The organism is Paenibacillus mobilis, from assembly GCF_058267595.1.
The window spans coordinates 115344-173014 of the sequence record NZ_JBZCMS010000009.1 but is presented as its reverse complement, the minus strand read 5'-3'; the positions used below and the strand labels follow the sequence as shown (position 1 = coordinate 173014).

Here is a 57671-nt window from a genome sequence, read left to right as displayed (position 1 = left end):
CGTCGTCACCAAACGCGAATTCATCGAGAAGGTGATCCGCGGCGAAGAGGAACGTTTCCATGAAACGTTGACCGACGGGCTTGCCATTTTAGAGCAGGTCTCCAAGGAAGCTAAAGAAGCGGGCCACACAGTGATCGGAGGAGCCGACGCATTTAAGCTGTACGACACGTACGGATTCCCGCTGGATCTGACCGAAGACTACGCTTTGGAGCACGGATTGACGGTTGACCGGGAAGGGTTTGAAGCGGCGATGCAGAAGCAGCGCGACATGGCGCGTGCGGCTTCCCATACCGGTGGCAGCATGAAGGTCCAAGGCGGCGTACTGGCCGATTTCACGACTAAAACGGATTTCATTGGATATAATGAGCTCGAGGCTTCCTCCAAAATTTTGGCGATTATTTCCGGTGATTCCTTTGTCGACGCGTTGTCTGAAGGCCAAACCGGCCAGGTGATCCTGCAGTCGACTCCTTTCTATGCGGAAAGCGGCGGCCAGGTCAGCGACCAAGGCGTCATCCGCAGTGAAAGCGGCACGGCCGTTGTATCCGGCCTGTTCAAGGCTCCGCACGGTCAGCACGTGCACGAGATAACCGTTGAATCCGGCGAGCTTCGCACGGGTACAACCGTAACGGCCGAAGTGGACCGTGCCAAACGTGCCGATATCGTCAAAAACCATACGGCGACCCACCTGCTGCACAAAGCGCTGAAAGAAGTGCTGGGCACGCACGTCAACCAAGCGGGATCGCTGGTAGAGCCGTCGCGGCTGCGTTTTGACTTCTCGCATCTGGGCAGCATTTCGCCGGAAGAGCTGGCCGATATCGAACGCCGTGTGAACGAGCAGATCTGGAACAGCCTGAAGGTAACGATCGAGCTGAAACCGATCGATGAAGCAAAAGCGATGGGCGCTATGGCGCTGTTTGGCGAAAAATACGGCGACATTGTCCGCGTCGTCCAAGTCGGCGGCTACAGCCTTGAGCTGTGCGGCGGCTGCCACGTGCAGAACACGTCCGAAATCGGACTGTTCAAGCTCGTCAGCGAAAGCGGCATCGGCTCCGGCGTGCGCCGGATCGAAGCGGTTACCGGCCGTTTTGCTTACCTTTACATGGACGAGCAATTGGAGGTGCTGAAAAACGCAGCAGCTCTGCTGAAGTCCAATGTCGCTGAGGTTCCTAAACGGATCGAAGCGCTGCATCAGCAGGTCAAAGATTTGTCCCGCGAGAACGAATCGCTCCAGGGTAAGCTGAGCGCGATCGAAGCGGGAGAACTGACGAGCCGCGTTGTCGAGGTTGGCGGTACCAAGCTGCTGGCCGAACGCGTACAGGCAGGCAGCATGGATGCGCTCCGCACGCTCGCTGACGAGCTGAAGACGAAGGTGCCGGATGCTGTGCTGGTGCTGGGAGCCGCTATGGAAGACAAAGTAAACTTTGTCGTAGCGGTACCTCCGCAGGACGTGAAACGCGGCCTTCATGCCGGCAAGCTGGTGAAGGAGATCGCGGTTTTGTGCGGCGGCGGCGGCGGCGGACGTCCGGACATGGCGCAGGCGGGCGGCAAAGACGCTTCCAAGCTGGATGAAGCGCTGAAGCTGGCTGGCGAACTGGTGGCGGCTCAGGCTTAAACGGACGAATAACGGGGCTTCTAAAAAATGGGATATTTTCTAGTTTCCTATTTCCTTCCGGGAGCCCCAATATGTTATAGTAAGAGATATAAGCTTGGCCCGGAATCCGCCGGAGAAGCTTAGTCTGTATGGCATAATGGCATTTAAGCCGTTATGGCCGAGAATTGAGGTGGCATGATGGACTCCATGGATAAAACTGTAAAGTTTAACGTCACCGGCGATGAGCGGGAGGCGTCCGCACAGGAAATCCTTCTTACAGTTTACGAATCGCTTCAAGAGAAGGAATACAATCCAATCAACCAGATTGTCGGATATCTGCTGTCGGGGGACCCGGCTTATATCCCGCGGCACAATAATGCCAGAAGTCTTGTACGGAAGAAAGAAAGAGATGAGCTCATTGAGGAACTGGTCCGCTTTTATATGAAGCACAATCGGTGATCCGAATTTTGGGTAATCATCTTTTGACAGGAGTTATGTGATGAGGATATTGGGGCTCGATTATGGCGACCGAAGAATCGGCGCTGCCGTAAGCGATGAGCTGGGCTGGACGGCCCAGGGGATCGATACGCTGGAGAAACGCCGGGACGAAGGGGAACTTTCCAAAATCGCCGAGCTTGTTAAGCAGTACGACATTGGGGAAATTGTGGTAGGATTGCCTAAGAACATGAACGGCACGATTGGACCCCGTGGCGAGATTTGCATGGCGTTCGCCGATAAACTGCGTGATCAATTGGCATTGCCTGTTCACCTTTGGGATGAGCGGCTTACGACCGTTTCAGCGCATCGGACGCTGCTGGAAGCGGATGTAAGCCGGGGCAAACGCAAACAGGTCGTGGACAAAATGGCCGCGATGCTTATTTTGCAGAATTATTTGGACTCAAAGACTATAAGGTGAGGGTGATGAATGATGGCAAACCAAATCATCGGCAACGAGGAAGAACCGGAAATCATTTATATTCCTGATGACGAAGGGAACGAAGAAGAGTTCGAAGTCATCATGAAGTTTGAGGTTGACGGCTCCGATGCTAAATATATGATGGTTGTTCCTTTGGAATCGGACGACGAAGAAAGCGAAGAGGTTTATGCTTTCCGTTACGAGGAAGACGGCGATGACTTGAAATTGTATACGATCGACAGCGATGAGGAATGGGAAATCGTTGAGGAAACCTTCAATACGCTGATGGATGAATTCGGCGGTGACGAAGATTAATGACGGCTTTTAACCGGGATAACGTAGTATGGACGAACCGCATCCGGGAAGCCTTCGGTCCAGTCGTGGAGCTCCAGGATGAGCAAGGCAAGTCGACTTATTACCAAGTCGAACAAGAGTTTGACGTGGATGGTCAGTCCTATGCCGTGCTCCGCCCCGATACGCAGGCAGCAAAACCTGCTGAACCGGAGATTTTGAAGGTGGTCGCCGGCGGCGAAGGAGAGCTGTCGCTCGAAACCATCGACGATGACGATGAATGGGAAGAGGTTTCCGAGCTGTACGACGAATTGACTTTTCCCGAATAAGGGTTTACTACGGGCCGTTTGCGGCTTATCTAACGATGTTGTTGCAGTTGTATAGCATGTACCCAAGAAGGGCGGAGCTTCCGCTCTTTTTGGCTGTAAAGGAGTTGGCTTAGTGAAGAAAGGGATACGACTGGCTTTGGCCGTGGTGCTGGTTCTGATCATCGCCGCAGCCGGAGCAGGAGGATACATCTATTGGGGGCTTCAGCCGCCCGCCAAATCGGATCAGCCCGTCCGATTCACGATCGAACCGGGGACAGGAACGGAAGAGATCGCAAATCTGCTGCAGGAGAAAGGTTTGATCAGGAACAGCCTCCTGTTTAAGGTTTCCTTGAAGTACAAGTCCGAGGGCAGCCGTTTTCAGGCCGGAACCTATGAAATGAATCCCGGAGCAACGGCGGATCAAATCATTGCCAAGCTGAACAGCGGGGACGTGGTTCCGGAAGAGATGATTCGCTTTACGATCCCGGAAGGGTTCACTGTGAAGCAGATGGCTGATAAACTTCAGGAAGAAGGAGTAGCGAACGCCGAAACGTTCCTGAAGCTGGTCAAAGACCCCGCAGCCGGCGGGATCGAAAGTCCGCTGCTCGGCCAAATTCCTGCGGATGCCAAACTGATGTACAGGCTGGAGGGTTATTTGTTCCCGGAAACCTATGAACTGAAGAAGGGAAGCACGGAAGCGGACATGATCCGGCGGATGCTCGAGGAAACTTCGGCCAAGCTGGAGCAGATTCCGGATTTCGATGGCAAACTCAAGGCAAGCGGTTATTCGCTGAACCAGATCATGACGATCGCATCCCTCGTGGAGCGTGAGGTAGTTGTCGATAAGGAGCGGCCAATCGTTGCCGGAGTTATTTATAACAGGCTGAAGCAAAACATGAAGCTGGAGATCGATGCGACTGTTCAGTATTTGCTCGGCAAACCGAAAGAACGGCTGCTGAACTCCGATTTGCGCAAGGTGGATAGTCCTTATAATTCTTATCTTTATGAAGGTCTTCCTCCGGGACCGATCGCAGCGCCCAGCTTGAAGTCGATTGAAGCGGCTTTGGAGCCGGAGAAATCGGATTATTTATTTTACGTAACGAAAAAGGACGGCAGCCAGGAGCATTTGTTTGCCGCTACGTACCAGGAGCATTTGGCGAACATCAAAAAAAGCCAGGCTGCGGCCAAATAAGACAGAGGTGTGTGAAGCAATGAAAGCAGGAAAACCGGAACTTCTTGTACCGGCGGGTTCGGTGGAAGAAGCGGTCTCTTTTATAAATGCCGGGGCCAGCGCGGTCTTGGTAGGGGAAGATAAATACGGCATGCGCCTGCCGGGTGAATGCTCTCTGGAGGACATCCGGAAAATCGCAGAGTTTGCGCACAGTCGGGAGGCAAAGGTTTATGTGAGCGTCAGCAACCTGATCAGCAACGATCTGCTGGAAGGGCTTGACGTTTATCTGCTGGAGGTTCAGCAGGCGGGGGCGGACGCCGTCCAATTTGGGGATCCGGCCGTGCTGCGGGCTGCGCGTATGGCCGCTCCTGGCCTCGCGCTGCATTGGAACGCCGAGATGACCTCCACCAACTATGCGACGGCCAACTATTGGGGCAGCAAAGGCGCATCCCGCGTAGTGCTCGCCCGTGAATTGAACATGGATGAAATTACGGGCATGATGCCGCATCTTCAGGTAGAAGCCGAGGTGCAGGTCCATGGGATGACCAACATTTATCATTCCAAACGGGCGCTTGTAGCCAGCTATATGACGCACCAGGGGCGTCCGGTAGAAGGAGACCTCGGCAAAGAACGCGGGTTGTTCCTGATCGAAGCCGAACGCCAGGAGGAGAAATACCCGATTTACGAAGACGTTAACGGAACGCATATTATGAGCTCGGACGATATCTGCATTTTGGAGGACCTTCATCTGCTGCTGGAAGCCGGCGTGCACAGCTTCAAAATCGAATCGCTGCTGAAGCCGGCGGCGTATACGATCGCCGTGATCAAAGCTTACCGCCAAGCGATCGACTTGTTTGCTGCAAATCCGGAGAATTATGCCTTCCAGGACAGCTGGATGGACGAGATTCGCCGTTTGCAGGACCCTGAGCGTGAATTATCTTTTGGTTTTTATTATAAAGAGCAGGTTTATTAACCGATTAATCCCGCATCAAGAGAGGTGAATCTTTGTGTCAACCATTGAACGTCATAAGTCTATTGAACAGCATTCCATAAATGAACAGCACAAGCCTAAATATAAAGGAAAAAGATACCGGCTCGACAAACCGGAGCTGCTGGCCCCGGCCGGCAATCTGGAGAAGCTGAAATTTGCGGTTCATTACGGCGCGGATGCCGTGTATATCGGCGGACAGCATTACGGCCTCCGCTCCAATGCGGATAACTTCAGCTTTGAGGAAATGCGCGAAGGCGTCGAATTCGCCAAGAAATATGGCGCCAAAGTTTTTGTAGCGACTAATATCTACGCGCATAACGAGGATCTTGACGGCATTGAGGAATATTTGCGCAACCTTTACGAAGTCGGCATCTCCGCGATCATTGTGGCAGATCCGATCATTGTCGATACGGCCCTGCGGGTAGTTCCAGGCCTGGAGGTGCATTTGAGCACCCAGCAGTCCACCGTGAACTGGCAGGCGGTCCAGTATTGGAAAGAGGAAGGGCTGCCGCGCGTAGTATTGGGACGCGAAACCAGCCTGGAGGAAATCGCCGAAATCAAAAATCACGTGGACATTGAAATCGAAGCGTTTATCCATGGCGCTATGTGTTCTTCCTACTCGGGGCGCTGCGTGTTGTCCAACCATTTTACGGACCGGGACTCCAACCGCGGGGGCTGCTGTCAGTCCTGCCGCTGGAAATACGATCTGTTTGAGGATGCTCGCGAGCAAACGTGGATTTCGGAGGAAGAAGCGGCGGAAGACCGCGTGCTGCAGCAGTTTAAGCTTGGCACGACGCAAATTCCGCTGTTTGCGGAAGAAGACAATGCCTTTACGATGGGCTCCAAGGATTTGTGCATGATTGCGAATGTTCCGGATCTGATCGACGTTGGCGTGGACAGCTTTAAAATCGAAGGCCGCATGAAGTCGATCCACTATGTGGCCACGGTGGTTAATGCCTACCGACGAGCCATTGATTCTTATATGGAAGACCCGGATAATTACGTGCTGAAACCCGAATGGGTGGAAGAAATCAACAAAGCGGCGAACCGCCCGTTGAATACCGGATTCTTTTACGATACGCCCGACCATGAGGATCATATTTATGAACCCGAGGAAAAAGCGGCTCCTTATGATTTCGCAGGTCTGGTCATGGATTACGACGCCGAAACCGGCATGGCGACCGTTCAGCAGCGCAATCATTTCAAACCCGGGCAGGAAGTGGAATTCTTCGGGCCGGGGGACACGTTCTTCAAACAAACCGTCGGGACGCTTTGGGATGAGAACGGCAACGAAATCGACGCGGCCCGCCATCCGCTGCAGCTGGTCAAATTCAAGGTGGACCGTCCGGTTCAATACTTTGACATGATGAGAAAAAAGAAATAGACAAATAGTCCTGAAAATGTAACCCTTTGTCCTTGAGGCAAAGGGTTTTTTTGTCGGTTTTTACAAAAAAATTAGATAAATATGCATGATATTTAACAAAAAGCTTAAGAAATTGGGACGAAAGCCGAAATATTAATTAGGACTAAAAATACATAGAAGGAACGGGTGAACAGGATGGCCAAATTCCCAAAATTGCAGCGCAATAAGGACAAAGAGGGGGAAAAGCAGCAGCAGGGTAAACCAAAGCAATCCAAGCAAGGCCTTCAAAAAGCACTGAAGAAAACGGTTACATACTCGAGGGGATTAAAAGTCGGAAATCTGGATCCCACGAAGTCCGTGGGGGTCCGATTATTTCTCATCTTTTTTGTAGCGATTATGGTGTTTGTGCTGTCTCTGGGTATTTTATCCTACCAGACTGCCAGGACCATCGTGCAGAAAAACGCAAAAACATCCAACCAGCAGACGGTCATTCAAACCGCCGACAAGCTGGACATTATTTTTGACAAGTATCAGGAAGGGGTTCAACAGGTCTTTTTTGACAAAGAGCTGCAGGACGACTTGACGGGCCTTGGAGCCAAAGGTCTCTCCAACTATGACCAGTTTACGCTGGTGAAAGCGATCAGCGAGAAGATGAGCACCTTTACCTACTCTATTACCGGGTCACGCGCTTTGTATTTGTTCCCGGTCGATGAAAGCTTTACGCCGATCACGGCAGGAAACGCGGACACGGACCTGACGTCCAACCTTAAAAATGCATCTTGGTACCCAACTTTAGCCAATGGTACGGCTTCCACCTGGCAGGCTGTTTCCGAGGGCTCGGACGGCATCTATCGGTATGCGCAGTCTTTGAAAACCTTAAGCGGCTCCTCGCGTTATATTATTGTTATGGATATCGATCTGACAACCTTGAACAACGAGCTTGAAAAGGTTTCTCTGGGCGATGGCTCCAAAGTGGAGCTTGTCGACGGACAGGGACAGGTCGTGGCCGCCAACGTAGACTTGAGCCAGCAGAAATTGACGGCTTTGGATGCGGTAACGAAAAATACCAAAGAAACGGACAGCTTTACAACCAATGATCAGGACGGCAAATCCGTTTTGGCTGTATATGATACTTTGAAATCCTCCGGCTGGAAGTTGACCGGAATCGTGCCGGTGAGCAACCTGGTGGCCGATGCCAAAAGCATTCTGGTCACAACGTTTATTGCGGCCGTTGTGGTTGCCATCATTGCGGTACTGATCGGGATTTGGATCGTCCGTATGATCGGGCGTCCGCTTTCCATCATGAACCGTTTGATGCAGCAGGGGGCGAGCGGGGAACTTAATGTACGGATGAAACATACGGGACGCGATGAAATCGGCCAGCTCTCCGCCAGCTTTAATCAGATGATGGAGCAGATTACGACGCTGGTGACCCATGCGAATTCTTCGGCGGCAGAAGTGCTGGGCACGGCCTCGGAGCTTGCGGAAGCCTCCAGAAAAACGGCGTTGTCCGCAAGGGAAATTGCGGTCGCCACCGAAGAGATCGCCAACGGCGCGGGCAGCCTGGCCAGCGAAGCCGAACGCGGCAGCGATTTGACGGAAAACATTGGTACCCAGGTGTCGGCGGTTATTGCCTCTAACCGAGAGATGCAGGAATCGGCGCGCGAGGTGGAAAACGCCAGCGAGCTGGGTACGAAATACCTGCAGGGATTAACGGAGAAAACAAACACGACGGGCGAAATGACCCGGGCTTTGGCCGACCGCGTCAACGCTTTGCATGCCAGCACAGCCTCCGTACGCAAGGTTCTCGAAGTCATGCAAAACATTACGCAGCAGACCAATATCCTGTCTTTGAACGCTACGATCGAAGCCGCTCGCGCAGGAGCGGCAGGCCGCGGATTTATGGTTGTGGCCGATGAAATCCGCCAGCTTGCCGAACAGTCCAGACAATCGATTACGATGGTTGGGCAAATTACGGACGAAATCCAGCAGGAAATGAACGAAACCATCGAGGCTTTGGAAGAAGTGAATCCGCTGTTCGAGCAGCAAATCGAATCGGTGAAAGAAACCGGAGAGATTTTTGTATCAGTGCAGGAGCAAATGGAAAAATTCGTGGCCAAGCTGGATGGAGTCACATCTTCTATTGAAGGCCTGAGCCAGTCCCAGCACATTTTGTCCGAGGCAATGGCGAATGTCAGCGCGGTGGCCGAGGAATCGTCCGCGACTTCGGAAGAGGTGGCATCCCTGTCCAGCGAACAGCAGATGGTCGGCGACCAGCTGGTTGAGCTGTCGGGACAGCTGGAGCAGGTGTCCGATAAATTGAAAGAATCGCTGTCCAGATTTAAATTCTAATTGATTTTCCCTAATCCTTATCCAAAAAATTATCGGGTTGCCCTTGTGCCTAAAACGCATAGGGGCACCTTTTTTTATAAATATTTTTAAAAGGCAATTATTAAGGATAAAGGATAAAGATTGCGCCCTGGTGACATACGGGAAGTGTGGGATAGCTCCGAAAAGGAAATACTTTGTCGAAAGGAGGATTTTCGTGATGAACTTGACCATCAAAAAACGGATTTTTGCCGTTTTGCTTCTTGTGACTGCCTTAATCGGCATTATCGCTGTGCGTTTGGCGTGGCTGCAGCTGTTTGATGGGGTCCCGAAAGCGGCTTCCGCACATGGGAGGGAAACGTCCGAAATGGCGGTCCTGCAGCGTGAGACAAGCATGGAGCTGGACCCGGGACGCGGCCGGTTCGTGGATGCATCCGGAAACTCTCTTACGAGCGAAGTTGTCCTAGCCCCTGTGTTGTTTCCGCTCCGCAAGGAAAGCTCTACCGGCAACAAGGATGGAGGCGATGGCGGGAAAGGTTCCAACGGAGCTCAAAATATGCAGACGGAGGAACGCCAAATCGGCGCGCTGGCCAAACTGCTGAACACGACGACGGATCGGCTTGAGGCCGTCAGAAGCCGACTGCAGCAGCCTACTTATTGGACAGACAAACGGGGGAACGGCGGACAACAGGTTCCTTACAGCCTCACCTCGGAACAGGCCGCGGAATTGGACAGGCTGGATATCCCTTGGGTAAAAGCGCTGCCTGTACTCCAGCGGTATACGGAGCAGTCTTCAGGCAAGCAGTGGCTAGGGTTTGTAGCCGAGCAGCCGGAGGTGGTTATGGCGATGAATCAGAAGACAGGGAGCGGCCAGGTCAAACGGGGAGAGGTTCTGCCGATTTCCGCCAAGCTTGGCGCTTCCGGGCTGGAGAAAACCTTCGACAGGCTCCTGCGGGGCGAAGGGCCGACAGGCGTGTCGTACCTGATCGACGGACGCCGCCAGCCGCTTTCCAAAGAGGCGCTCCGGGTTCATGCCGCCGGCAATCCCTATTATCCGCTTACGGTCCGGACCACCATCGATTTGAGCCTGCAGAACCAAATTGAGCGTCTGGCCGCCGAAAAAGGGGTAAAAGAGGGAGCGGTCGTTGTGCTCGATGTGAAAACCGGAGATGTGAAGGCGATGGTTTCGCTGCCTTTCTACAATCCGAACTCGGTGGATCCGAACATGACGTCGAACTGGAGCAACAGGGCTGTAAAGGAAGCGGTGCCCGGCTCGATTTTCAAAACGGTAACGGCGGCAGCGGCTTTGGAAGCAGGCCTTTCCCGGCCGGACGAGCACTTTTTCTGCAGCGGGAATTACGGGAAATACGGACTGTCCTGTTCGAAAAAAGCCGGTCACGGGGACATTACCCTCGCCAGAGGATTTGCGGAATCCTGCAACATCGTCTTCGGAAGTTTAGGAGAACGCCTCAGTCCTTACATGCTTCAGCAAACAGCGGACGCGTTGGGCATCGGCCGAACGGTGGGATGGGAGGAGCAGGCGTTCATCGACGGACGGCCTCTTCATCAGATCGACCAGGAGGAGGCAGGCACGGTATTTGGACAGGAACCCCATCCGGAGGATGGCGGGGTTCGGGCACAAACGGCGATAGGCCAAAGAAGCGTTCGGCTCAGCCCGCTGCAGGCGGCCAATTTGGTGGTGACGCTGCTGCACGGAGGAGCCGTGCAGGCTCCCCGGCTGGTATCCGGGATCAGCTATGCCAACGGCACCGAAATGATCCGTTTCGAACCTCATCAATCGCCTGCCGCATCCGGCCAAATTTCTTCCCGGACGGCCCAAACCCTGCTGCAGTGGATGCGAACGGTCGTTACGGACGGGACCGGCCGCAAGCTGAACAATGCGAAATGGAAGCTGGCCGGGAAGTCGGGGACCGCACAGGTGGTCAGAGACGGGAAAGCGTTAAATGATCAATGGTTCATCGGATTCGGCCCTTACGAATCACCCAAGTATGCCGCTGCTGTGTTGGTCCAAAGCCGGGAGCCTGGGTCCGTCCACCTGGCTACGGAGCTTTTTGGGGACGTAATGAATACACTTGCAGTTCCTGACAGAACATGAAAGAAGCAGCCCAAAAAAGAGGCCTAAAATCAAAGCTTTTATGATAAAATAGAGAAGATGTTCAAATAAATTTAGGATTTGGGCAAGCCAAAGTCAATGAAACAGAGAGAAATGGGGAATGGGCATGGAGACTTTGCTGCTGGGTTTATTTTACATTTTCTCGCTGTACGCCTTTATTCCGGGACTAATCAGCCGTTTATTCGGATTTCGAGTGTTCAAGAAGGGGATTGCAGAGCACGAAATCGCTTTAACGTTTGATGACGGACCCGATCCGGTGTACACTCCGCAACTGCTTGATCTGCTTAAGCGCCATAACGCCAAAGCGACCTTTTTTGTAGTTGGTTCGAGTGCCGAGAAACACCCTGAGCTGATCAAGAGGATTCACGAGGAAGGCCATCTGCTGGGTATCCATAATTACAAACATAAGACCAATTGGCTTATGCGGCCCAAAACGGTTACCCAACATATTACGATGACCGCAAAGGTCATTAAAGAAGCAACCGGCGAGGATGCGCACTATTATAGACCGCCATGGGGGATCGTCAACCTATTCGATTATACGAAACAGCGCAACGATTACCAGTTGGTGCTCTGGTCCGCGATCTTCCGCGATTGGCGCGTGAATGTAGGAGCGGACCGCCTCACCGAAAAAATGCTGAAAAAGCTGCGCGGGGGCGAAGTTTTTTTGCTTCACGACTGCGGCACGACGTTTGGCGCTAACCCCACTGCGCCACATGAAATGCTCACGGCTCTGGGGCGCGTGCTGAACGAGGCTGACCGCCGCGGCATCCGTAGCGTTACGATTCAGGATATGATCCAGCATACGGCCCAGGCCAGAAACGAAGCATTGGCCGCGGATAATAACACTCCAGTCGTGCGAAAGGGAGGTATACCGGTGCTGCCCTGGTATAAACGTTTGATCGTCAGCCTTTGGCTTCTTTGGGAGAAGCTGTTCCATGCGATGTTCCACTTACAAACAACGAATCACGACGACCCGATGTTTCATTTTCGCAAAATTAAATATTCGGGGGCGCCCATTGAATTGGAAAGCGGAGGCCAGCTGGTCAAAGGCGATCCCGTCCTTGAACTGCATTTTGACAACAAAAAGCTGTTCCAGCTCGGCTCCAAAGCCAAATCCTCCGTGCATCTGGCGATTCAGCTGGTCCGTACGACAGAGAAAGCCCTTCCGGAGTTGGCCAGATACATTCAGGATCATCCGGAGCTTAAGGAAGTAAAAGCTTTATACGGCATTACGATGATTAACCGCGGACCGGAGCAGTTTGGTTTTACGATTACGGATATGCCTAAAGGCCTGTTCGCGACGTCGACTACCCTTTACTTAAAGCTGCTGATGAGCGTTATTCATCCAAGCGGCCGCGAGCGTATCAAAGCGCATCAGGAGCAAATGGTGCCAAAGATTTTGGTAATTCCGATAGATACGCTGATCAGCCGTTTTGCCCGGGAAGGAACGGTATCCCATTCCCAGCACAAGCAGGTCCTGCAAGCCAAGCAAGAGGAAAAGGCGGAAAGCAGCGACGAGTCCGCGGAGTTGAACGCAAGTTTGCCCGTTTAATTCGGAAAAAAGTACCGGATACCTCCCTTTTCCCAGGGTTGTTCGGTTTAAGGTCTTATTTTTGTATGTGGAGATTTTGGTTTAATGAATTTAACGAAATTAGAGGAAGAGGCCCGTTTGGGGTCTCTTTTTTTCTTTAAATTGGGGATGGGGAGGAGCAGGATTTGGCCCGAAAAAGAAAACCCGGACCTTTCTTCGGAAAGGCCCGGGCTGCTGAATTCATGATTAAATTTTCATAACGCCGCCGGAGCTGGCGTTCGTTACGAGCTTGGAGTAACGCGCGAGATAACCGGTTTTGACTTTAGGCTCAAAACCTTTCCAGTTGGCGCGGCGTTTGGCGAACTCTTCGTCGCTGATATGCAGCTCGATTTTCCGGTTGTTCAAATCCAGCTCGATGATATCCCCGTTTTCAACGAAAGCGATCGGTCCGCCTTCCGCAGCTTCCGGAGAGATGTGCCCGATGCTGATGCCGCGGGATGCGCCGGAGAAACGTCCGTCGGTAATCAGGCCAACTTTGGCGCCGAGACCCATGCCGGCGATTTGCGACGTAGGAGCCAGCATTTCCGGCATGCCCGGTCCGCCTTTAGGACCTTCATAACGGATAACTACAACGTTGCCTTCTTTGACTTTGCCGTTCGCGATGCCTTCCAGCGCTTCTTCCTGGGAGTCGAAGCAGATGGCCGGGCCTTTATGGTATCCGCCGACCGAAGGATCGACAGCGCCGACTTTAATAACGGAGCCTTCCGGTGCCAGATTGCCATACAGAATGGCTAGACCACCGCGTTCGGAATAAGGGTTATCCAGCGAGTGGATGACTTCATGATCCCGGATTTCAACGCCTTCTACGTTTTCGCGCAGCGTTTTGCCGGAGACCGTCATACATTCGCCGTAAATGGCGCCTGGTTTCTTGAGCAGCTCGTTGATAACGGCGCTTACGCCGCCGGCCCGGTCCACGTCTTCAATAAAGAAGTTGGAGGCCGGAGCCAATTTGCTGATATGAGGAACGCGGTTGGCGACTTCGTTGATCCGCTCGAGCGGATAGTCGATTCCGGCTTCCTGGGCCAGCGCAAGGGTATGCAGTACGGTATTGGTGGAACCGCCCATCGCCATATCCAAAGCAAAAGCGTTGTCGATGGATTCTTTGGTCACGATATCGCGAGGTTTCAGGTCCATTTTAACCAGTTCCATCAATTGTTTAGCGGACTTTCTAACGAAATCGCGGCGTTCTTCAGCGACAGCCAAAATGGTGCCGTTACCCGGCAGGGCAAGGCCGAGAGCTTCGGCCAGACAGTTCATGGAGTTGGCTGTGAACATGCCGGAACAGGAGCCGCAGGTCGGACAGCCGAATTGTTCGAGCTCAAGCAGGTCCTTATCGTCGATTTTGCCGGCCTGGTATGCGCCGACGCCTTCAAATACCGAAGTCAGGGACAATTTGTTGCCTTTGCTGTCTACGCCGGCTTTCATAGGTCCGCCGCTGACAAAAATCGTCGGGATGTTGACGCGCAGCGCGCCCATCAGCATGCCCGGCGTGATTTTATCGCAGTTCGGGATGCAGACCATACCGTCAAACCAGTGTGCGGATACGACGGTTTCCAGCGAGTCGGCGATAATTTCGCGGCTCGGCAGCGAATAACGCATGCCGATGTGGCCCATGGCGATGCCATCGTCTACGCCGATGGTGTTGAATTCAAAAGGGACGCCGCCGGCTTCGCGGATGGCTTCCTTCACGATTTTACCGAATTCCTGCAGGTGCACATGACCTGGAACAATATCGATATAAGAGTTGCAGACCGCGATAAACGGTTTGCCGAAATCCTCTTCTTTAACACCTGCGGCACGCAGCAAGCTGCGGTGCGGAGCGCGGTCGAAACCTTTTTTGATCATGTCTGAACGCATTTTGTTAGCTCCCATGATGGCTTTCTCCCCCCGGATATGAATAATGAATGAAATTTAGAAGTGTAAACCGCTAAAGCTTTTTATACAGTCTATCACAACCTCCCCTGCTTTTCTACCATCTTAAGTGAGCTAAACGAAGCTGGAAAAAAGGGTTTTCGCTTGTCAGGGAGAAATTTTTTAATTAAAAGGAAGCAAAAGTGAAAAACAAACAAAAAAGCCGCCGACCCTAATGCCGGGGCTTTTTTGTCAGGTATTGCGGTTAAGCGGAGCCGGGGCAGCGGACGTCATCAGTTGTTCCCGCGGGCTTGTCCGCCTTTGCGGCCAATTTCCCGATAGAACTCCTTGTCGTGGGATTCGGCCGTGGCGGAGCCGCCTTTTTGCCCAATCTCCTGGTAAAACTCGCGATCGTGGGATTTGGAGGTGGCCATCCCGCCTTTGGAGCCAATCTCCTGGTAAAATTCTTTGCCATGGTTTTTGGCGGTAGCTTGTCCACCCAGACGACCTGCTTCTTCACGGCTCATTTTCCCTTTGGTACGTGCCATAAAAATCACTCCTTGACAAGTAATGGTTTTTAATGCGCGTACTGTTATATACCACGGGTCGCTTGGTTGAATCACGATAAAATGGAAAAAGGTAACCCGATTTCTTGCAGGCGAAAAATCCGTTTTTTATTTGGAAATCCGCATCCCAAGCGTTCTGCCGACTTTCCGGGATCTGGAAAACAGCCACTCCACCGGAGGTTCTATAACCGGCGAAGCCATTTTACGGACAATAGGCTGACAGAGAAGCACGGTCAATAGGGTGGAAGTTGCAATTACGGCAAGCGCTCCGCCTGTCCCTTGAATGAATCCGTATAAAGGCGAAGCGGCGGCCAGCCGGACGATCAGGCCATGCAGGAGGAAAACGTACAAAGTCCGCCGGCCGAGATCGGTGACCCTGCAGGCCAACAGCGGCGTAAAAGCAAGGAAGGCTGCAGAGGAAACCAGCTGGAGCACGTACATGCCCAGACGTTCAAACCCGGCGTACCAGGTGTACGGACCCAATTGCCCATAAGTCATGTTTCCATAAAGCCAGCCTAAAGGCAGACGATCGCCCCAGACCCATGCGGCAGCCAGCAGCAATAGTGAAGCAAGGCCGGCGCACAACCGGATTTTAGGTGTGAATACTTTCACGATCCATTCCGGACGGAAGTGGTAACCGGCCATAAAGAAGGGAAGGTACACAAAGGTGCGCGATAAGCTGAGCCAAGTGCCGTCCACTGCCGCATAACCAACAGCGACCCCGAGCAGAAGCGATACTCCCAGCTGTGCGGTCCGCGTCCATTTTTGCAGGCCAAGCGCTGCGGTTCTCCAGAACAAATGGCTGGCCAGAAACCATAACAACAGGTAAGGGGCAAAAAAGGAATGGCGGATATGTTCCACTTTGAAGACCGTTACGTCCAGTACGGAATAGAGGCTCTGAAAAATGAGATACTGCAGGGCGATTTGGGTCATCATCTTGCGGCCGGACAGCCCCCGGAGATTGGGTTTGGCGAAATAACCGGTCACAAACACAAACAGAGGCATATGAAAGGTGAAAATCCATACATAAAGCGCGTGTACGCCCGGCATTTGGCTGATGAGCGGTTCGATCGCGTTGCCCACAAATACGCATACAATCAGCAGAAAACGCAGGTTCAGGAAATAGCTTTCTCCACTCCAGCTTTTCGGTTTATCGTTCATGATCGGCAGGCTCCTTTATGAAGGCAGTCATCCAAGGTTAGCAGGTTAAATGTTTTAATTTTTATGTTTTTTTGCTATAGCTACAGCGTAAGGCAATCAGGCATGGATACCTGTGAGGAAGATCACTTTTGAAAACGCTATCCACGCGGGGAAATATGACGAACTGTTGAATTGTGAAAAATAGGAAAGGTACAATAGAGGAAAGTCATCAAGGGGGAGTCGAGCATGCCCGTCTGTACGATTAACGGCAGGGAATATGCCTTTAAGGGAATCTTATTTGACAAGGACGGCACGCTGCTGGATTTTTTAAGTCTTTGGGGAGCCTGGGCGCTTGAGGTTACGGAGCTTATGACGGAGCGGATGGAACAGGCGGGCGCGCGCCCGCTGACCGATCCGCGCAAGCTGCTCGGCTTGACGTTTGATGCAGAGGGGAAGATTTCCGGTTATGATCCAACGGGTCCGGTGGCTATGGCTACGGAAGAGCAGACGATCGGCGTTTTGACCTGGCAGCTTTATACCGCAGGCCTGCCTTGGAACGAAGCGCTGCGGCAGGTCAGGGAACTGCTGGCGATCGCCATGCAGAAGGTTAAGGGGCAGAGGAATGCCAGGCCCATGCCAGGCCTGCTTGACCTGCTGGTAGACTGCCGCAGGCTTGGAGTCCCGCTTGGAGTCGTTACGGCGGACCGCACTTCCGAAGCGCTGGAGCATTTACGATGGATGGAAATCGAAGCTTATTTCGCAGCGGTTGTCGGGACGGACAGGGTAACACGCGGCAAACCGGATCCTGACATGGTGGTTTTGGCCTGCTCCGAGCTGGGGCTTATTCCACAGGAAGTGCTGGTAATTGGGGACAGCAACGCGGACATGCAAATGGCCAGAGCTGCCGGCGCAGCACTGGCTGTTGGCTACAGCCCGGCTGGGGAAGCAGGGTATTTGCTGGATGCCGAGGCAGTTGTCCGCAGCTACGGGGAAATAAAACTAAGCGCGTATGAGAATTTATCCAATAACAAGGAGCTGAAGGAGCAGTGAGCAACACGAACGAACAGATCGGACGTTTGGCGGAATGGATCGGTGAAAGCAGCCGGATCGTATTTTTTGGAGGTGCGGGCATTTCCACGGAAAGCGGCATTCCCGATTTTCGTTCGGCCGCAGGTTTGTACCAGACGGAGACACGCTCGCCGTATTCGCCTGAGGAGATTTTAAGCCGGCCGTTTTTCGACCGCCATCCGGAAGTGTTTTTTGATTTTTACCGGACAAAAATGCTCCATCCTTCAGCCCAGCCCAATCCGGCCCATCATCTTTTAGCGGCACTGGAGCAGCGGGGGAAATTGTCGGCGGTGGTGACGCAAAATATCGACGGCCTTCATCAGCTGGCCGGGAGCAAAAAAGTGCTTGAGCTTCACGGTTCGGTCCACCGCAACTATTGCATGGACTGCCGGACCTTTCATTCGCTCGAAGAGGTGATCGCTGCACCGGACCCGGTGCCTGCCTGCAAAAGCTGCGGAGGCATCGTCAAACCCGATGTCGTATTATACGGAGAAAACCTGCATGAAGCTACAATCTCCGCATCCATCGAAGCCATCCGGGACGCCGACATGCTGATTATCGGAGGCACTTCGCTGACCGTTTATCCGGCTGCGCAATTCGTCGATTATTTCCGGGGAAATCGAACCGTTCTGATCAATATGGCCCAGACCGGATTTGACGGACGGGCGGGACTCTTGATCAAGGAACCGATCGGCCGGGTCTGCGAGTCTGTTTCACGGCAAATGAACGGAGGTTAATATTCCGTCTATAGTCTTAAAATAGGAAGGGTTTCTTGCTAAAAAAGGGAGAACCTTCTATGATAGGCTGTGAAAATAAGCGAGCTTTACATGTCATACTAGTTAAAATAGAAAGGTAGGATGACGAGATGGTATATTCACCGAACGAAGAAAGATATGAATCGATGGTTTACAACCGGGTCGGCCGCTCCGGACTGAAACTTCCGGCGATTTCGCTCGGCTTGTGGCATAATTTCGGAGGCGTCGATTCCTTCGAGAACGGCCGGGAAATGATCCGCAGATCGTTTGATCTCGGCATCACCCATTTTGATTTGGCCAACAACTATGGTCCGCCTCCGGGATCGGCCGAAGAAATGTTCGGACAGGTGCTCGCAAAAGATTTAAAACCGTTCCGTGATGAACTCGTCATCTCTTCCAAAGCGGGATATAAGATGTGGCAGGGTCCGTACGGGGACTGGGGTTCGCGCAAATATCTGATCTCCAGCCTGGATCAAAGCCTTAAACGAATGGGTTTGGATTATGTGGATATTTTTTATTCCCATCGCCCTGATCCGGAAACGCCGCTTGAGGAAACGATGATGGCGCTTGATCAGATCGTCCGCTCGGGGAAAGCGATTTATGTCGGGATTTCCAATTATCCGGCGGATCGAACGGCTGAAGCCATAAAAATATTGAAGCAGCTCGGCACGCCGCTGCTGATTCATCAGCCGAGGTATTCCCTGCTGGACCGCTGGATCGAAAACGGCCTTCAGGACGTGCTGGAGGAAAACGGCGTGGGCAGCATTGCTTTTACGCCGCTGGCTCAAGGCATGCTGACCAGCAAATACTTAAACGGCATTCCGGAGGACTCCCGTGCGGCCAGCCCGACCGGTTTCCTGAAGGAATCCGCAATAACGCCGGAAGTGCTGCGCAAAATCCGGGCTCTCAACCAGATGGCGGCAGCACGGGGACAAAGCCTGGCGCAATTCGCTCTTGCCTGGGTGCTCAGAGGCGGACGGGTAACCTCCGCGCTGATCGGGGCCAGCCGCCCGAGCCAAATCGAAGAAAACGTAGCCGCGCTTAAAAATTTGGAATTTTCCGAAGAAGAGCTCAGCCGGATCGAAGCCATTTTGAAAACGGATGTTGCTGAAGCTTAATGAGAGGGGCTGTCACCAGGGTATGACCTCGGGGCAGCCCCTTTTTTAACTGCCGCTGCCGCCTCCTCCTGTTACGGAACGGCGGTACGCGCTGGGAGCTTCGCCGTAAAATCTTTTGAACTGCCGGGAGAAATAAAGCGGGTCCGTCAGCCCTACCGATGAGGCAATCTGCTCGATGGACAAATCCGGACGGTCCCGGAGCAAATGGCGGGCTTTGTCGATGCGGAGCTTCAGCAGATAGGTGACGGGGGACATGCCGGTGCCTTTCTTGAATACCCGGGACAAATAGGCGCGGTTATAACCCAGCCCCGAGCACATCTCCTCGATGGAGATCGGATAAGCATATTGGCTGGCCATATAATGGATCATCTGTTTGACCACCCGCTGGATATGCGCTTCGCCTTCGGCATTTTCCGTCCCGGACAGGAGGGAGCGTTTGGCCTCCGCCATCATCAGGTACAGGTGCCCCAGCGCTGCCAGCCCTGCGCCTTCCCGCTGTTCCCGGAAAGCGGACAAGACCGCCTGCAACGCCCCGGGAATCGGACCGTTTTCCGCCGAATGGACGACCGGCGTATCACCGGAGAAACCCGCCTGCCTGGCCAGTTCTTCCGCGCCCTTGCCGCTGAAGGCGATCCAGCGGTAGCGCCAGGGATTGCGCTCATCGGATTCATAGCTGACCAGATGATCCGGTTCGATCATGAATCCGCTGCCGGCCCGCAGGCGGAAGGTCCCTTTTTCCGAGCGGAAGACGCCGCGTCCTTCCTCAATGTAGTGGAAGAGGTAGAAATCGAAAATTTTAGGTCCCAGCCGGTGGGCCGGCGCCGTTTGGCTTTCGCCCGCAAACAGGACGCGCAGCGTGTCCTGGCCGGAGAAGTCGGGATTTGCAGCGGACATATAAGTGGGTTCTACCATCTGTAAACCCTTCCTTCACTAAAATAACTTATGGTTTTATCTTATCGTCAAAAGTCACATAAATCCATATTTAAAACGCATTCAACCATTATCAAAATTTGTCCGGCGCTTCTATAATTAGATTATAAGTTAAGCCTAAATCAAGTTTAAGGACGGGTGAACGCATGATGAACATGCAAGAGCTGAAGCAGAAGTTTAGCGAAGCATTTGGAACAGATGACAAGAAGATTTTGGCTTACCAGGCGCCTGGCCGGGTCAATCTGATCGGCGAACATATCGACTACAACGGCGGTTACGTGCTGCCGGCGGCGCTGGAATTTGGGACTACCCTGCTGCTGCGCGAACGCGGCGACAACAAACTTGTATTTAAATCGGCAAACTTCCCTTATACCGCTGAGATTTCGGCCGATGAAATCGGGAGTTCCAAAACTGGCGAGTGGGTGGATTATCCGATCGGCGTATTGGTCGAATTGGCCAAACTCGGCTGCAAGGTGAGCAGAGGATATGATCTGTATTTTATCGGAGAAATTCCTAACGGAGCCGGCTTATCCTCCTCGGCTTCCATCGAGGTCGTTACGGCCTATGCCTTTGTTTCCGTCGAAGCCAAGGAAATCAACACGGTGGAAATCGCTAAACTGTCGCAGCGCGCCGAAAATCAATACGTCGGCGTCAACAGCGGCATCATGGACCAGTTTGCCGTAGCAAACGGAGCGAAAGACCATGCCATCCTGCTGATGTGCGATACGCTTGAATACAAATTAGTGCCTTTCGCGATCGGTTCTTACAAGCTGGTGATCGGCAATACGAATAAACGAAGAGGCCTTGTGGATTCCAAATACAATGAACGCCGCAGCGAATGTGATGAAGCGCTGAACCAGCTGCAGCCGCATGTTCCGGGACTGGAATACCTGGCGCAGCTGACGCCGGAGCAGTTCGCGGGTCTGGAAAATAAGCTGACCAGCGACGTGCTGCGCCGCCGTGCCAAACACGTGGTGGAGGAGAACGCCCGCGTTCTGGCTTCCGTAGAGGCTTTGCAGAAAAACGATCTGGTCAAGTTTGGCCAGCTGATGAACCAGTCGCATGATTCCCTGCGCGATCTGTACGAAGTGACCGGAGTTGAACTGGATACGATGGTGGAGGAAGCCCGCAAAATCGACGGCACGCTTGGTGCGCGGATGACCGGCGCAGGTTTTGGCGGCTGCACGGTTTCCCTTGTGCATCAAGACTCCGTGGCGTCGTTTGTTCATAACGTAGGCGAAGCCTACAAACAGCGTACGGGACTTGAAGCGGAATTTTATGTGTGCGAAGTGGGAGACGGCGTACACCAATTGAAGGAGGAAGCGTAACATGGCTATTTTAGTAACCGGCGGTGCCGGCTATATCGGATCTCATACGGTGGCGGAGCTGCTGGACAAAGGCGAAGAGGTCGTGGTTCTCGATAACCTGCAGACCGGGCACAGGGAAGCGCTGCTGGGCGGCAAACTTTACGAAGGCGACCTGCGGGACAAAGAGCTGCTGAAGAAGCTTTTTTCCGAAAACAGCATTGACGCCGTTATTCATTTCGCTGCCAACTCTCTTGTCGGGGAAAGCATGCAGGATCCGGTCAAATACTACGACAACAACGTTTACGGAACCTTGTGTCTGCTTGAAGCGATGCAGCAGGCCGGTGTATCCAAGATCGTTTTCTCCTCTACGGCGGCCACCTACGGCGAACCGGAAAAGGTGCCGATCGAAGAAACCGACCGCACGGCTCCTACGAACGTTTACGGCGAAACCAAGCTAAGCATGGAAACGATGATGAGCTGGTTCGACCGGGTGCTGGGCATCAAATACGTGGCGCTGCGTTACTTTAATGCAGCCGGCGCACATGCGAGCGGCAAAATCGGCGAAGATCACCAGCCGGAAACCCACCTGATTCCGCTGATCCTGCAAACTGCGCTTGGACAGCGTCCGTCGATCGCCGTGTTCGGCGACGATTATGCGACTGAAGACGGAACCTGCGTCCGCGACTATATCCATGTCAGCGATCTGGCCGACGCGCATCTGCGGGCTGTGGATTATCTGCGCGGCGGGGGCGAAAGCAACGTATTTAACCTCGGCAGCGGCAACGGTTTCTCCGTGAACCAAGTCATTTCCAAGGTTAAAGAGGTGACAGGCGTAGATTTCGCCGTAGAAGTGAAGCCCCGCCGTGCCGGCGACCCTGCCGTGCTAATCGCCTCTTCGGCTAAAGCCCGCAGCGTGCTCGCCTGGAGTCCGAAACGCGAGAATTTGGACGACATCATCGCCAGCGCCTGGCAGTGGCATCAAAACCATCCGCACGGCTATGAAGGAAAGTGAGGATGACCCCTATGCCTACGCAGCAAGGTTCAACTGAAGCGGCAAACTTGCGTGAAGCCGCGCTTGAAGCGATTGAACGTCTGGTTCAGTTTGCTCTGCAAAGGGAGCTGATTGCCCATTATGATGTTGACTACACCCGGAACCGTCTCCTCGAGCTGTTTAAAGAAGATGAGCCTTATCTGGGCGAGCTTCGCAAGGAGAGCCTGGAAGGTCCTCAGCAGCTGCTGAATGCGCTCATCGATTACGGTTACGCCATCGGCCTTATTCCGGAGAATACGGATACTTATCGGGACCTGTTGGATGCGGAAATTATGGGCCGCGTGATGCCCCGCCCGTCCGAGGTGATCGCTTCGTTTAAGGCCGTAGAGCAGGAACACGGGATCGAGGCAGCGACCAGCCGGTTCGTGAAGTTATGCACGGACGCCAATTATATCCGGATGGACCGCGTGGCAAGCAACGTTTATTGGGAACAGCCTACCGCTTTCGGCACGATGGAGATCACCATCAATCTGTCCAAGCCGGAAAAATCTCCGGCCGAAATCGCAGCCGCCAAGCTGCTTCCTCCGCCGGTGTACCCCAAATGCCAGCTTTGCCGGGAAAACGTCGGCTACGCAGGCCGGATCAACCATCCGGCCCGCCAGAACCTGCGCGTCATTCCGCTGGCGCTGAACGGAGAACCTTGGTTTTTCCAATATTCTCCTTATGTTTACTATAACGAGCACTGCATCGTGTTCCATCATGATCATGTGCCGATGAAATTGACCAAGGACAGCTTCCGCAGGCTGCTGGATTTCGTCCGGCAGTTCCCGCATTATTTTATCGGATCCAATGCCGATTTGCCGATTGTGGGCGGCTCCATTTTGACCCATGACCATTTCCAGGGCGGGAATCACAAGTTCCCGCTTGAGAAGTCGCCGGTGGAGGCCGTTTTCCGCTCGGAGCGGTATTCAGGCGTAACGCTTGGCATCGTCAACTGGCCGATGAGCGTACTCCGGTTGAACGGCAGCGATCCGGACGTGCTGCTGGAGGCGGCCAACGATCTGTACGAGCTGTGGAAAGGGTACAGCGACGCCGGGCTGGGCATTTTGGCGTTTTCGGAGGCGGAAGGCGGTTCCGTGCCGCATAACACCGTGACGCCGATCGTCAGACGCAGCGCGGACGGTGCTTATGAGATTGACGTTGTGCTCCGGAACAACCGGACCAGCGAAGAGCATCCGGAAGGCATTTACCATCCGCACCGGGAGATGCACCATATCAAGAAAGAAAACATCGGGCTGATCGAAGTAATGGGCCTCGCTATTTTGCCGGGGCGCTTGAAGCATGAGCTGGACAGCATTGCCCGCATTTTGTCCGGGGATGAGGCGCTTCGCTCCGCTGTTTCCGAAGACCGGATGCCGGAGCTTTCCCCCCACAGAGAATGGATCGAATCCCTCCTTAAGCGGCACGGTTCCAGGCTGACCAAAGATCAGGCCGACGCTCTGCTTAAGGATGAAGTAGGCACGAAATTCGCGGAAATTCTAGGTCATGCGGGTGTATACAAAAGAACGCCGGAGGGCCAGGAAGGCCTGCGCCGTTTTGTGGCTGCCGCCGGTTATGCCCAATAACAGAACAAAATAGCAGGAAACCTATTAAATCTATGCAATTCTAGGAAATCAGGCCCTCTAAAAGGACTTTTTCCGACACAGACTCTCTGCCTGGAGGGTCTGTTTTTGTTTGATTTGCCCGGATTTTTCCTTTTATTGCTACAAGCTTATTTGTTTATTACAAACTAGAGCAGTATAATAGACCGGGATATTCAAAAATTTCTATAAACCGAAATGGAGGACAAAATACATGGAAGCTTTTACTTTTCAAAATCCAACCAAGCTGATTTTCGGCAAAAATAAAACGGAAGCTCTGAAAACCGAGCTCCCTAAATACGGCAGCAAGGTGCTGCTTGTTTATGGCGGCGGCAGCATTAAACGGACGGGCCTTTACGATCAGGTCCTGGGTTACCTGAAGGAAATCGGCGCGGAAGTGACCGAGCTGGCCGGCGTTGAGCCGAACCCTCGCCTGACGACGGTACATAAAGGCGTCGAGCTCTGCAGAGAGAAAGGCGTCGACATTATCCTGGCCGTCGGCGGAGGCAGCGTTATCGACTGCTCCAAGGCGATTGCCGCCGGTGCCAAATACGAAGGGGACGTGTGGGAGATATTGTCCCGCAAAGCTTCGGCCCAAGCGGCTCTTCCGCTTGCCGTGGTTTTGACCATGGCGGCTACAGGCTCCGAGATGAACGGAGGCTCCGTGATCTCCAATCTGGAGACCGAGGAGAAGCTCAGCTTCAGCAGCCCGTTCACTTTCCCGGCTTTCTCGATCCTGGATCCTCAAAATACCTTCTCCCTGCCTAAGGATCAAACGGTTTATGGCATGGTGGACATGATGTCCCATGTTTTTGAACATTATTTCCATCTGGAAGAGAATACGCCGGTTCAGGACGGTTTTTGCGAAACGCTGCTCCGCACGGTAATCGAAACGGCTCCAAAGCTGATCAACGATCTGGAGAACTATGATCTGCGCGAAAGCATCATGTATGTAGGCACCTTGGCCTTGAACGGCATGGTGTCCATGGGCTTCCGCGGGGACTGGGCCAGCCACACCATCGAGCATGCGGTGTCTGCCGTTTATGACATTCCGCATGGCGGCGGACTGGCTATCCTGTTCCCGAACTGGATGAAATACAATCTGAAAGTCAAACCGGCAAGATTCAAGAAGATGGCGGTTAATGTCTTCGGCATCGATCCGGCCGGAAAAAGCGACGCCGAAGTCGGCGAAGAAGGCATCAATGCCCTGCGCGCTTTCTGGACTTCCATCGGGGCGCCTAGCCGCCTGGCCGATTATGACATCGACGACAGCAAACTTGAACTGATGGCGGAAAAAACGGTCAAATTCGGACCGTTCGGCAATTTCGCCAAACTGGACAAAGCGGATGTATTGGAAATTTACCGCATGTCCCTATAATCCTAATTGCAAGCAAAAACAGGTGCTCCGGACAACCGGAGCGCTTTTTTTATTCCCTGAACAGGAAAATTTTGAAACCTTATATAAATTTAGGCGTATGAATTAGTAAGCAAGACAACCGAAGGATCTGCAGGAGGGTAACATGGATGGATGGTATTGGGGATGCCTGATCGGCGGTGTTTTGTTTACGCTTGTAAGCGTCCTGATCGGGGACCTGCTTGGTCAATGGCTGGACGGGATGTTTGATTTTTTGTCCGTCGATTTCCTTAAGCCGGTTGTGCTGGCAGGAGGAATTACCGGCTTTGGCGGGGCGGGCATTTTGCTGGACCGCTACACCGGGCTTGGGCAAACCGCGGTTCTGGTGCTGGCCGTGTGCATTGCTCTTCTCCTTTGCGCATTGGTCTATTTCGCCTATGTGGCGCCGGCGGAAAGGAGCGAGAACTCTACCGGATTTTCCGAGCGGGAGCTCCCGGGCAAGATCGGGGAGGTCAGCATTCCGATTCCCGGGCAGGGGTTTGGCGAAGTGATGGTAAGAGGGGTTGGCGGCAATTCCCTGCACATTGCGGCAAGCTGGGAGCGGCGGCCGATAGCGGCCGGGGTTCAAGTCGTGATTGTGGATTGGCGCGACGGTGTGGTGTTTGTTTCGGAAATGGATGAAAGAACAGGGGAGGAATGGAATTGAATTTATTAGATCTGCCAGAGTATTTTTTGATTCCCGTAATTGTTATTGTTGTCCTGCTTGTGCTCGGTATCGCGTTTTGGGCCCGTTATAAAACGGTCAGTCCGGATGAAGCCATGATTGTCACCGGTTCTTTCCTGGGCAGCAAAAACATTTCTGAAGATGATTCCGGCCGCAAAATCAAAATCGTACGCGGAGGCGGCGCGTTTATCTGGCCGATTTTCCAGCAAAAGGAGCTTTTGTCGCTCTTGTCCCACAAGCTGGATGTCACGACGCCGGAAGTTTATACCGAGCAGGGGGTTCCTGTGCTGGCAGACGGCGTGGCCATCATCAAAATCGGCGGTTCCACGGAAGATGTGGCCACCGCGGCGGAACAGTTTCTCGGTAAACCGGTCGAAGCGCTTAAAGGGGAGGCCCAGGAAGTGCTTGAAGGGCATCTGCGTTCCATTCTGGGTTCGATGACCGTCGAAGAGGTGTACCGGAACCGGGACCGTTTCGCACAGGAGGTTCAAGGCGTCGCGGCCCGCGACCTGAAGAAAATGGGTCTGCAGATCGTATCCTTCACGATCAAAGACGTCCGTGACAAACACGGTTATCTGGACGCGCTGGGTAAACCTCGTATTGCAGCCGTGAAGCGGGATGCGGACATTGCGGAAGCGGAGGCGATCCGGGATTCCCGGATACAGAAAGCCCGCGCCGAAGAAGAAGGCCAAAAGGCCGAGCTGCTGAGGGATACGAATATCGCGGAAGCGGCGAAAGAGAAAGAACTGAAAGTGGCTTCGTTTAAACGGGACCAGGATACGGCGAAAGCGGAAGCCGACCAGGCCTACCATATCCAAGAGGCACGCGCCAAGCAGACGATGGTCGAGGAGCAGATGAAGGTAGAGCTCGTGCGCAAGGAACGTGAAATCGACCTGCAGGAAAAAGAAATCCTCGTCCGTCAAAAGCAATACGACGCCGAGGTGAAGAAAAAAGCCGATGCCGACCGTTATGCGGTAGAGCAGGCGGCTGAAGCCGACAAAGCGCGCAAAATGCGCGAGGCCGACGCCTTGCAATATTCGATTGAAACTCAGGCAAAAGCATCCGCCGAGCAGAAACGCCTTGAAGGTCTGGCGATTGCCGATGCGGAACGGGCCAAAGGTACGGCCGACGCGGAGATCATCCGCCTCCGCGGTCTTGCGGAAGCCGAAGCGAAGGAGAAGCTGGCCGAAGCGTTCCAGAAGTTCGGCGAAGCGGCGATCCTCGATATTGTGGTCAAAATGCTGCCCGAGCTGGCCGGCAAAATTGCCGCTCCGATTTCCGGTATCGACAAGCTGACCGTCGTGGATACCGGCAAAGGCGAAGGGGCTGCCCGCGTCAGCAACTACGTCACCGAGCTGATGGCGACCGCTCCAGAGATGCTGAAGAGCGTATCGGGGATTGAACTGAATTCCTTGATCCAAGGCTTGACGCAAAAAGTTGGGTCTCCGAAAGTTACGCCGGCTGCCGAAGCGGCTGCTACTTCGGATTCTGTGCCGAAAGCTTGAAAATCTGTACCTGCCTGTAGCGCCGAGCGAAGAAGACAGTTATAATGGGGTATCAGCTTGTCCCGCTGACACGGGTCTGTGTGCCGTCCGCACCCGCCGGTCAGCGGGATTTGGCCTGTATTTTTTGCAAATGAGGTGTTAAAGTGAACGGCCTTCAGGTGGCTAAAGTGCTGAACAATAATGTTATCATTGCTGATCATCCCGAGCACGGAGAAGTTGTAGTCATCGGCAAAGGCGTCGGCTTTAACCGCAAGCCCCGAGAAATGATACCGCTTAAATCGGTGGAGAAACTGTTCATTTTGAAAAATGCCGCCGAGCAGGAGCAGTATAAACAGCTCGCGCTCGAAGTGGATGAGAAGCTCATCGAGGTGCTGAACGAAATATTGCTTTACGTAGCCAGACACAGCCAAACCCCGTTAAATGAACATATTCACATCGCATTGACGGATCATATCGCTTTTGCCATTAAGCGGGCGGAACAGGATATCGCCATTCATAATCCGTTCCTCTTCGAAACCAAGGAGATTTATCCGGAAGAATACCGTTTGGCGGAATATGCCATCAACATGATCCGCGAAAGAATGGGCGTAGACCTTGGACAGGATGAAATCGGTTTTGTCGCGCTGCATATTCACAGCGCCATGACCAATCAGCATATCACTGAAGTTAAAGCGCATTCACAGCTCATTTCGGATCTCGTGGACATGATTGAGCAGCAGATGAATTTTTCGGTCACCCGCGATTCGCTGGATTATGCCAGGCTGCTGACTCACCTGCGTTTTGCGATCGAACGTATCCGGCGCGGGGAGAAAGTCCATGAGCTGGGCAAGCTGGAGGAAGTGCTGAAGGAAGAATATCCGGAGCTTTACGATCTGGCCTGGAAGCTGACCAAGGTCATGGAGAAAAGGCTGCACAAGCCGGTTTACCAGGCGGAAATCAGTTACCTGACCATGCATTTGAACCGTATAGTTCCACGTCATGTAATTTAATGCTTGCGCAACCGGTACCAAGGTGCTATACTGCTGTCGAGGCAAGACAAGAACTTAATAAACGTGCGTGTTACTGATTCGATCAGGCATGAGTGTACAAAGTTTGCTGATTGTACTTTTCCATTACGGGGTAAGATAACCGTAGTTAAAGTACATAAGGCATAGGCTTTGTTAACTCATGCCTTTTTTGATGTTCTTGTTTAACCAACGAAACAGCGGCGCTTCTGCTTTTAGACGGCATGAAAGCGGATGCTTGATCACATTTTTTAGGAGGATCTATATGTTCAAACGTTTCTTTGGCGTTTTGCAAAGAGTCGGTAAAGCGCTGATGCTGCCGGTAGCGATTTTGCCGGCCGCCGGTCTCCTGCTCGGGATCGGGAACATGCTTGTTAACCCGGATTTCCTGCAATACGTTCCGGCTCTTAACGCGCATTGGATTCAAACCCTTGCCAATGTCCTGATGAACTCCGGTCAGGTTGTATTCGATAACCTCTCCCTGCTGTTCGCGGTTGGCGTAGCGGTCGGTTTGGCCGGCGGCGAGGGCGTAGCCGGGCTTGCGGCGATCGTAGGTTTCCTCGTAATGAACATTACGATGGGGACGGTCATGGGCGTCAACGATTACGTATTGTCGCTTAATGATCCGGCTTATGCCCGGGTGCTCGGCATTCCAACCCTCGTTACCGGCGTGTTCGGCGGTATCATTGTTGGTGTGCTGGCCGCAACAATGTATAACAAATATTTCAAAATCGAGCTTCCTTCTTACCTCGGCTTCTTCGCGGGGAAACGTTTCGTACCGATTATGACCGCTGTGTGGGCTTTGGTCGTCGGGATCATCATGTCCTTTGTATGGCCTCCGATCCAAGACGGCCTGAACTATGTTTCGCACAGTATGATCGATACGAACCTGACGCTTTCGGCGTTTATTTTCGGGGTCATCGAACGTTCCCTGATTCCGTTTGGCCTGCACCATATTTTCTACTCGCCGTTCTGGTTCGAGTTTGGCGAATACACGAATAAAGCGGGCGAAGTGATCCGCGGCGACCAGCACATCTTTATGGCTCAGCTGCGCGATGGCGTTCCGTTTACCGCCGGTACGTTCCAGGTTGGTAAATTCCCGTTCATGATGTTTGGTCTTCCGGCTGCGGCCTTAGCCATGTACCACGAAGCCAAACCGGAAAACAAAAAGATTGTCGGCGGTTTGATGCTGTCCGGCGCGCTGACTGCGTTCCTGACAGGGATTACCGAACCGCTTGAGTTTTCGTTCCTGTTCGTAGCGCCGCTGCTGTTTGCGGTTCATGCGATTTTTGCCGGCTTGTCCTTTATGATTATGGAACTGCTGAACGTTAAAATCGGGATGACCTTCTCCGGCGGTTTCATCGACTTTATGCTGTTCGGGGTAATTCCGAACCGTACACACTGGTGGTGGGTTATCATCGTCGGTCTGTGCTTCTCCGTGGTGTATTACTTCGGATTCCGTTTCGTTATCCGGAAGTTCAACTTGAAAACACCAGGCCGTGAGGATGCTCCGGCAGATGCGGACAAGGATGGCGCGGCTTCAGGGCCGGTTTCTACCGACGATCTCCCGCATAACATCCTGACGGCGTTCGGGGGCCCAAGCAATATCAAACACCTGGACGCCTGTATCACCCGTCTGCGGATTGAAGTTAACGATAAAACAAACGTCAACAAAGACCGACTGAAACAGCTCGGCGCATCCGGCGTCCTGGAGGTCGGCAACAACGTCCAAGCGATCTTTGGTACCCGTTCTGATACGATTAAATCGCAAATGGCCGATATTATGAGCGGCAAAACGCCTGCTCCGGCTCCAGCGGCCATGAAAGCCGAAGAAAAACCTGCAGTAGCCGAGCAGGAAGCGGCTAAAGACGGAGATGCGCTGGTTAACGAGGATATCGTCGCTCCGGCGAACGGGGAATTGATGGATATCACGCAAGTGCCGGACCCTGTATTCTCTGAAAAAATGACGGGCGACGGTTTCGCGATCCTGCCTAGCGACGGAACGATCTGCTCGCCGGTTTACGGTAAAGTGTTTAACGTATTCCCGAGCAAACACGCCATCGGCATCATGTCCGACGGAGGCAAGGAAGTCCTTGTCCATATCGGCGTAAACACCGTGAAGCTGAAAGGCCAAGGTTTTGAAGTGCTTGTCAACGAAGGCGATCTGGTCGCTGCCGGGCAGCCGATCCTGAAAGTGGATTTGGAATATGTGAAGGCAAACGCACCTTCCATCATTTCCCCGATCATTTTCTCGAACCTGCCTGAAGGCGCAGCGGTAACGCTGAATAAGAAAGGCGAAGTGAAGTCCGGCGAAGCCAATATTATTACCATCAAGTAAAAATTTGCCTGCAGGGAAATTTGAAATTCAGTTTCAAATGTCTTACTATGATGGACATGAAATATAACTAACTTATCGAAAGTGAGAGGATTATACATGGAGAAAACATTCAGAATCATCGATGAAGACGGTATCCACGCACGTCCGGCAACTGCACTGGTAAATACAGCTAACAAATTCAAAGACGCTGAAGCTTTTGCCGAAGCCAAAGGCAAAAAAGTAACTTTGAAATCCATTCTGGGCGTTCTGTCCCTGGGTCTTGAAAAAGGTGACAGCATCACTCTTTCCGCTACCGGCGCAGGTGAAGCTGACGTAATCAAAGCGCTCTCCGATGTTATGATCAACGAAGGACTCGGAGAAGCAGAATGATTAAAATCGAAGGTATCGCAGCTTCGGCAGGTGTGGCTATCGCACCTGCCTTCAAGCTGGAGCATCCGGATTTCACGGTTCAGCAGCGCAGCGTTTCCGACGTTGCCGCTGAGGTAGCCAAACTAAACGAGGCTCTCGACAAATCGAAAGCCGAACTTGAAGCGATTAAAGAGCGCACCCTTCAAGAGCTTGGCGCCAAGAAAGCCGAAATCTTCGAAGCTCATCTGTTGATTCTAAATGATCCAGAACTGATTAGTCCGGTTGAGGACATGATCCGCAATGAGATGGTAAATGCCGAATATGCGTTGAACGAAACGGCTAACCAGTTCATCGCCATGTTCGAAAACATGAAGAGCGCTTATCTGCAGGAACGCGCAGCGGACATGAAGGACGTAACCAAACGCGTCCTGATCCATCTGCTTGGTTTGAATTACGTAAACCCTGCCGAGATCAGCGAGGAAGTGGTTGTGATCGCCGAAGACTTGACGCCATCCGATACCGCTCAGTTGAACCGCAAATATGTCAAAGGCTTCACGACCAATATCGGCGGACGTACTTCCCACTCCGCCATCATGGCCCGTTCGCTGGAAATTCCGGCCGTGGTAGGAACCAAGGAAGTGCTTGCCAAAGTCAACAGCGGCGATTTGGTTATCGTTGACGGTTTGGACGGCAAAGTCATTATCAACCCTACGGATGAGCTGGTTGCCGAATACCGCAGCAAACAGGAGAAATACCAGCTTCAGATTGAAGAGTGGAGAAAACTCCGCGACCAGGCTTCCGTTTCCGCCGACGGCATTCACGTCGAGCTGGCGGCCAACATCGGTACGCCAAACGACGTTGCAGGCGTGCTGGATAACGGAGGCGAAGGCGTCGGTTTGTACCGGACGGAATTCCTTTATATGGGCCGCGACAAGCTTCCTACCGAAGAAATCCAGTTTAACGCCTATAAAACCGTGCTGGAGAAAATGGAAGGCAAACCGGTCGTGGTCCGCACGCTGGATATCGGCGGAGACAAAGAGCTCCCTTACCTGGATTTGCCTAAGGAAATGAACCCGTTCCTCGGCTTCCGCGCCGTTCGTTTGTGCCTGGACCGGACGGACATTTTCCGCACCCAGCTTCGCGCCCTGCTTCGTGCCAGCGTTTACGGCAACCTTCGGATCATGTTCCCGATGATTGCTACCCTGGACGAATTCCGTCAGGCTAAAGCGCTGTTGTCTGAAGAGAAAGACAAATTGATTGCCGAAGGCATCGAAGTTTCGGATGAAATTCAATTGGGCATCATGGTGGAAATTCCTTCTACAGCGATCATCGCGGATCAATTTGCGAAAGAAGTCGATTTCTTCAGCATCGGCACCAACGATTTGATTCAATACACCATGGCGGCGGACCGGATGAACGAACGCGTGTCCTACTTGTATCAGCCTTATAACCCTGCGATTCTTCGCCTGGTTAAGATGGTTATCGATGCAGCGCACAAAGAAGGCAAATGGGCCGGCATGTGCGGCGAAATGGCCGGCGATTCAACGGCGATTCCGCTGCTGCTCGGTTTGGGACTGGATGAATTCAGCATGAGCGCGACTTCCATCCTCCCGGCTCGTTCGCAAATTTCGAAACTGTCCAAAGCGGACATGGAGGAGCTTGCAGCCAAAGCATTGACTATGCAGACAGCGGCTCAAGTCGTTGAACTGGTTAACAGCATCGACGCTTAAGCTTCTGACGATTGCTTATATTTTTAATAGCTTTATCCGTTTTTCTTTCTTTTTTAATCGTTTTTATCCAACACACACATGTTAGCGGCTTTTGCCGTGCCGGCACCCCAGGGTGCCGGTTTTTTTGTTTTTAGAAGAATAGAAGTTCCAAAAGATTAAAAGATTAAAGCAAAACGGTTAGATCAGCTCCAAAACGGGTATTAAATAGGATAAGGCTGCAAAAAATAACTTGGATATGCAGAATCAGCCATTTCAGCGCGAATCTCATTTCGCTTACATTTAGGAGGTCGATGAAAGATGAGTTCTGGTCATAACGTTACTTTGCAGGCACAAACAAGAACCGACATGACAAATGGAGGCCTTCGCAAGCTTCGGCAGTCCGGCCGTGTGCCGGGTGTCATTTACGGGTCCCAAATCGAAAGCCAGCAGCTTTCCGTCGATGAGAAGGAACTGCTTAAAGTGGCCCGGAAAGGCCGTACGGAATTTTTCCAATTGAAGCTGGAGGGCGGAGAAACGCTGCCCGCATTAATTAAAGATATTCAGAAGTCCAAAGGCCAGGTCGCCCATGTCGACTTCCAGCATGTTTCCAAAAACAAGCCGATCCGGGTCAGCATCCCGGTTCATTATCATGGTACGGCTGCAGGCACCAAAGAAGGCGGCATCCTTCAAACGCTCCTCACGGAGCTGGATGTAGAGGGCCTTCCTGATGATCTGCCGGCGGGCATTGAAGTGGACGTAACGAATCTCGGCGTGGGCGATAAGCTTACCGTGGCCGAGGTTTCGATCCCGCAGGGCATCACGCTGCACGTTCCGGAAGATACGCTGCTGGCTTCCATTGTTGTGCCTCGCGGCGCCGATCTGGATGAGGAAACTGAAGCAGAAGGCGGAGAGGCAGCGGCGGAAGCTGCTCCTGAGGCTTCAGGAGATGAAACCGCCGAGGAAGCGAACGCTTAACGAGACGTTTGTTTAATGAAACGTTGAATAAGTAATGGACAAAAGGCTGCCCAATGGGCGGTCTTTTTGTTTTTTTGGGCTAAGAAAAAGACAACAACGCTTCCCGCCTTCTGATTCTTCAGCCGGCTTATTGTGACAGAAGCCCATTGCCCTGCATATGATGCGAGCAGAAGAATGTTGAGAGGAGAGAACAGCTTGAAGAAAGGAAAAGCTTCCAAACCCCGCGCCGGGAAGACGGCTGTTTCAGGCTATCGGGCTTCTTTTAATGAATTGGATTTAATCGAGAAATTGAAAGTAAGAACGGGTTCCGAAGAGAAAAAAGAGCTGCACCTGCACCAAAGTGCAGTGTCTGAGCTTCCGGTTCAAGGAAAGGCCAGCGTTCCCGGATCTTCACAAACGCATACGCCGGCCGGCCAGGATGCCGTGAAGCCGGAAGAGGGGCCGCTTAAGCTTGAGGGTTCCGCGCAGGGGATTAATGAAGAGAGATCCGTAGAGCCGGTAAATCCGCATGCAGATATGGTAAAAGAACAACGTGAAATTTCAGGCGGTGCTGCGTTCATTTTCAGTGACGATATTGCGGACCACTCGATTACCCGCGAGAAAATCGCGCCTAACACCGTTGATTCCAGCCGCCTGAAGCAGGGCTCCATCGATACGGCGTGGATTGCCGATTTTGCCGTAACCTCGATTAAAATTGACGACGGGGCCGTAACTTCGCGCAAAGTCGCGAAAGACTCCCTGACCGGCGAACATTTGGTCGAAGGCTCCATACAGGGCAGTAAGCTGGCTAATGGCTCCGTTGACGGCTCCAAAATTACGGACGGGTCGATCACTCCTGACAAGCTGGCCGAGAAATCGATCAGTCCCGATCACCTGGCCGACGGGGTTATCCAGAGCCGCCATCTCAGCGACATGCTGATTTCCGCGGATATGCTTCAGGACCAGTCCGTTGACGGCAGCAAAATCAGCAGCGGAACCATCACCGCCGTCCATCTGGTTAACGGTTCCATCAACACCTCCAAACTCGCTGACCAGGCAGTCATCACTTCAAAAATTCGGGACGGGGCGGTAACCTCCGATAAAATCGGGCAAGGCGCCATCACCGGCGATCATCTGGCGGAAGGGGCTTTTTTCACCAAACATCTGCAGCCCGCGAGCATTACGAAAGAACTTCTGGCCAACCGCAGCGTCGGGAGCGCCCAGCTCGAAGAAAACGTAATAGACTCCCAGCATCTCAAAGCATCGGCCGTATTGTCCCGGAACCTTGCTGAGGGAGCTGTAGAAGGCCTCCACATTCAGGAGTCCGGCATTGGCGAAAGACATATCGGCACCGGGGAAATTAACTCCCGCCATATTGCCGACCGGAGTGTCCTGCAGGCGAAATTGTCCGAACAATCCGTAGGAACGCTGCAGCTGGTCGACCAGTCCGTGACCTCCTCCAAGATTGCGGATCAAAGCGTTCTGGCGGTCAAACTCGGGGATGAGTCGATTCTTAAGAGACATATTTCCAAAGCAGCGGTGCAGAGCAGCCATCTCGCCGATTCGTCGGTGGCTTCGCATCACTTGCAGCAGGACAGCGTGATGGAGAAACATATCGGCACATCGGCCGTCAGTGAAAGGAACCTGCAATCGGGCTCGGTCAAATCCAAAATCATCGCTTCCCGTGCCGTTCAGCAGGATCATATTGCCGACGCCGCCGTGGGCCGTCAGCAGCTGCAGGCTTCCAGCGTAACCGAAGACAAACTCGCAAACGGTTCCGTTACGGCCAAAAAATTAGCGCCGGGCAGCGTGGAGAGCGGGGCAATCGCTTTTTTGAGCGTGACCGACCAGCATTTGGCTCCTCATTCGATCCAGGAATTCCATTTTTCCGAAGGAGCCGTTGATTCGGCTGCCATTCGTTCGGCCGCGGTAACCGGGGATCATATCGAAGAGGGAGCGATCTCGGCGAACCACATGGGCAGGGGAAGCGTGGGGACCGAAGCCATTCAAGAGCAGTCGATTTCGTCCCGCAGCCTGCAAAAAGAAGCCGTGCAAAGCCACCATGTAGGCAAACAGCAAATTTCCTCCTACAATCTTCAAGATTATGCCGTAACCTCGCTTAAATTATCGCCGGAAAGCGTCTCGACGGATAAAATCGGCGAGGCGGCCGTGACAGAGACCAAAATTGCGGATAAAGCGGTTGTTTCGCGCCATATTAACGAGCGCAGCATCGAAGGAATTCATCTGGCGGATCAGTCCGTTCAATCCCGGCATATCGGACGGGACAGCATTAGCGGCGCGCACCTGCAGGATGGAGCCGTTGATTCGAATCATCTCCGCGAAGAAAGCATTTTAAGCGAGCATGTGACGGATGGAGCGGTATCTTCCCGGCATTTAAACGAAAGCATCGTAAAAAGCATACACCTTTCGGATGAGTCGGTTTACGGCCGTCATGTGGCCAGAAACAGCATTGACGGTACTCATCTTGCGGATGGGGCGGTAAATGCCGGCCACCTAAACGAAGGAGTCGTAGGAAGCGCCCATCTTTCGGATGGAGCCGTGACCGGCCGCCATATCGCCGAAAACAGCATCGGCAGCCCGCATCTTACGGATCGAGCGGTTAGTTCGCGCCATTTAAACGAGGGCATCATTGAGAGCGTGCATTTTGGCTACGGAACCGTGAACGGCCGTCATATTGCCGGAAACAGCATCAGCAGCGTACATGTTACGGATCATTCGATCAACGCCCGGCATCTGAATAAAGGCATTGTGGAAAGCAGCCATATTGCAGATAAGGTCATAACTTCCCAGCATATCGCCGATCACAGCATTGCCGGGGAGCAGCTTGCGGACGGAGCGGTAAACGCCCGGCATTTGAATAAAGAAGCCGTGGACGGCAGCCATATCGCTGACGAAGCCGTAACCTTCCGCCATATCGCCGAAAACAGCATTGGCAGCGGTCATCTCTCGGATGGAGCCGTTAGGGCGCGGCACCTGAACGAAGGGATTGTGGAAGGGGCCAATCTAGCCGATGAAGCCGTAAGCGGCCGCCATCTTGCCGGAAACAGCATCAAAAGCGTGCATCTTACGGACGGAGCGGTCCATACCCGGCATTTGAACGAATCGATTGTGGAAGGCGCCCACCTTGCCGATGGAGCAGTGAACGGCCGCCATCTCACGGAGAACAGTATCGAAAGCGGCCATCTCACGGATGGAGCGGTCAAAACCCGGCACCTGAACGAAGGAATCGTGGAAGGCGCCCACCTCGCGAGCGGAGCGGTAAACGGCCGTCACATCATGGAAAACAGCATCGAAAGCGTGCATCTTACGGATGGAGCGGTCAAAGCCCGGCACTTGAGCGAAGGGATTGTGGAAGGGGCCCATCTTGCCGACGGAGCGGTAAACGGCCGTCACTTAACCGAGAACAGTATCGAAAACGGTCATCTTGCGGACGGAGCCATTAAAGCCCGCCATCTGAATGAAGGGATCGTCGAAGCCGCTCATCTTGCCGATGGGGCCGTGACCGGCCGCCATATCACCTTAAACAGCATCAAAAGCGTGCATATTACCGATGGATCGATCAATGCCCGCCATTTAAATGATGGCATCATAAGAGGCGCCCACCTTACGGATGGAGCGGTGAACGGGCGCCATATTATGGAGAAAAGCGTGGAAAGCGAGCATATTAAAAGCGGAGCTATCCATGCCTGGCATCTGGACGACAACATCTTCGGGGGCATTCATCTCAACGATGGAGCCGTTAACGCCCGCCACATCAACGAAAACAGCATCGAAAGCAGTCATCTCGCAGACGAAGCGGTCAAAGCCCGCCATCTGAGCAAAGGGATCGTGGAGAGCGCCCATCTTGCCGATGGAGCGGTAAACGGCCGTCATCTTGCCGAAAACAGCATCGAAAGCGGTCATCTCGCGGATGGAGCGGTCAAAGCCCGCCACCTGAACGAAGGAATCGTGGAAAGCGCCCATATCGCCGACGGATCCGTCGGCCCGCAGCACATCGGCAAAGAGGCCATTTACGACAGCCATCTTGCTTATGGCGCCGTAGGTTCCCTTCAGTTGAAAATGGGTGCCGTCGGAATGTCCCATATTTCCGAGTATTTGCGCGCAGAGGGCTTGCTGCCAAGCAAAGGGGTTACCGGCGACCAGATTCAGGAACATTCCATCGAAGCCAGACATTTGGGCAGCGGGGCCGTTCAATTGGACCATTTGGCTTTCCAACCGGTACAGAGCTTGCAGGGAGCGGTCATACAGCAGTTCGGCCAAACGGAATTCCGCTTTGAACCAAGTACAAATTCCGTGGAGTTCCATATTTTCTTCAAAAATCTTTTTCTGGACGACAGCTATATCCTCGTAGCCATGAGTAATTCCTCCTGCGTCCAGATTTCTCTGAAAAACAGGGAATGCGAATACGCGGTGCTGGAGGCCGTCAAGCAAAACGGCGTGGCCGTGGAGGGCGGTTTTGCCACCTGGATCGCAATCGGAGCTCCTGAAATGGGGCAATAAAGTGAACGAATAATCCACGGCATGCAAGGAGCCGGCAAACACAGGGAAAGCGGGAGAAGGCCGCCGTACCTGTGTTTGTTTTGTTTTTCCGGACCAGGATGAAAAGATTTGCACCAGACCCCGAAATGAGGCAGAATAGAAAGAAAGCCACTTACGATAAGTACATAGAAAGAAGGGATTGCAACTGAAACCGAAGAAGAAAACAAATCCGTATGCGGACCGGAAAAGAAAGGAAGAAGAGCGCCTCGCGAAGGAGCGCAAAAACCGCATTATCTTTTTCTCCGTGATCGGGGTAGTGCTGGTGGCGTTTATAGCAGCGCTTGTTTTCCGTCCTGACTCCTCCAATCAGACTGTCACCGCCGATTTTGACTACAGCGCGATGCCGGTGCTCGGGGATCCGAATGCTCCTGTTAAAATTGTGGAATACGGGGATTATCAGTGCCCGACCTGCCGCAATTTCAGTTTGAATATTAAACCTGACCTGGTGAAAAACGATATCGATACCGGGAAAGCCGCTATCTATTTCCAGGACTTTATCGTGCTTGACGGAAACGGCATCGACGATTCGAACCGGATGGCGCTTGCCGCCCATTCCATTTATCATCAGGATAAAGACTCCTTTTGGAAGTTTAACGACGCGATCTACCGAGAGCAGGGGAAGGAACAGACCGGATGGGCGACGACGGATGTCATCGTGAATTTGGCGAAATCGGAGAAACTGCCGATCGACTATGATAAACTGAGATCCGATATCGAGAACAAAACCTACCAGAGTGAAGTGGATGCAAGCCTTGACCAGGCGGACAAGCTTGGCCTGCAGGGCACTCCGTCTTTCTTTATCAACGGCAAGCTGTATAACGGGAATTATTCGTATAACGATATTCACCAAGCTATCGAAACGGCGAGCAAAGGAGAATAACAGGTATGGATCAACTCCAAAGCCGTTCCTTATTTAAAGAATATGCCTTGTACATGGCCTGGATTGTGGCGATTGTCGCGACGGCCGGAAGCTTGTATCTCAGCGAGATTTTACATTTCGAGCCCTGCCGGCTGTGCTGGTTTCAGCGGATATTCATGTACCCTCAGGTAATTTTGCTGGGCATTGCCGCTTACCGGAACGATAGAAAAATCATTCCTTATGTGCTCCCGCTGAGCATTATCGGCGGCTGTATTTCCATTTATCATTATTCGGAGCAAAAAATTCCGGCCTTGGCGAAAGCCTTGCCCTGCCGGGTCGGCGTTCCTTGCAATAAGGATTATCTGAATTTTCTCGGCTTTATTACAATCCCTTTATTGGCTTTAATCGCTTTTATCCTGATCAGCGTTTTCCTGTATATGGGCAGATCCGAACGTTCGGATTCGGCGGATCAGGATTCGATGCTGCAAACCGGCATGTGATAACAAATAACCGGCTTCTGCTTTTGCAGAAACCGGTTATTTTAATCCAAACCAAACTTGCGGATCTGGTCCCACAATCCTTCCTGGGCTAAAATGGCCTTTTGTTTGGGGCCGATCAGATCGAAATGCGGAAAAGGCTGGCGCCTGTGAATATATTTTGGATTTAGTCCTTGTTTGACGCACCAGTTCTCAAGCTTGGCCAGATCGCTGCAGCCTACCTTCGTGACGGTTTTGGCCTCAGGGAAACGTTCGTCAAGCCAATAGTGGGTCAGAAACGCGATTTCACCGTCCGCGACGCATTTTTTCCACGCTGCTAATTGTTTTCTGTCTATGCCGAAAGCCATAGTCCTCATCCTGTCTTTAACGGTTGATTGAAGTTTTTATTATCGTATCACATTATATCAATTAAGGCTTTTAAGTAAACGGCCAATCGGGCAGAATGGGATTAGGCTTGAAACTTTTGGGTTATAAATTCGTAAGTAAGGTGGGGGTGTTTTCAATGAGAAATTACAGAAATTACAGAAATTATATAATGGTTATTCTCGGTTTGATGCTCATTGCGGCCTTAACGGCCTGTGGAAAAAATACGACGGATAAAAGCGGTGCGGAGCCGTCGCCAAGCGGCAGCGTATCCCCCTCTCCGGATGCCGGAGCTTCGGCTGCGCCGGAGAATGCCGACGGGATTCTGAAGGGAACGGGCGAATATCAGGGCCAGGGAGACACCACTTCTATTGAAATTACGGTAGACGGCCAGCCGGTTGTATTCCAGCTGGGAGCTTTGGATGATTCGGTATTGAATGATTTGCAGCCTGGAGACCAGGTTCAGTTTCAATATACAGAGGAGCCGGTGGAAGGCAGCTCCGACGTCAAGGTACGGACTTTGACGCAAATCGGCAAGGCGGAAGCGGGTGGAGGCTCCGGGGCCGCTGAAGGGAGCGCTCTACCGGAGACTAAAAACTTGAGCGTAATGCTGGAAGGCAACCAGGAGGAACGTCCCGCCAAGCTGGCTCAAACGGATGACTACGCGATTTACGTCCCGAATGGTTTTTCGTTTGATAAGGAAAACAACAAGCTGTCGCTGACCGCGTATCCCGATTATTTTGCGACGATTACGAAGCAGCCTGCCGACTACAAAGTGGAATACCTGAAGTTCGAAGCGGACCAGGAAATCTCCGATGTCGGCCGTGTGAAGGAGCTGCAAGGCAACGATATTCCTGAAGCGATGAGAGATGCTCAGCTGGTGATGGTTGCTAACGGCTCGGTGAGAGTCAAGCAGTACATTGTCAAACAATTTGGCGGTCAAGGCTACGTTTTCCGGCTTGAGATCCCGGTCGGCGAACCTTCCGAAGGTTTTGAACCGCTTGCTTATGCGGCTTTGAATTCTTTGGTCAACCTGAAATAAGCAGAACAGGACTGAATATTCAGCAATTAATTGAAGGATTGGGAAAAATAAAAAAACCGTCTTCTCCGTGAAAGGCGCCTGCTAAAATTAGATTCCATCTAACTTTCGGGCAGCCCTTCACCCCGGCTGTGCCGGCGGAGAGATGGTTTTTTTATTAACGGAAGGGGAGCTTAAAGGTGAATTTCGTTAATGGGTAAAGCCATTTTACGCCGCTCGCCGTTAAGGTATCGGCAATCAAATGCGAAGCGTAGCCCGCTCCCGCGGTCAAAGCGAGCCCTTCAATATCGAGCTCCTGCTCCATCCCTCGGCTGAGCAGATACCAGATCCAAAGCGCCCAAACGGTATGCGTCAGTCCCCGGTGTTTCAGCCAGGGCGCAATCAGAATAAAAAGGCCGAATCCAGCCATCCAGAGCATTCCCCAGGTTAATCCCCAAAAGGCAAGAGCAGCTCCGATAAGGCTTACCAGTGCATTGCGGATGAAACCTTCTTTTACGATCAAGGCAGGAAACAACGCACATGCGGCGGCCACGGTGAGCTCGGGATAAAAAATCCGGGATTTCAAATACAAAAAGGCAACCAGCAGACCAAGCAGCACCGCTAAGGTGATCATGGAGCGGTAAAGTGCTTTGGAGGCTTTGCCGATCTTGGAGCTCAGCATGCTGGGACCGTCCAGATCGGGCGTGAGCGAAGAAACGGCGGCGGCCGCTATGTAAAAAACGGAATCCGGCAGACGGAACGAATGATAACCGGCCGCTGCGGCGCCGATGGCGCAGCCGATGGCCAAATGGGTGGATCCTTTCATAATACCTCCTCTGACTGACTTCTTGAAGACGGAAAGAACATATGTTTGCTCTTTCATTATAGCCAGTTATTCAAGCGGCAACAAGAGAGGATATTAGAACCATTACATTTTTGAATATCTCCTCTTTAATTTTTGAATAGCTTCACCATTAATTAGGAATTGCAATATAAATAATTACATATTAAAATAAAACTATCGAACAGTTTCTGAAATTTTCATTTGTAAATTTACATCCTTAGTGAGGTGAGGACAATGACCACATTGGCTAAAGTACAACGGTTGAAGGCCTTTATGCCTAAAGAGCATCAAACGGTTACCCATTTTGTAGAACATGCGCTGGAATCGCTGGACGCCCTGGTCGAACAACAGCGGGAATTTAACGCGGCACAGGCTTTGTACGGAGAGAAAATCATCGGCTCGGAGGTTCGTGTATTCAACGAGACGGTGGCCCAGGCTAAAGCGGCGCTTCTGCAAACGCTGGAGAAAACAGCGGAGGATTTGTCCCACAAAGGGGATAAAAACTGGCGGGCGCATTTCAAAGACGGCGTGGAGTAACAGTAACGAAGCGCAGCATTCACAGCAATCATAGCGGCAAATACACTGGCAACAGGCCATTCTAAATATTGCGCACAACGCTGCCTCTTCCTTCGGAAGAGGCAGTTTTTTTATTTTTCTTAGATTAGGATTAAAGCTCGTTCCCCTTTTCTTATTGGAAATAGGGTTTTGATTCCCGAACTTTCCCCGGGATTTTCGACGGCAGAGTTCGCTCGGAAACGCCTTTTTATAAAAGGTTAGGGCCTATAATTAGACATTAGTTTGGAAAAAGTTTGTGGGAAATGTCGATCGGGACTCCGAAAAAGCAGGAAAAGACGCTGTTTTCCTAGAAAATTCAGGGATAGAAAGAAGCGGCAAAAATATTTGTTGTAAAAACGCAAAAAAGGGGTTGACGAGGATTCTACAAGAAAGTATTATTACTGATATAAGGTGATTTTCCTAAATTTTGGATGTTTACTCTTGGGCTGTTATTGAAGGGGGGGTTATTTGAAACCTGCAACTACGATACGCACAATGCTTGAACAGTATCTGAAAGAAACAGGAAAGTCTATTCACCATTTTGCGGAAATTTCCGGTGTGAATGCCGGAACCCTTAGTGCCATCATTAACGGTAACCGTCCTATTGCCATGGGGCAGCTGGATCGGATTACAGCCGGGATGGGGCTTGAGGAAGGCAGTTTTTATGATTTGTATGTAGATGAATGTTTTGTTCACGCGGCTCCTAATTGGCGAAGATTAAAGCCGTTTTTATATCGTTGCGCGGAATTGGACAAGCTGGATTGCATCCGGCTGACGGTACGGCAAATGACAGACAATCTGTCCTATATTCCTGCGATTTTTGAAACGGCAGAAGATTTTTTTCGATTGGGCAGAGCGAAAGCGGCAGAAATTTTATACAGAGTTGTGGCAGAAAGCGAGAAATATCAGCATTCCGAACGTTTGGCCTTGGCCCAGTACCGGTTGTTTACCATTATGGTTGGACAAGACCAGCAGGTGAACCATCGGACAGCCGTTCAGTTCGAGCCTTATGTTGACCGGTTAACGGAAGAACAGCAACTGGATGCATTGAAAGATTTAGCTAATGTATACGCTTCGCTGCAAAACTGGGACAAGGTAAACGATTTGGCGTCTGAACTGGGCTACCGGGCAGCTATTCAGTACGACCATGTGTACGATAATAAGAAACTCGCCGATCAGCCCCGCGAAACCGCATATCCGTTATTCCTCTATATTTTATATGCCTATTTGCTGCAGTCAGCGGTTTGTGAGGAACGCGGCGAATATGTCGAGGCCCTGCGATTTGTTTCCTTGTACAGCGACTTGAGCTGGGTGAAGGAAACGGATGAACAGTCTCTGAGGATCATGGAGCAGTACAGGGGATTGGCTGAAGTGAACACTTATTTGTACGAGCTGATGATGGGCAATGTAACGGTCTTAAACGATTATGTTGAGTACATCGAATCGAAGGAGGAGGAAATCCTCCCGGCATTGGTCAAAATCGTGGAAGCGGCTAACCGTTTCGGGATGAACCTGGATGAAACACTGGCCAGGTTCGACGGCCACATTGCTTCTTATGAGGAGATCAATAAGGCCACCGGAACTTATACCCAGCAGATGGTAGCGGACCGGTACATGAATTTGATGATCGAACTCGCTTATTATTATCTCCACAGTGATCGTTATGAGAAAGGCATTGCCTGCATCCTCAGCAGTTTATCGTCGGCTGTCTTCATTCACAGCAATACAGGAATCATTAAGTGCGTCGGATTGTTTGAAGTATTCAGGGAATATGCAACTCATCAAGCTGAAACAACCTATAAAACACTAATTAAAAAGGGAGCGATTCTTAATGAAAAGAAATTTGGCTGTTCTGTTGTTCTCCGTTAGCGCGTTTGCGGTTTTGGCTGTTTCTGTGATAACTCCTTTGACTCACGGTGTAGGCGCATTTTAGTTGATAGTCACGCATATGGAATCAGAGAAGGAGTACTCCTTGAAGAAAGGAGTGCTCCTTTTTTTAATTATCCGAAACACAGGTATATGTTTGGGAGTAGCCAATTTCCAAAAATTGCTTGTATTATGCACAAACTGTAGTTCACTAGATTTTGGCAATATATCCTAAAATATATCATTGGAGGTGGGAGATGATGAATGAACCGGCGATCATCCAAAATAGAATAGAAAAAGCCCGTTTAAAATTGAATCAGATGGAGAAAATTTACGGATTGGGTGACACGAAAGTCATCCAACAATCGATGTATTTGGACGAGCTGATTAATGAATATATGCAAATGTTTCTTGTACAGATGAAATAATAGTCCTACTAATAGATTAGCAAGAGAAGCAGTCACGCGCTCATTCAATACAGGGCCGGCCGATTAGGGATGAATGAATACTTCATGTATAATAAGTTTAATTAGGATGTGAAGTCATCATCTATTTCAGAGGTGCGGCAGCATGAAGAATTCAAAAGTAAAAACAACCGTGGATACTGCCTTGATTTTATCGGCGGCGGGAATGCTGGCGTCTTTCCCTTTCCGGGAACATTGGGCCGGCGGTGTTCTTTTCTCGGCTTTTAATGCGGCGACGATCGGCGGCCTGGCGGATTCATTTGCAGTGGGGGCTTTGTTTGGCAATCCCTTAAAAATAAAATGGCCGGCCTTTATGGGAACCCGGGTAATTGAAAGGAATCGCTTAAGGCTGATTCAGGAATTGGGCCATATGGTCCAGCATGAGCTGCTGACCACCGCCAATATTCGAGCCCGGCTTAACGAATACAGCATTTCGGCCATCCTGATCGAATATTTAAGGGATCATGGAGGGCAGCGGCATGTGACGGAAATCGCGGAAAGGCTTGCGGCAGAGCTGGCGTCGAAGACCGACGAACACGAATTGGCAGCGGGGCTGCAGGAATTGCTGTTCAGCAACGCTGAAGCCTTCCAGCTGGCTGACCTTGCTGCGGATCTGGCGGAGTGGACGATTCGTAACGGGTACGATGAGCCCATCATCAGCTTTTTGCTGACGGAGCTGGTCCGGGTCGTTCAAACAGAACGGTTTCGTCTTATTTTGGAACACTTGGCGTCTTCAGCTCTTGCTTCTTATGAAAACGGAAAATTCCGGCGCCAGTTTGTGAATCTGGCTGCAGGTCTGGAACCGGAGACGTTAAGCGGGAAAATTCAGGCCCAAATTGCGGACTTCCTGACAGAAATGAAAGCGGCCGATCATCCGGAGCGGGCAAAGCTGAAGCTTAAGCTGGAGCAATATGCCTCGAACTTAAGAAATGATCCTGACTGGAGAAGTGCGATAGAACGGAGCAAAACCAAACTTCTGCAAGCCATGAAGGAACATGTGCGGTTGGACCGTTTCGTCCGGGGGCTGCTGGATTCTCTGATTCACAGTACGCCGGAGGGGGCAGACCAGAGCCGGGAAAACGCTTCGGAGGTTGTCAGCTGGATCGGACGCAAGGTCGATCAGAGCATCCGTAAATTCGAATCCGATGCGGAGCTGCTGCGGCGTTTCGATGAGGCGGTGAAGGATTTTCTTCTCCGGTGGATCGAACAAAAGCACAGCTTTATCGCCAAAGTAGTAACAGACAAACTTCATACATATTCCGAAGAGGAACTGATTGCACTGGTACGGGAAAAAGCCGGCAAGGATCTTCAATATATCCGTTTGAATGGATTGGTCATTGGCGGATTCATTGGTGTGCTGCTCTATTTCATCTCTTTTGCAGTGGGGGGGACAACCCATTGAAGATGAAAAGAAAAGCTAACCTGAGTTTGCTTTTACTCGGCTTTTTATTTGCGGTCTCTTTGGTCTGCACCTCTTATTATCCTCATTTGTGGTGGCCCAAAATGCTTTTGTATGCTGCGGAAGCGGGGCTGGTCGGCGCATTGGCGGATCTTTTTGCCATTACGGCCTTGTTCAGGCACCCGTTAGGGCTTAAGATTCTGCCACACACCGCGATTATCCCCAAAAACCGCGACAAGCTCGTCGAAGGAGTAGTGACGATGGTCGAAGAGCAGCTGCTGAGCAAGCCTATTTTAAAGGAAAAGGTACAGCAGGTTCATCTCGTGGATTTGGCGGTTTCGCTGGTAGAACGCGGAGGCAGCCAGAAACTTCTGGCCGAGCAGGTTTGGGGACTGGTCGTAACCTTGGCCAAACAGGCGAATGTGCCCGGGCTGGCTGTCAAGCTGGATCAGCAGCTGCGGAGCAGCCTGCAGTCGGCTGACCTTTCTCCTTATGCGGGGCGGGGACTACGTTGGCTGCTGGACCATACCCCATTTCAGGCACTGTTGACCCAATTGGTGGATTTGGCGGCGGACCGGATTTCCGGAGAAGGAACCAAACAGCAGATCAAAGACCTGCTTAATAAAGAAAAGGATCATATGCTGAATACGGGCAGCACTTTCTCGAAATGGTTCAAGAAAAGCCTGTTCGAAATCGCGGAATCTTCCAATGCGTTTAACCTTGATGATGCGGCCGAGGTGCTGTATGATGATTTGCAGCGCTTTATGTCGGAGCTGCGCAATCCGGAGCATGAGCTCAGGAAGCTGGCCACGGAAATGCTTTATAAGCTGGCCGGCGAATTGGAGACACGCGAGGAGCTTTCGGATAAGCTGAACGACTGGAAAAATGAGCTTCTTGATAAAATTTCTCTGCTTCCGTCCATTACCGCTCTGTTGACGCATCTAAGAGACAGGCTGGTGAGGAATGCGGAGGTTGCGGATACAGCTCGAGGCGAAGAGGCGGATGAAGGTGAGATGGCCTCAGATACAGCGTTAGATATGACGGCGGATGCAAGAGCAGAGAAAACATCAGATACAGCCGGTGCGGATGAACTTGCGCTGAAGGCGCTGCCGTTATCGGCAGAACCAATCAAAACGTTTATTACGAAATTTGTGCTTGGTTATTGGGATTGGTTTAAGCAAGATCGTGAAATCAAAGACTGGCTGGAAGGGTATGCGCAGCAGTTCGTCAATAACATGATCGAGACCGAACATGGCCTGGTGGGCCAAATTGTACGGACGACCTTAAATGATTTTACAGAGGAGAGATTGACCGATTTTATTGAAAGCAAAGTGGACACGGACCTGCAGCGGATCCGGCTGAACGGCGCTTTAGTGGGCGCTGCGCTGGGAGCGGCTTTTTATCTTCTGCTGAACGGCGTTTATAAACCTTTGCTGGACTGGTTCGGGGTTTGACAGAGAGAGGGGAAAAACGGCATGACTTTAATAAAAGATATGATCAGCGGCGATGAATTTACAGGTTTTTACCTGATCAAGGAACTGGAGGTTAAGCAGACCAATGCGACGCCGCCCAAGGATTATCTGGATATCGTCCTTTGTGATGCCAGCGGCCAGGTCCCGGCCAAATTTTGGGATGCCTCCGCAAGGGATAAAGAAACCTTTTTTCCCATGGGGCTTGTCAAGGTAAAAGGTTTGGTGCAAACCTACCGGGAGCGGCTGCAGGTCAAAATTATGCAGATCCGGCCGGCGGCCGATGCCGACGGGGTGACGTTAACGGATTTTATTCGTTCCGCGCCCATCCGTCCCGTGGATTTGGTTCACGCGATCAAGCAGGAGACGGCCAGCATCCGGGATGAGGAAATCCGGGCGATCGTTTCTTTTTGCGTAGGTAAAGTAGAGGAAAAGCTGATGCATTATCCCGCAGCCAAAACGCACCACCATGCGTATTTTGCCGGGCTTGCTTACCATATGGTCAGAATGCTCGAGATCGGGGATTTTCTCTGCAGGCAGCGCCCTTTCCTGAACCCGGATTTTATTCGGGCGGGCATTATTTTGCATGACATTGCCAAACCCGAGGAGATGATTGCTCAGCTGGGGATCGTATCTGACTACAGCACCAAGGGCAAACTCATGGGCCACATCTCGCTGGCTTCGAATTGGATCACAGAAGCGGCGATTAAGCTGAATATCGATCTCGATTCGGAAAAAGTGACCGCCCTGCACCATCTGGTGCTTTCTCACCACAATCTGGGCGAATGGGGCAGTCCCGTGCAGCCTCAGACTCCGGAAGCCGTGGCGCTGCATCACATTGACGCGCTGGATGCCAAGCTGCAAATGGTGGAGGACGCGCTGGATACGACGCCGGAAAGCGAGCCGTGGACGCCGTTTATCCGCGGGCTGGAGAACAAGGCGATCTACCGCGTCAAAGTTTAGAGGGGGCAAAAAAGGCAGGCTTTCGTCGAGAAGGCTTGCCTTCTTTTTTTAAAAGGGTCAGGACAAGGGGGATCAAACCGTTTTGAAAGGGGGATGTTCCTCTTAAGCCTGGTCGAGAACTCTGAACACCTTTAAGGAAGGCGAACATGTCGCGAGATGTGTTTGCAGCCTTGAAGGTGTTTTTTTGTTGGCAAACCGGCCCGGAAGGGGCCGGTTTTTTCTTTTTTATCCATGCAGTTGTAGAAATTGTCACCCGAAAAGGTTCAAAAACAGCATGGAATTGGAGTTTCTGAACATATCCTTCGGCGCCCCTGAAACGATAACCTGAAAGGGCAAGAATCATTACTTAATCAAATGGGAGGTTGTAGAGGCATGAAAAAAATCGCAGCTGCGGCAATGGTCATTACGCTGCTCGGCGCCTTGATGGCAGGCTGCTCATCGGGAGGCAAGAACAGCGGAAATGCAGCAGAAGGGGCTAGTCCGGAAGGAACGGCGGGAGCGGCGGAATCGACCGCTTACCCGCTCAAAACCGATGAGAAGCTGTCCTATTGGGGCGAAATTAACGGCAACCTGGTTGGGGTCAAAGCTTCGCATGACGAAATTCCTTTTTTCCAGAAGTGGCAGGAGAAGACGGGGGTTAAGCTGGACTTTACGGCCCCGCCGTCCGGGCAGGTCAAGGAGGCCTTTAATGTTATGCTGGCTTCCGGGGATTTGCCGGATATGATCGAATACAACTTTATCGGCGATTTTCCCGGAGGTCCGGAGAAGGCGATCAGCGACGGCTACATTATCAAGCTGAACGATCTGATCGATAAATACGCCCCTAATTTGAAGAAGTTCCTGCAGGATAACCCTGACATCGACAAGATGGTCAAGACGGACAACGGCAGTTATTACGTGTTCCCGTTCATCCGGGGCGACGAGTATCTGCGCGTCTTCCAGGGACCGATTATCCGCAAGGACTGGCTGGATGAGCTCGGGCTTCCTGTGCCGGAAACGATTGATGAATGGACGACGACGCTCAGAGCATTTAAAGAGAAAAAAGGCGCGGCAGCTCCGTTTTCGGTCGTCAGCAAACCCCGTTTCTTTAATGAATCCGGCAACGGCGCGTTTATCGGCGCTTTCGGCGTGAACCGCGGCTTCTACCAGGAAGACGGAGCAGTCAAATTCGGACCGGCTGAAGCTGGGTTCAAGGACTATCTGAAGCTGTTTCACGACTGGTATGCGGAAGGTTTGATCGACAAAAACATCGCCACGGCCGATACCAAAGCGGTGGACGGCAACATTGCCTCCGGCGCTACCGGAGCCACGGTGGGGAACGCCGGCGGCGGCATCGGCAAATGGCAGCCGCTCGTGCAGGCCAACGACCCGAAAGCGGTTCTGGTTGCGGCTCCGTATCCGGTGCTCAAAAAAGGCGATAAACCAAAGTTCGGCCAGCTGAACCAGGCTTACGCCTCCGAAGGAACGGTAGCCGTTACGACGGCCGCCAAAGATCCGGCTCTTGCGGTCCGCATGCTGGATTACGGCTACAGCGAAGAAGGCCATATGTTCTTCAACTTCGGTGAAGAAGGCGTCAGCTATACGATGGAGAACGGGTATCCGAAGTTTACCGATCTCCTGATGAACAACCCGGACAAACTGGCTCCGGCCCAGGCGATTTCCCTGTATGCCCGCAGCAGCTATAACGGTCCGTTTGTTCAGGATAAACGTTATGCCGAGCAGTTTTTTGCGCTCCAGACGCAGCGGGATGCAGTTGAGATTTGGAAAAACACGGACGCGGCGAAATACAACCTGCCGAACACCACGCCAACGCCGGAGGAAAGCTCCGAGTATGCGACGATCATGAACGATATTAATACGCTGGTGGATGAAATGACGATCAAGATCATTCTCGGTTCCGAACCGGTCGACAAGTTTGACGACTATGTCGCCAAAATGAAATCGCTGGGCCTGGACCGGGCGATTGAAATCCAGACGGCGGCGCTGCAGCGGTATAACAGCCGGTAAAGCTTTTTGGCCAATCCGGTACGCGAATGCAGTGACACCGGAGTAGGCAAGCACGGTTGACAAGTGTTCGGAAGTAAAAAGGGAAGGGGAGAGCCTGCTCTCCCCTCTATTGAAATCGAGGTGACATTCAGGCATGGGAAATCGGCAAACGCTAAGAAGACGGCTGGTTCGCGACTTTTTGCTGAACAAATATTTGTACCTCATGATGGTGCCGGTGATGGCCTATTATCTGATCTTTTTTTACGGGCCGATGTATGGGGCGCTGATCGCCTTTAAGGATTATTCCCCGATGAAGGGCATTTTGGGCAGCGATTGGGTTGGATTCAAACACTTCCAGGACTTTTTCGGCAGCTTTTATTTTCTGAGAGTGTTAAAAAATACGATTTTGATCAGTCTTTATACGCTGCTCTTTGAGTTCCCGGCGCCGATTCTGTTGGCTCTATTAATCAACGAGGTGCGCAGGAAGAAATTCAAACGTGTCGTGCAGACGATTACTTATATGCCGTATTTTATTTCGCTTGTTGTTATCTGCGGCATTATTACCGATTTTACGAATGCGGACGGCCTTATTAACCGCCTGTTCATGTTCCTCGGCTATGACGGCCAGGCCATGCTGCAGAAACCGGAGCTGTTCCGCCCGATCTACGTGCTGTCCGAAATCTGGCAGCGGATCGGCTGGGAATCGATTATCTATATCGCAGCTTTGATGAGCATCGATTTGGAGCAGTATGAAGCGGCGCGGATCGACGGGGCCAGCCGGCTCAAGCAAATGATTTACATTACGCTGCCCGGGCTTCTGCCGACAATTATGATCATGTTCATTCTCCGGATGGGGAATCTGCTTAACGTGGGATTTGAGAAAATCATTCTGCTTTATAACCCGGTCACGTACGAAACGGCGGACGTCATTTCGTCTTTCGTCTACCGGAAAGGGCTGTTGGAATTCGGCTGGAGCTACAGCTCCGCCGTCGGTTTGTTTAATTCGGTCATCAATCTCGTCCTTCTGATCACGGCTAATGCCCTCAGCCGGAAGGCGACCCAAAACAGTCTATGGTGAGGTGGTTAGCTTGATAACAGAGCAAAGCTTAGGGGACCGGATCTTTACAGCCATCAACTATACCCTGCTGACCCTTCTGGTCATCGCGACCTTGTACCCGCTGCTGTACGTATTGTTTGCTTCCTTCAGCGACTCGGCGCAGCTGCTCGGCCATAAAGGTTTTTTGTGGAAACCGCTTGGCTTCAGCCTGGAAGCTTATAAAAGTGTGCTGAACAACCCGGGGATCGGCATCGGCTTTCGGAATACGCTGTTCATTCTGGTGTTCGGGGTAACGGTCAATTTGCTTCTGACCTCAATGGGCGCTTATGTCCTGTCCCGAAAAAACGTCATGTGGAACAAGGTGTTTATGTTCCTCATCGTGTTTACGATGTTTTTCAGCGGCGGCTTGATTCCGCTGTATCTGGTCGTTAAAGGAGTAGGGCTTCTGAACACGTTGTGGTCGACGATCCTCCCGTTCAGCATCAGCACCTTTAACCTGATTATTATGCGCACGGCCTTTATGGGCATTCCGGACAGCCTGGAGGAGTCGGCCAAAATCGACGGCGCCAACCATTTTACCATTCTGTTCCGGATTATCATTCCGTTGTCCATGCCAGTAATCGCCGTGATGATTCTTTATTATGCGGTAGATAAATGGAACGGCTGGTTTTACGCATCGGTGTTCATCAAGGACAGAAATCTGTTCCCCGTGCAGCTGGTGCTGCGCGAGATTCTGATCTCCAACTCGACCGACAGCATGTCGTCGGGAGCTTCGGCCGGAGACCGGTTTCAAATCGGGGAGACGATCAAATACGCCACGATTATGGTGGCCACCGTACCGATCCTGTGCGTGTATCCGTTCCTGCAGCGGTATTTCGTTAAAGGGGTTATGGTCGGCTCGCTGAAGGGCTGACGCGAGAAGCGGTAGGGAGCAACGGAGAGGGAAAGGAAACAGGCTAAAGAAACAGGCTAAAGAAACAGGCAGAGGAAAAGGAGAAGGGGGCTGGGCATGAAGGATTTTGAGTCGGTGAAGCCGGAGATGTGGGAGCAGATCATCTGTAAGGCCGGCGTCATGCTGGATAAAATGGGGAACAAATCCCCGCATGCCGCCGGGCAGGACGGCAGGTACGACGATATGCGGCTCGATTGGTGGACTTCGGGATTTTGGCCCGGCGTATTATGGATTATGTACGAAATGACCGGAGAGGAGAAATACCGGAGGGCGGCCTGGAGCTGGGATGAACGGCTGTCGGAGCTGTGGCTTGCGCCGAATCATTTTGACCATGACGTCGGTTTTCAATTTCTGCCGACTGCGGTGATCAAATACAAGCTGACGGGAGACGAGGACGCGGCAAGACGCGCTCTGCTTGCGGCCAACTTCCTGGCCGGGCGTTTTAATCCCGTCGGCCGGTTTATCCGGGCTTGGAACGGCGACAAGACCGGCTGGTCCATCATCGATACGATGATGAATCTTTCGCTGCTTTTCTGGGCGGCGGAGACCAGCGGCGATCCGCGTTTCGCGCATGTGGCCCGGCAGCATGCCGACACGGTTGTCCGTCATTTTGTGCGGCCGGACGGATCCGTGCATCACATTCTCCGGTTTGACGCGGAGACGGGGGAGCTGGCCGAAGCCCTCGGCGGGCAGGGAGCCGGACCCGATTCGACCTGGAGCCGCGGGGCCGCCTGGGCGCTGTATGGCTTAACGAATACGCACCGTTATACCGGCCGGCCGGATTATCTGGCCGCCGCGCAGCGGGTGGCTAATTTCTTCCTTGCGCATCTGCCCGAGGATTCGGTTCCGTATTGGGATTTCCGTGAAGAAGCGCAAGAGGAGGCGGGAGCGGAATCGGGAGAGCTGAAGGAATCGCAGGACGGTGCAGGAGAGGCCGCTTTCGTCCACGAGCGAGTTGTCCGCGACAGCTCGGCGGGAGCCATCGCTGCGTCGGGGCTGCTGGAGCTGGCGGACCTGCTGGGGGAAACGCGCGGCAGAGCTTACCTCGATGCTGCAAAGCGGATACTGGGTTCTTTGTATGCGAACTACGGCACTTGGAATAATCCGCAGCATGAAGCCGTCCTGCTGCATGGCACCGGTCACAAGCCGGCCTCGCAAAACGTGGATGTGTCCCTCATTTACGGCGATTATTTCTTTATCGAGGCGGCTGCCAAGCTGAATGGCTGGAAGCGGCGGATTTTTTAAGATAGAAAAAAAGCAGAGGAAATCGGCGCAGGCATCATCGGCCTTATCCAAACCTTCAAACAGCGTCTAAGCCCGGGAAAACCGCAAGGTTCCTGAGGCTTTTTCGTGTTTGCCCGAGCGAAAGCGGCCTGCTTTTTCCATTTTGATCAATCGGATTGAACTTTTTGACTATACGCTTCCGGGCGGAACTTCAGGTATAATGAATGTCTAATCAAACGAGATAAACTACTCGGGCATGGGGATGGTTTTTGATGAACATTCAAAATCTGTGGCGGAAACGGGATAGCATCATCGTCACTTGGCTCTTATCGTACAGTGCGGTGCTGTTTGTCCCCATTGCGATCAGTCTCGTTATTTATGCCGAGGCCAGCCATGCGCTCAAAAGCGAGATCCACCGGGCCAACGACTCGCTGCTGAAGCAGATGAGGTACACGATCGATAATCAAATCGACCTGATGAAACGTCTGAATATGGAAATGACCTGGAGTTCGAATTTGCAGCACCTGATGTATTCCGGCTTGCCGGCCGAGGAAGTGCCTTATTCCGCTTACCAGCTGGTCAATGAATTCCGGCTTTACAAGACGTCGTATGCGTCAATTGATGAGTTTTACGTCATCTCCAGCCGGGACGGCTCGGTGTACCGGTCGGGCAATATCCGGGACTTGAATACCGCGTTTTATACGATCCACCACACCGGTGCGCTCTCATTCGAGGAATGGAAAAATACCGTTTTAAAGGCGCCGAATAACTCCTTTGTTGTGCTGCCCCATGCTACCGCCGCCGAGGCCAAAACGGCCATCGCCTATATCACGCAGCTGCCGAAGGATATGTACGGGCGCAGCACCGGCAGCGTCGTGGTCATGTCCGACACCCGCCGGTTTCAGGAAGCGGTGGCGGGCATTTCGGGCTTCAGCGGGTCCACGCTGCTCATTTTAAATGCCGATAACGAAATTCTGATGTCCAATCACCCCGGCTCCAAGGAGCTTGAGCCATTTTTAAATGGTAAGCGCTTTCAGTTTGAGCCGTCGAAGTCTGAAAAATCGGAGCTGTTCTCGATCGATTCGTCCGTTTCGGATTTGAGATACGCGCTGATCATTCCGAGCGGCATCTATTGGGAGAAAGCGGAGTATGTCCGCAATTTTACGTATGTCAGCATTCTAGTCAGCCTGATAGGCGCAGGCGTGTTGACCTGGTTTTTTATGCGCCGCAACTATTCGCCGATCCAGCAGCTGGTGGAGTCGCTGAAGGATAAAAATACCGACCGCTCTTTTGCCGAAGTGAACGAATTCCGGTTTATCCAGAAGGTCGTCACCCGCACCCGAAGCGAAAATGATGAAATCAACCGGCAGCTCCGGAAACACCAGCAGGTGCTGCGTTCCAATATGATCAACAGGCTGCTCAAAGGCAAGCCGGACACGCTGGTTCCTTATGAAGAAGCGTTCAGGTCTTTTCAGATGAAGTATCTGTCCGCCGAGTTTGCCGTCATTTTGTTCGTGATTGAAAACGAAGAAGAGCTGTACGAGGTTTTGCCCGGGATCGACATGAACGAGCGGAGCAAGCTGGTTCATCTGATCATTTCCAACGTCGTGGAGGAGCTTGCGGAACGGCAGGGGAATGCCGGATACGTGGTGGAGACGGACGATATGATGGTCTGCCTCGTAAATTTGAAAGCGGATTCTTCTTCGTGGGAGGAGGAGCTATACCATATCGCCGCAGAAGCGCAGCGTTTCCTGGAGCGGTATGACATGGAAATCACCATCTCGCTCAGCGGCCGCCATTCCTCCTGGATCGGGATTTCAGAAGCATATCAGGAAGCGGTGGACGCTATGGAATACAAGATGGTTTTGGGGAAAAAGGGGATCATCGCCTATGAAAATATCCGGGTCGATGGCTCAGACGGGAGCGGTTACGGTTATTATTATCCGCTCCAGGTAGAGCAGCAGCTGATTAATTTCATCAAGGCGGGAGATCTGGAACAGTCCGCTTCCTACATGAATGAAATCATCGAAAAAAACCTGGATAAACCCGTGATGCCGCTGACGATGGCGAGGTGCCTGATGTTTAACCTCATCGGGACGATGATCAAGGCGATCAACGAGCTGGGGGACGGCAACGACAGCACGCTGGCCGACAATCCGCGCTGGATCAACGGGATTATGGCCTGCGGCACCATCCGGGAAATGCAGCAGAAGCTGCAGGCGCTTTTGCAGGAGGTGTGCGGCTTCGCTTCGGCCAAACGTTTGTCCCATGTGTCCCGCGAGCGTGAGGATTCGCTGCGGACCTTGATGGATCAAGTCCAGCAATATATTCAGGACAATTACATGGACATGAATCTGAACGTAAACGCCATCGGGGAGCATTTTCAGTTAAAGGGAAGTTACTTGTCCAAGCTCTTTAAAACCCAGACCGGCGAGGGGATTTTGGACAGCCTTCATAAATACCGGATTGAGCAGGCGAAGTTTCTGATGAAAGCCAAACAGGAATCGGTCAGCGAAATTTCACGGAGGGTCGGATATAACGATCCGGCTACCTTCATCCGTGTCTTTAAGAAATATGAAGGGATCACGCCGGGGAAATACAAGGAAATCGTATAGAAGAAGAAAAGAAGAAGAAAAGAAGAAGAAAAGAAGAAGAAAGCTCATATTTCAGGGGGGGCCTATGAAGGAGAAAAGAAGCGGCATGCGGACTGTCGGAAGATGGGCACCGCTCATCATACTGTTGATGATCTTTATCGTGCCGGCGGCTTACGATCTCGGACGGGAACCTTGGCAGCCGGCAAATCCGGAGTTAACGGCGGTATTGACGGATGGGCAGAACCAAAGCGGGAATTCGCTCCAATCGGAAAACAAACTCACCTATTGGGCGGAATTAAACGGCAACGTAGCAGGGATCAAAACGGCCTTTAACCAGGTGCCTTTCTTTCAGGAATGGCAGCGGAGAACGGGGGTAGGGCTGACGTTCATCCAGCCCCCGGCCAATCAGGCCAAAGAGGCGATTAACGTCTTGTTCGCTTCGGGAGATTTGCCCGACATGATGGAGTATGAATGGATCAATTATCCGGGCGGCCCGGAAAAGGCTATTCATGACGGTTATATTTTGCGGCTGAATGATTACATCGACAAGGACGCCCCCAATCTGAAAAGGTATCTGGAGCAGCATCCCGATATCGATATGCAGATCCGGACGGCGGGGGGAAGTTATTACGCTTTCCCGTTCATCCAGGGAGACGTCCAGCTCCGAACCTATCAGGGCCCGATTATCCGCAAGGATTGGCTGGAGGAGCTGGGGCTGAAGGTGCCGGAAACGATCGACGATTGGCATACGGTGCTCAAGGCTTTTAAGGAGAAAAAGGGGGCGGACGCCCCGCTGACCTTCCTCGGCGTTCCGAGTCCGCTGTTCGGCATTGAAGGCGGCGGATTTATTGGCGCGTTCGGGGTCAAAAAAGGATTTTACCAGGAAGACGGGAAAGTCAAATTCGGACCCATTGAACCCGGCTACAAAAAATTTCTGGCGTTGTTCCGGGATTGGTATGCGGAGGGGCTGCTGGACCGGAATTTTGCCGCGGTAGACACGGAGACCCAGGAT

General features: G+C 52.3%; 47 protein-coding genes and 1 pseudogene (2 of these 48 cut by a window edge). 42 read left to right on the top strand and 6 right to left on the bottom strand.

Going from position 1 to position 57671, the window contains the following annotated elements; all coding sequences use genetic code 11:
- The 11 genes from alaS to AC3ZPD_RS17080 form a co-directional block, all read left to right on the top strand.
- On the top strand, nt 1-1612 hold the 3' portion of the coding sequence (gene alaS, locus AC3ZPD_RS17130; RefSeq protein WP_490985497.1) for an alanine--tRNA ligase. The gene continues 1016 nt to the left of window position 1, outside the view; the window shows 1612 of its 2628 coding nt (coding positions 1017-2628); its start codon lies off the left edge, out of view; the stop codon is at nt 1610-1612.
- A gap of 177 nt (nt 1613-1789) precedes the next feature.
- Nucleotides 1790-2050: an IreB family regulatory phosphoprotein gene (locus AC3ZPD_RS17125; RefSeq protein WP_490985548.1), complete on the top strand. Its 261-nt coding sequence runs from the start codon at nt 1790-1792 to the stop codon at nt 2048-2050.
- Nucleotides 2051-2090: 40 nt separating this feature from the next.
- Nucleotides 2091-2507 carry a Holliday junction resolvase RuvX gene (ruvX, locus tag AC3ZPD_RS17120; protein ID WP_490985496.1) on the top strand — a complete coding sequence of 139 codons (417 nt, stop codon included), beginning with the start codon at nt 2091-2093 and terminating at the stop codon, nt 2505-2507.
- A gap of 12 nt (nt 2508-2519) precedes the next feature.
- The gene (locus tag AC3ZPD_RS17115) at nt 2520-2822 is read left to right on the top strand and encodes a DUF1292 domain-containing protein (protein ID WP_490985547.1); all 303 of its coding nucleotides are present in this window, start codon (nt 2520-2522) and stop codon (nt 2820-2822) included.
- A complete protein-coding gene (locus AC3ZPD_RS17110; protein ID WP_490985495.1) occupies nt 2822-3127 on the top strand; it encodes a DUF1292 domain-containing protein in 306 nt (101 codons plus the stop codon). The genes AC3ZPD_RS17115 and AC3ZPD_RS17110 overlap by 1 nt, the downstream gene beginning before the upstream one ends.
- A gap of 112 nt (nt 3128-3239) precedes the next feature.
- Nucleotides 3240-4298, top strand: coding sequence for an endolytic transglycosylase MltG (mltG, locus tag AC3ZPD_RS17105; protein WP_490985494.1), 1059 nt, complete (start codon nt 3240-3242; stop codon nt 4296-4298).
- Between the two features lie 19 nt (nt 4299-4317).
- Nucleotides 4318-5250, top strand: a complete 933-nt coding sequence (locus AC3ZPD_RS17100; RefSeq protein WP_490985493.1) for a peptidase U32 family protein — start codon at nt 4318-4320, stop codon at nt 5248-5250.
- 76 nt (nt 5251-5326) lie between these two features.
- A complete protein-coding gene (locus AC3ZPD_RS17095) occupies nt 5327-6652 on the top strand; it encodes a peptidase U32 family protein (protein WP_490985546.1) in 1326 nt (441 codons plus the stop codon).
- A gap of 174 nt (nt 6653-6826) precedes the next feature.
- Complete coding sequence (locus AC3ZPD_RS17090; RefSeq protein WP_490985492.1) at nt 6827-8983, top strand: methyl-accepting chemotaxis protein; 2157 nt, start codon at nt 6827-6829, stop codon at nt 8981-8983.
- Nucleotides 8984-9179: 196 nt separating this feature from the next.
- The gene (locus AC3ZPD_RS17085; protein WP_490985491.1) at nt 9180-11075 is read left to right on the top strand and encodes a peptidoglycan D,D-transpeptidase FtsI family protein; all 1896 of its coding nucleotides are present in this window, start codon (nt 9180-9182) and stop codon (nt 11073-11075) included.
- A gap of 124 nt (nt 11076-11199) precedes the next feature.
- Entirely contained in the window at nt 11200-12648 is a 1449-nt protein-coding gene (locus tag AC3ZPD_RS17080; RefSeq protein ID WP_490985490.1) for a polysaccharide deacetylase family protein, read from the top strand.
- A gap of 225 nt (nt 12649-12873) precedes the next feature.
- Here AC3ZPD_RS17080 and ilvD read toward each other — a convergent pair whose 3' ends face one another.
- The 3 genes and pseudogenes from ilvD to AC3ZPD_RS17065 all read right to left on the bottom strand — a co-directional run bounded on the left by ilvD (nt 12874) and on the right by AC3ZPD_RS17065 (nt 16265).
- On the bottom strand, nt 12874-14559 hold the full coding sequence (gene ilvD / locus AC3ZPD_RS17075; RefSeq protein ID WP_490985489.1) for a dihydroxy-acid dehydratase: 1686 nt from the start codon (nt 14557-14559) through the stop codon (nt 12874-12876).
- Nucleotides 14560-14834: 275 nt separating this feature from the next.
- Nucleotides 14835-15086 (bottom strand): annotated as a pseudogene (locus tag AC3ZPD_RS17070) (KGG domain-containing protein); the annotation flags it as partial.
- Nucleotides 15087-15212: 126 nt separating this feature from the next.
- Entirely contained in the window at nt 15213-16265 is a 1053-nt protein-coding gene (locus tag AC3ZPD_RS17065; protein WP_490985488.1) for an acyltransferase family protein, read from the bottom strand.
- A 225-nt stretch (nt 16266-16490) separates the two neighbouring features.
- On the opposite strand from AC3ZPD_RS17065, the gene AC3ZPD_RS17060 reads away from it, so the two are divergent.
- The 3 genes from AC3ZPD_RS17060 to mgrA all read left to right on the top strand — a co-directional run bounded on the left by AC3ZPD_RS17060 (nt 16491) and on the right by mgrA (nt 19185).
- Nucleotides 16491-17294, top strand: coding sequence for an HAD family hydrolase (locus AC3ZPD_RS17060; protein WP_490985487.1), 804 nt, complete (start codon nt 16491-16493; stop codon nt 17292-17294).
- Nucleotides 17291-18049, top strand: coding sequence for an NAD-dependent protein deacylase (locus tag AC3ZPD_RS17055; RefSeq protein ID WP_490985486.1), 759 nt, complete (start codon nt 17291-17293; stop codon nt 18047-18049). The genes AC3ZPD_RS17060 and AC3ZPD_RS17055 overlap by 4 nt, the downstream gene beginning before the upstream one ends.
- 128 nt (nt 18050-18177) lie before the next feature.
- Nucleotides 18178-19185, top strand: a complete 1008-nt coding sequence (gene mgrA / locus AC3ZPD_RS17050) for an L-glyceraldehyde 3-phosphate reductase (protein ID WP_490985485.1) — start codon at nt 18178-18180, stop codon at nt 19183-19185.
- 45 nt (nt 19186-19230) lie between these two features.
- Here mgrA and AC3ZPD_RS17045 read toward each other — a convergent pair whose 3' ends face one another.
- The gene (locus tag AC3ZPD_RS17045) at nt 19231-20097 is read right to left on the bottom strand and encodes an AraC family ligand binding domain-containing protein (protein WP_490985484.1); all 867 of its coding nucleotides are present in this window, start codon (nt 20095-20097) and stop codon (nt 19231-19233) included.
- A gap of 167 nt (nt 20098-20264) precedes the next feature.
- On the opposite strand from AC3ZPD_RS17045, the gene AC3ZPD_RS17040 reads away from it, so the two are divergent.
- The 14 genes from AC3ZPD_RS17040 (at nt 20265) to AC3ZPD_RS16975 (ending at nt 39908) form a co-directional block, all read left to right on the top strand.
- Entirely contained in the window at nt 20265-21443 is a 1179-nt protein-coding gene (locus AC3ZPD_RS17040; protein ID WP_490985545.1) for a galactokinase, read from the top strand.
- 1 nt (nt 21444) lies between these two features.
- Nucleotides 21445-22434: a UDP-glucose 4-epimerase GalE gene (gene galE, locus AC3ZPD_RS17035; protein ID WP_490985483.1), complete on the top strand. Its 990-nt coding sequence runs from the start codon at nt 21445-21447 to the stop codon at nt 22432-22434.
- Between the two features lie 11 nt (nt 22435-22445).
- A complete protein-coding gene (locus tag AC3ZPD_RS17030; RefSeq protein ID WP_490985482.1) occupies nt 22446-24038 on the top strand; it encodes a UDP-glucose--hexose-1-phosphate uridylyltransferase in 1593 nt (530 codons plus the stop codon).
- Between the two features lie 229 nt (nt 24039-24267).
- On the top strand, nt 24268-25431 hold the full coding sequence (locus AC3ZPD_RS17025) for an iron-containing alcohol dehydrogenase (RefSeq protein ID WP_490985481.1): 1164 nt from the start codon (nt 24268-24270) through the stop codon (nt 25429-25431).
- Nucleotides 25432-25573: 142 nt separating this feature from the next.
- On the top strand, nt 25574-26113 hold the full coding sequence (locus AC3ZPD_RS17020) for an NfeD family membrane protein (RefSeq protein ID WP_490985480.1): 540 nt from the start codon (nt 25574-25576) through the stop codon (nt 26111-26113).
- 11 nt (nt 26114-26124) lie between these two features.
- The gene (floT, locus tag AC3ZPD_RS17015) at nt 26125-27636 is read left to right on the top strand and encodes a flotillin lipid rafts scaffold protein FloT (protein WP_490985544.1); all 1512 of its coding nucleotides are present in this window, start codon (nt 26125-26127) and stop codon (nt 27634-27636) included.
- 143 nt (nt 27637-27779) lie between these two features.
- A complete protein-coding gene (gene glcT, locus AC3ZPD_RS17010; RefSeq protein ID WP_490985479.1) occupies nt 27780-28625 on the top strand; it encodes a glucose PTS transporter transcription antiterminator GlcT in 846 nt (281 codons plus the stop codon).
- A gap of 280 nt (nt 28626-28905) precedes the next feature.
- Nucleotides 28906-30978: a glucose-specific PTS transporter subunit IIBC gene (gene ptsG, locus AC3ZPD_RS17005; RefSeq protein WP_490985478.1), complete on the top strand. Its 2073-nt coding sequence runs from the start codon at nt 28906-28908 to the stop codon at nt 30976-30978.
- 96 nt (nt 30979-31074) lie between these two features.
- On the top strand, nt 31075-31347 hold the full coding sequence (locus tag AC3ZPD_RS17000; protein ID WP_490985477.1) for an HPr family phosphocarrier protein: 273 nt from the start codon (nt 31075-31077) through the stop codon (nt 31345-31347).
- On the top strand, nt 31344-33056 hold the full coding sequence (ptsP, locus tag AC3ZPD_RS16995; protein ID WP_490985476.1) for a phosphoenolpyruvate--protein phosphotransferase: 1713 nt from the start codon (nt 31344-31346) through the stop codon (nt 33054-33056). The genes AC3ZPD_RS17000 and ptsP overlap by 4 nt, the downstream gene beginning before the upstream one ends.
- Nucleotides 33057-33353: 297 nt before the next feature.
- Nucleotides 33354-34010, top strand: a complete 657-nt coding sequence (locus tag AC3ZPD_RS16990) for a 50S ribosomal protein L25 (RefSeq protein WP_490985475.1) — start codon at nt 33354-33356, stop codon at nt 34008-34010.
- Nucleotides 34011-34205: 195 nt separating this feature from the next.
- Nucleotides 34206-38510: a WIAG-tail domain gene (locus tag AC3ZPD_RS16985; protein ID WP_490985474.1), complete on the top strand. Its 4305-nt coding sequence runs from the start codon at nt 34206-34208 to the stop codon at nt 38508-38510.
- A gap of 178 nt (nt 38511-38688) precedes the next feature.
- Nucleotides 38689-39429 carry a DsbA family protein gene (locus AC3ZPD_RS16980; RefSeq protein WP_490985473.1) on the top strand — a complete coding sequence of 247 codons (741 nt, stop codon included), beginning with the start codon at nt 38689-38691 and terminating at the stop codon, nt 39427-39429.
- A 5-nt stretch (nt 39430-39434) separates the two neighbouring features.
- The gene (locus AC3ZPD_RS16975) at nt 39435-39908 is read left to right on the top strand and encodes a disulfide oxidoreductase (protein WP_490985472.1); all 474 of its coding nucleotides are present in this window, start codon (nt 39435-39437) and stop codon (nt 39906-39908) included.
- 41 nt (nt 39909-39949) lie between these two features.
- Here the strand turns inward: AC3ZPD_RS16975 and AC3ZPD_RS16970 are convergent, their stop codons facing one another.
- The gene (locus tag AC3ZPD_RS16970) at nt 39950-40252 is read right to left on the bottom strand and encodes a hypothetical protein (protein ID WP_490985471.1); all 303 of its coding nucleotides are present in this window, start codon (nt 40250-40252) and stop codon (nt 39950-39952) included.
- Between the two features lie 155 nt (nt 40253-40407).
- Between AC3ZPD_RS16970 and AC3ZPD_RS16965 the strand changes: the two genes are divergently transcribed.
- A complete protein-coding gene (locus AC3ZPD_RS16965; protein ID WP_490985470.1) occupies nt 40408-41310 on the top strand; it encodes a DUF8580 domain-containing lipoprotein in 903 nt (300 codons plus the stop codon).
- Nucleotides 41311-41464: 154 nt separating this feature from the next.
- On the opposite strand, the gene AC3ZPD_RS16960 is transcribed toward AC3ZPD_RS16965, so the two are convergent.
- Nucleotides 41465-42112 (bottom strand): metal-dependent hydrolase, encoded by a 648-nt coding sequence (locus AC3ZPD_RS16960; protein ID WP_490985469.1) that lies wholly within the window; start codon nt 42110-42112, stop codon nt 41465-41467.
- Between the two features lie 252 nt (nt 42113-42364).
- Between AC3ZPD_RS16960 and AC3ZPD_RS16955 the strand changes: the two genes are divergently transcribed.
- The 13 genes from AC3ZPD_RS16955 to AC3ZPD_RS16895 form a co-directional block, all read left to right on the top strand.
- A complete protein-coding gene (locus AC3ZPD_RS16955) occupies nt 42365-42667 on the top strand; it encodes a hypothetical protein (RefSeq protein WP_490985468.1) in 303 nt (100 codons plus the stop codon).
- A gap of 486 nt (nt 42668-43153) precedes the next feature.
- A complete protein-coding gene (locus AC3ZPD_RS16950; protein ID WP_490985467.1) occupies nt 43154-44554 on the top strand; it encodes a transcriptional regulator in 1401 nt (466 codons plus the stop codon).
- Nucleotides 44555-44808: 254 nt separating this feature from the next.
- Entirely contained in the window at nt 44809-44979 is a 171-nt protein-coding gene (locus AC3ZPD_RS16945) for an aspartyl-phosphate phosphatase Spo0E family protein (protein ID WP_490985466.1), read from the top strand.
- Between the two features lie 142 nt (nt 44980-45121).
- Entirely contained in the window at nt 45122-46417 is a 1296-nt protein-coding gene (locus AC3ZPD_RS16940; RefSeq protein ID WP_490985465.1) for a DUF445 domain-containing protein, read from the top strand.
- Nucleotides 46418-46419: 2 nt separating this feature from the next.
- A complete protein-coding gene (locus AC3ZPD_RS16935; protein ID WP_490985543.1) occupies nt 46420-47868 on the top strand; it encodes a DUF445 domain-containing protein in 1449 nt (482 codons plus the stop codon).
- Nucleotides 47869-47889: 21 nt separating this feature from the next.
- Nucleotides 47890-48846, top strand: a complete 957-nt coding sequence (locus AC3ZPD_RS16930) for a 3'-5' exoribonuclease YhaM family protein (RefSeq protein WP_490985464.1) — start codon at nt 47890-47892, stop codon at nt 48844-48846.
- A 146-nt stretch (nt 48847-48992) separates the two neighbouring features.
- A complete protein-coding gene (locus AC3ZPD_RS16925; RefSeq protein WP_490985463.1) occupies nt 48993-49139 on the top strand; it encodes a hypothetical protein in 147 nt (48 codons plus the stop codon).
- Nucleotides 49140-49218: 79 nt separating this feature from the next.
- Nucleotides 49219-50853 carry a type 2 periplasmic-binding domain-containing protein gene (locus tag AC3ZPD_RS16920; protein ID WP_490985462.1) on the top strand — a complete coding sequence of 545 codons (1635 nt, stop codon included), beginning with the start codon at nt 49219-49221 and terminating at the stop codon, nt 50851-50853.
- 133 nt (nt 50854-50986) lie between these two features.
- Nucleotides 50987-51910: an ABC transporter permease gene (locus AC3ZPD_RS16915; protein ID WP_490985461.1), complete on the top strand. Its 924-nt coding sequence runs from the start codon at nt 50987-50989 to the stop codon at nt 51908-51910.
- A 13-nt stretch (nt 51911-51923) separates the two neighbouring features.
- Nucleotides 51924-52802 (top strand): carbohydrate ABC transporter permease, encoded by an 879-nt coding sequence (locus AC3ZPD_RS16910; RefSeq protein ID WP_490985542.1) that lies wholly within the window; start codon nt 51924-51926, stop codon nt 52800-52802.
- A gap of 96 nt (nt 52803-52898) precedes the next feature.
- Nucleotides 52899-54086: a glycoside hydrolase family 88 protein gene (locus tag AC3ZPD_RS16905; RefSeq protein WP_490985460.1), complete on the top strand. Its 1188-nt coding sequence runs from the start codon at nt 52899-52901 to the stop codon at nt 54084-54086.
- A gap of 251 nt (nt 54087-54337) precedes the next feature.
- Entirely contained in the window at nt 54338-56680 is a 2343-nt protein-coding gene (locus AC3ZPD_RS16900) for a helix-turn-helix domain-containing protein (RefSeq protein ID WP_490985459.1), read from the top strand.
- Nucleotides 56681-56744: 64 nt separating this feature from the next.
- A protein-coding gene (locus tag AC3ZPD_RS16895) for an extracellular solute-binding protein (RefSeq protein WP_490985458.1) crosses the window boundary here: on the top strand, nt 56745-57671 show its 5' portion. The gene runs 756 nt beyond the window's last position; 927 of the gene's 1683 nt are visible here — the first part of the coding sequence; it begins with the start codon at nt 56745-56747; the stop codon falls past the right edge of the window.

Coding starts and splice junctions, on each gene's coding strand:
- AC3ZPD_RS17125 (WP_490985548.1), top strand. CDS start 1,790: ATGGACTCCATGGATAAAACTGTAAAGTTTAACGTCACCGGCGATGAG.
- ruvX (WP_490985496.1), top strand. CDS start 2,091: ATGAGGATATTGGGGCTCGATTATGGCGACCGAAGAATCGGCGCTGCC.
- AC3ZPD_RS17115 (WP_490985547.1), top strand. CDS start 2,520: ATGGCAAACCAAATCATCGGCAACGAGGAAGAACCGGAAATCATTTAT.
- AC3ZPD_RS17110 (WP_490985495.1), top strand. CDS start 2,822: ATGACGGCTTTTAACCGGGATAACGTAGTATGGACGAACCGCATCCGG.
- AC3ZPD_RS17100 (WP_490985493.1), top strand. CDS start 4,318: ATGAAAGCAGGAAAACCGGAACTTCTTGTACCGGCGGGTTCGGTGGAA.
- AC3ZPD_RS17090 (WP_490985492.1), top strand. CDS start 6,827: ATGGCCAAATTCCCAAAATTGCAGCGCAATAAGGACAAAGAGGGGGAA.
- AC3ZPD_RS17085 (WP_490985491.1), top strand. CDS start 9,180: ATGAACTTGACCATCAAAAAACGGATTTTTGCCGTTTTGCTTCTTGTG.
- AC3ZPD_RS17080 (WP_490985490.1), top strand. CDS start 11,200: ATGGAGACTTTGCTGCTGGGTTTATTTTACATTTTCTCGCTGTACGCC.
- ilvD (WP_490985489.1), bottom strand. CDS start 14,559: ATGGGAGCTAACAAAATGCGTTCAGACATGATCAAAAAAGGTTTCGAC.
- AC3ZPD_RS17065 (WP_490985488.1), bottom strand. CDS start 16,265: ATGAACGATAAACCGAAAAGCTGGAGTGGAGAAAGCTATTTCCTGAAC.
- AC3ZPD_RS17060 (WP_490985487.1), top strand. CDS start 16,491: ATGCCCGTCTGTACGATTAACGGCAGGGAATATGCCTTTAAGGGAATC.
- mgrA (WP_490985485.1), top strand. CDS start 18,178: ATGGTATATTCACCGAACGAAGAAAGATATGAATCGATGGTTTACAAC.
- AC3ZPD_RS17045 (WP_490985484.1), bottom strand. CDS start 20,097: ATGGTAGAACCCACTTATATGTCCGCTGCAAATCCCGACTTCTCCGGC.
- AC3ZPD_RS17040 (WP_490985545.1), top strand. CDS start 20,265: ATGAACATGCAAGAGCTGAAGCAGAAGTTTAGCGAAGCATTTGGAACA.
- galE (WP_490985483.1), top strand. CDS start 21,445: ATGGCTATTTTAGTAACCGGCGGTGCCGGCTATATCGGATCTCATACG.
- AC3ZPD_RS17030 (WP_490985482.1), top strand. CDS start 22,446: ATGCCTACGCAGCAAGGTTCAACTGAAGCGGCAAACTTGCGTGAAGCC.
- AC3ZPD_RS17025 (WP_490985481.1), top strand. CDS start 24,268: ATGGAAGCTTTTACTTTTCAAAATCCAACCAAGCTGATTTTCGGCAAA.
- AC3ZPD_RS17020 (WP_490985480.1), top strand. CDS start 25,574: ATGGATGGATGGTATTGGGGATGCCTGATCGGCGGTGTTTTGTTTACG.
- ptsG (WP_490985478.1), top strand. CDS start 28,906: ATGTTCAAACGTTTCTTTGGCGTTTTGCAAAGAGTCGGTAAAGCGCTG.
- AC3ZPD_RS17000 (WP_490985477.1), top strand. CDS start 31,075: ATGGAGAAAACATTCAGAATCATCGATGAAGACGGTATCCACGCACGT.
- ptsP (WP_490985476.1), top strand. CDS start 31,344: ATGATTAAAATCGAAGGTATCGCAGCTTCGGCAGGTGTGGCTATCGCA.
- AC3ZPD_RS16990 (WP_490985475.1), top strand. CDS start 33,354: ATGAGTTCTGGTCATAACGTTACTTTGCAGGCACAAACAAGAACCGAC.
- AC3ZPD_RS16975 (WP_490985472.1), top strand. CDS start 39,435: ATGGATCAACTCCAAAGCCGTTCCTTATTTAAAGAATATGCCTTGTAC.
- AC3ZPD_RS16970 (WP_490985471.1), bottom strand. CDS start 40,252: ATGGCTTTCGGCATAGACAGAAAACAATTAGCAGCGTGGAAAAAATGC.
- AC3ZPD_RS16965 (WP_490985470.1), top strand. CDS start 40,408: ATGAGAAATTACAGAAATTACAGAAATTATATAATGGTTATTCTCGGT.
- AC3ZPD_RS16960 (WP_490985469.1), bottom strand. CDS start 42,112: ATGAAAGGATCCACCCATTTGGCCATCGGCTGCGCCATCGGCGCCGCA.
- AC3ZPD_RS16955 (WP_490985468.1), top strand. CDS start 42,365: ATGACCACATTGGCTAAAGTACAACGGTTGAAGGCCTTTATGCCTAAA.
- AC3ZPD_RS16945 (WP_490985466.1), top strand. CDS start 44,809: ATGATGAATGAACCGGCGATCATCCAAAATAGAATAGAAAAAGCCCGT.
- AC3ZPD_RS16940 (WP_490985465.1), top strand. CDS start 45,122: ATGAAGAATTCAAAAGTAAAAACAACCGTGGATACTGCCTTGATTTTA.
- AC3ZPD_RS16935 (WP_490985543.1), top strand. CDS start 46,420: ATGAAAAGAAAAGCTAACCTGAGTTTGCTTTTACTCGGCTTTTTATTT.
- AC3ZPD_RS16930 (WP_490985464.1), top strand. CDS start 47,890: ATGACTTTAATAAAAGATATGATCAGCGGCGATGAATTTACAGGTTTT.
- AC3ZPD_RS16925 (WP_490985463.1), top strand. CDS start 48,993: ATGTCGCGAGATGTGTTTGCAGCCTTGAAGGTGTTTTTTTGTTGGCAA.
- AC3ZPD_RS16920 (WP_490985462.1), top strand. CDS start 49,219: ATGAAAAAAATCGCAGCTGCGGCAATGGTCATTACGCTGCTCGGCGCC.
- AC3ZPD_RS16915 (WP_490985461.1), top strand. CDS start 50,987: ATGGGAAATCGGCAAACGCTAAGAAGACGGCTGGTTCGCGACTTTTTG.
- AC3ZPD_RS16905 (WP_490985460.1), top strand. CDS start 52,899: ATGAAGGATTTTGAGTCGGTGAAGCCGGAGATGTGGGAGCAGATCATC.
- AC3ZPD_RS16900 (WP_490985459.1), top strand. CDS start 54,338: ATGAACATTCAAAATCTGTGGCGGAAACGGGATAGCATCATCGTCACT.